Here is a 57,671-nt window from a genome sequence, read left to right as displayed (position 1 = left end):
GGCGACATTACTGCTGATTTTCCGCAAAAAAAGAGGGTTTTCCTCGAACTATGCCGAAATGTAGGTATTACGGATTATTATTTCCTCCGGGGGAGGATTAACATGATGACCATAAGAAGACATTTCTCTTATACAACAGGCATCATCCTTTTAGCGGGGCTAGGATTGGCACTGCTCAGCGAATATCATCCTCTTCACTTGATCTTTGGCATTTCGCTCGTATTTACGAATTTAATACTGCTCCTTCTCGCCCGTTTATATGGTACAGGCTGGGGGCTATTCACTGCAACGCTCGTCTATGCCGTGTCCATTTTTGTATGGGGCAATCCGCTTTTTCAAGGGGTTCTTTGGTTAGAGATCGTCTTTTTATGCTTATCAACGCATTGGAGGAAACGTATCCGGTCCACGATCGGGGCAGACTTCATTTTCTGGGTAGCGGCTGGCATCCCGCTTTTCTTCCTTCTGTACTATTTATCCTACCGCGGTATTTCGATAGAGACATGGCTTATGGCGGCCATCTGCATCTCAAATGGATTGTTCAACGTACTGCTGGCAGATGCCATTTGGGAATACCTCCCGAGTAAATATTTTTACATGCACCGGTCAGACCGGGGCAAGCCCATCTATTTAAGCAGGCTGCTGTACCATATCTTATTTCTTGCTATTGCCCTGCCGTTCGTGTTCTACCTGCTCATTAACAGCAGAAATACATACGATTCCGTACGTTATAATGCGCTGCAGGTCGCTCTGCATACTTCGAACAACATTTCCAGCGAACTTGACCGCTGGGGCCCGGATGATATCCGCAGGCTCGAGCATCCCGGACAAGGCCGCCTCCAGGAGCTGCAGCAGGTTATCGATTTCTTCTCAGCGGACCGGAGCTATCATATTATGGTGCTCGATCCTCGGCATGAACAAATCGTTGCAGATACCGGAGATGATTTCACTCAGCACTCCATAGCCAAATTTCTGCCTCTGACGACCAACTCGATTATCCAAGGTGATTTTTACCTGCATATGCCCGAGAAGCGACTGCGGCTGCTGCCGAATCAAGATTGGCAGGAGGCTAGCTATATTTACGGAACGACCCTGAAGCGCGTGCCCTTCATTCTATACGTGATGGTTCCCTTGCAGCCGTATCAGGAGCAAATCTATGGCCAGTATTTAACACAGTTCATTTATTTGCTGCTGTTCATGACCGCGGCCGCGGTCGCCAGCAGATGGGTTACCCATCGCCTGGTTCGGGGACTGTCCGAGCTCGCCGACATTACAACTGGCCTGCCAAGCAAGGTATATCATCTGCGCAGCCTCGAGTGGCCGGAGAGCCGGATTTATGAAATCCGTTCGCTGACCGTGAACTTCCGGCAGATGACCAACAAATTGCTAAGCATGTTCCAGGAATCGCTTACGAGCAACCAGCTCCTTCAGGAACAGACCTTCCAATTGCAGCAGTCCGAGAAGAAACTGCAGGAGCTGGCCTATTACGACGGCCTGACCGGACTGCCCAACCGTCTGCACTTTACGGAGTATATCGGTTCCCTCGGCACCCATTACGGACCGGATCATTCCTTTGCCGTCATGTTTGCCGATTTAAACCGTTTTAAGCAGATCAACGATACTTTAGGCCATGAGACAGGCGATATTCTTCTGCAAAAAGTAGCCTCCCGCTTCACGCTGCTGGTTACCGACCAGCTCCGTGTATTCAGACTCAGCGGAGATGAATTCGTCTTTGTCTATCATTTTAACGATACCGCTTCCGTACAGCAGGCGGCTCAAGCGATCTGCGATGCGCTCAATGAGCCGATTGTGATCAACGGCGTCGTCCTGTACGTCTCCGTAAGCATCGGGATTAGCATATATCCTTACGACGGCGATAATCTTGACTTGATTATGCGCAATGCGGATATCGCCATGTATGTAGCCAAAGAACAAGGGGACAGCATCTATCATTTCTTTGATCAAATGATCGAGAATCAGCGCTCCGAGAACATGAAGCTGGAGAACAGCTTGCGCAGCGCCCTTTTAACGGGACAGTTCTTCCTGAATTATCAGCCGAAAATCGACGCGCATACAGGACGCATCAGCGGTGCCGAGGCATTAATTCGCTGGCTTCACCCGGAATATGGGTACGTCCCTCCTGATAAATTCATACCGCTGGCCGAGACGTCGGGAATTATTATGGATATCGATGAATGGGTAGTCACCGAGGCATGCCGTCAGAATAAAGTCTGGCAGGAGCAAGGGATGCCGCGTTTTCCGATCGCAGTCAACCTTTCGGCTCGGCATTTCTATCAAGGCAATTTGATCGGAATGATTTCCCGTGTACTGAAGAAGACCCGGCTTGACCCAAAGGATCTCATTCTCGAAATCACCGAGGGCTCGCTAATCAAAAGTGCGGAATATGTCATTAAAGTGATGTCGGATTTGCGTGCGATGGGCATTACCATTTCACTGGACGACTTTGGAACTGGCTATTCGTCCCTGAGTCAGCTCCAGCGCCTGCCGATCCATGAGATGAAGCTGGATAGGTCATTCATCCAGGGGCTGGCCCATGATCCGAAGAAGTCGGCCATCGTACGCGCCGTCATCGAGCTCGGCCATCATATGGATCTGAATATCGTGGCCGAAGGAATCGAGTCGAAGGAAGAACTGCACTACCTGCGGAACCTGAAATGCGATCAATTCCAAGGCTATCTGTTTAGCGGCCCATTGCGGGAAAAGGAGTTTACCCGGTTCGTAAAACATTGGGAAGGACATAAGTTCCTCGGATGACCGCAAAATAAACAAACCTCGCCATTTGGCGAGGTTTAATTTATATGTCCGCGTTTATGCTTCATGTGAAGCCACGCCTTCCTGCTGTGATAAATACTGGCGCACTCTGCTCTTCTTGGCGCCGTACATCGCCTCATCCGCCTGCCGGATCATTTCCTCCAGGTCCCCGGTGCCGCTTGGCGCTACGCTGAAACCGATACTCGCTCCGGCGGTCAGCCGATAACCCTGATACAAATATCCTTCGGACAAGCTCTCTTTAATGCGGTCGGCCACCTTAACCACGCGGGTTTCGTCTATATCTACCAGCAGCACGAGAAACTCGTCGCCGCCGAGGCGGCACACCATGTCACGCTCGCGCACAATGCCGGTTAATCTGCTCGCAATGTCTTTTAACAGCAAATCTCCCGCATCATGGCCAAAGGTGTCATTCACTTCCTTGAAGTCGTTCAGATCAATAAAGAGAATCGCCAGCGAAAGTTTGCCCTTGCTTGCATATTCCTCGAACCGCTTGGTGAATAGCGTGCGATTCGGCAGCCCCGTCAGCTCGTCATGGTAAGCAAGATGCTCTATCTTCTCCTCCATCTGCTTCCGATCAGTAATATCGATCATGACCCCTTCCAGACGTACCATATGGTTCAAATGGTTAAAATACGGCGTACCGCGGTTTTGCACCCATTTTACCGTCCCGTTGCGGCAGATAATGCGATATTCGCTTACCGCGCTGCGCCGGCCGATAATCATCTCCTGTTGAAATTTATGAAACAGCTCCTCATCCTCGGGGTATATCAATTCATCGGACTGATTCGAATTGCTCCTGAACGATTTTGCGGAGAAGCCTGTCAATTGCTCGAAGCCATCCGACACATCCATTTGCATCGTGCTTAAATCTAGTGTCCATATGCCGATGGAGACGCTGTCCAGAATCGTTCTCAGCCGTTCTTCGCTTTGTCCCGCCCGGCGCCAAAGACTGCGCGTCAGCTTCGTATGGATGACCGAGAATGCCGTAATAAACACGCCGTAAGAAATTAAATAAGATACTTCCCGGCCCTGCAGTCCAGGAAAGAGCACCTCATGGTAGGCAAAGAAAAAATACACCGAAAAAACGATAAACAAAATCCCGGATAGGAGCACCGCCCGGAAGTCGTGATAGAATAAACTCAGAAGAGGGACAAGGGCCATGAATATAAAATTCGGCAGATAGGGATCACCGGTTATCAAAAAGTAGAAAAACACAAAGAGGAAACACACGGTCAACAGCATCGTGAAAGTGGGCCAGCGTCTCTGCATGACCACTCCTGTCAGAAGCGTCAGCAAAATCAGTCCGACCAGAGGATATACCGGAGCCAGCTTCCCTTCGACAAGCAAGCTAATGAGATTGGCGGCGGCAAAGAATCCCCATAATATTTTCAGCATCAGCATGTTTTTTTGATGAATGAGTTCAGCTTCTTTATGCATTCATTTCACTCTTTTCCTTGAATAGGCATAATGAACTACGTGTTAAATTATAGTATACCTGATCAGCATTTTTTTGCTAGACGCTTCTTAAGAAATGGACATCATTAACAAAGGGCAGCGCCCCATCCAGCTTCGGCCTGGATAGGGCGCTTATCTTCCTATCTATACTATTATCTTTTTGCTATAGGATGCTTTGCTTATGGTATATACTGCTGCACCATTTCCACGATGATGCCGTCCTTCACTGTAATATGGAAAGGAAAATCGCGGACATCAATCCATTCCGTATCCTTGAGGATGCTCTTGAACTGCTCCAAAGCAACCTGCTCGTTCCAATGGATATCCATATCCTCCACATCCCCAGTACGGTCATAAATCTGCATGAGGATTTTGACATCGTCCGCCACCTTATAGCTCGTCAGGTCATGATCCTCATTCACGATATAGTATCCGTCCGGCGGCCCATCGATTCCTGCATCTGGCTCATGCTCCAGAAAGGCCTGCTCAGCAGCCTCCCCTTCATACCACTCGATCTCATCCGCGGTCAGCTCATGATCACCGTCCGCTAGGGCTTTTAATTGCTCGATATATACGACCTTAGTGTCAGGTGTCTGCTCGACCGGCGCATATCGCGGCTCCGCAGCCCCGGAACTGGACGTACTAAACGAAGACATCACTACGATAAGGACTAGAGGGATCATTACGGCCAACCATTTTCTCATCATTGCGTGCTCCCGCCTTTCAAGTCTTCGAGACATAAAAAGTCTATACCCTTCTATAACCATTCTCAGCTCGTTCAAACTTAAATGAAATGATTTCAACCTAATTATATGTTTTTGCGGCAGTAAAAGGGTCTCAATTGTGTTAAAAGGGATGACAATTTTTTATTTATTTGGCCTTTGTCCGCAAGCTTGTTCTCAAATTCACAAGTAATATAGTATAATCTCATAGATGAGATTTACTAGGTCGTTCGAACTACATAAGAGGACGTGCCGCATCAGTACTGAATAGAACATACGAAGTTAAGTTAAAAGGAGCCCTGATTATGATGACAAGTAACGGTAAACAGCAGAAATTTGCCCTCATTACGGGTGGCAGCCGCGGCATCGGCAAAGCGATTACGCTGGAGTTCGCCAAATCCGGCATCCATGTCATGATCAATTATTACGGCGATGACAAGGAAGCCGCCGATGTACAGCGCCAGGCCGAAGCCTTTGGTGTACGCGCAGAGGTGTTCCATGCGGATGTCAGCGATCCATCCCAGGTCAAGGAGATGTTCGCGGCGATTGACGAGCAGTTCGGAAGGCTGGATATCCTGGTGAACAACGCAGGTATTGCCCAAGCAGTAAAAGTCACCGAAATGACCGATGAACAATGGGATCGCATGCTTAAAATTCATCTTTACGGCGCCTTTTACACTTCCCGTGAAGCAGCATCCCGCATGCTGGCGCAAAAGGCCGGAAAAATCATCAACGTTACTTCCGATCTGGCCAGCCAAGGCGGTGCCGAGCTTGCGCATTACTCGGCAGCAAAGGGCGGCGTCACTGCTCTGACGAAATCGCTGGCTAGAGAGCTTGCCCCTTTTGTGCTCGTTAATGCGGTCGCTCCGGGCGGCACCTTCTCCGATGTCCGTTCGTCGCTCGAGGAAGGCTCGCAGAACAGTGATTCCCGGCATTTGCTCGGCCGGCTGGCATTCCCTCAGGAAATCGCCAGATCAGTGATGTTTCTTGCTTCGGACGACGCTAACATTTACACGGGCCAGGTGCTGGGAGCCAACGGCGGCAGCGTGATGAACGGTTAATGAGCATTAAGCCTGGGCTTATTGCGGAGTCCGGGTCATAGATCAAAAAAAGTCGGGTATATCACGAAAGAGGGATGTACCCGACTTCTTTTGTCGAGACAATTCATTTTTGCAGGAAAAAGAGGGAGAGAAAAAGACATGATCAGAGTTTGTTCGACTGGGGTGGACATTTGTAAGCAGAACTCATTATTCATCATTTATATAACCGTTAGTTCAGCCCAAGTAGAAACACTGTTCCATAACCGAGCACCGACAAACCGACCGACCCGAGGAGCCCTGCCCAGAAAGGCTTAATCCCCAGCCGCCGAAAAACGGCCAAATCAACCCCAAGCCCAAGCCCGGCCATGGCGATTGCAATCAGCAAGTAAGCGGCCGCGACGATCATGCTGACTACATTGCTAGGAATAACCCCCAATGTATTCACTCCGCTCATCAGCAGAAATCCAAGGATAAACCAGGGGTTTTGAATCCTCTGTTTGCTTTCCTGGGCCTCTGGCTGGGCATTATAGCTTGCCGTTTGCCGAGCTTGCCGTTCCTTGTGCCGCATCCACATACCCAGCCCAAGCGATACCGGAACAAGCATGGCTACCCGCGCCAGCTTAACGACAACGGCGATATCCTCAGCCTCGCTCCCTGCAGGCGCCGCCGCCGCGATGACATGGGCTATTTCATGCAGCGTAGCTCCTGCGAATACCCCATAGCCGTGAGCCGACAACCCCATCACAGGATACAGAAGGCTGTATGCTAAGGTGAATATGGTACCGAGAATAGCAACGACAGCCGCACCTATAGCCGTCTCTTCGTCCTTGGCCTGTACCTGTGGCGCTATGGCTACAACCGCGGCAGCTCCGCATATCGCGGTTCCGCAGGCGGTCAGAAGGCCGAGCTTGCCGGAAATCTTCATCCATTTGGCCAGGCTGGCTACGACAGCGATCGTAAATGCAATATGGATCACGGCCATAACAAGCACCTTGGGGCCTGCTTGAATAATGCTCTGTAAGTTAAGCCTCATCCCGAGCATAATAATTCCGAGACGAAGCAGTTTTTTGCTGGAGAAAGAGATGCCGCCCGCAATACGCTCGGGAACGCCGACGGCAGCCCTCCAAACTAATCCAAGCATAATGGCGATCACGAGATGTCCCATTACGCTTAACAGCGGCAAGTAGGATAAATACTTCGCCGCCACAGCCAGCAGCACAGTCAATCCGATGCCCTGCACAAAACCGATGCCTTGTCTCCGTTTGAACGGTACAACTTTCGTCTGTGACTGAACAGTTTGTGCCATAAAATCACTCCATGCCCGTATTGTCGAAACCAGCGCTGATTCATGTTTACTATAAATCCATGCGCGCCGGATGTGAAATACGGATCTGCTATCCGAACCATAAGCAAAGCTGATGATTCAAGTGTTATCATATATCCCTCGAGCAAAATGAACTGATCATGGCGCCAGCAGATTGAGAGTCATCTCGAAGAAGGCTACAATGGGATTATTGAAAGGGGAAGTGAATATGATCGTCGACACCCTGCGTGTCTTTGTAACGGTTGCGGAACAACGTCATTTCTCAAAGGCCGCAGAGCTTCTGAACATGTCCCAGCCTGGCGTAAGCCAGCATATTCGCAATATGGAGAACGAGCTCGGCACGAAACTGATGCTGCGTTCGCCCAAGCAGGTGAAACTGACAGAGGAAGGGACTATCCTATACCGGAAAGCTAAACAGATTATAAACCTGTACGAGGAAGCGAAGCAGCAAATCCATCTGCTGCATGAAGTGGTTACCGGCTCGATTCAAATCGGCGCCAGCTTCACGATCGGGGAATATATTCTGCCACGGCTTCTCGCTAAATTCGCCGCGCAGTATCCTGAGGTTGATCTGCAATTGACCATTGGCAATACAGAGGAAATCGTGGCGGGAATCCGCTCCAATGATCTGGATCTTGCGCTCGTAGAGGGCACTGTGGATGAATACCCTGATTTAATCATCACTCCTTACATGCAGGATGAAATGATTGTCGTAGCGGCGGCGAGCCACCCGCTGGCTTCTGCAGCGGCATTGGAGCCGGCCGATTTGGCCGATCAAAACTGGATTATCCGCGAGACCGGCTCGGGCACCCGCGCCTTTAGCGATCATTTCCTGCAAGCGAACGGCTTGGTCGCCAAGCGGTCCTATGTATTCAATAGCAGCCAGGGAGTTAAAGAGGCGGTATCGGCAGGCCTGGGGATTGCTGTGCTCTCCCGCCTGACCGTCCGTAAGGAGCTGGAGAACAGGGATCTCTGCGAACTGGCGGTAAGCGGCCCGGCCATGAAGCGGGAGCTGTCCGTTATTCGCAACAGACAAGGCTCCCTCACCTTGGCGGCGGAAATGTTCCAGCGGGAAGTACAAGAGCGGCGGCAGGCAGCGGAGTGGATCTGCGATATACCCGAGCTGACCGATCATCCTTAGGCTCGAGGCATTCGCCAGGTTGCCAGTGGGCGCAGCAAGCCGCCGTGAGGACTGCCCCCTACTCCGCTGACCTGTTCCCCTCGTTCTCCACGTAGTATTTAAGCATGGAAAGCTTGTTGTCCCAAAATTGCTCGAAGTAATTCAACCAATACTGAAGCTCCTGCAGCGGCTCGGGGTCAAGCCGGTATCTGGTCTCCCGGCCTACCTTCCGCTCCCGGACCAGCCCGGCTGAGGACAGGACATGCAAATGCTTGGATACAGCGGTTCGACTCATTGGAAAGTGCCCGCTGATTTCCTTGACGGGCATTTCCTGCCTGCTGAGCAAATTCAGCAATTGCCGGCGGGTCGGGTCGGCTATAGCCTGGAATACATCGTACTTCGGGGCTCCTGACATTCTCAGCCTTCCACGTAAGAGGCCAGCTTCTGCACCAGTCCGCCCCAACCTTGATCCATGCGAGGACGCACAATGGAATGAGCCTCTCCGAACTCGGTGACCTGATCCGCGCTCCAGCCGCTATGAATCAGCGTGAACTCCGTTTGCCCGCTTACATCCACCAACTCAAAGGACAACGTCCAATCTTTCCCCCATGTAAAAGAAAGCCGATGCGGCGGATTAATTTCCGTCACCTTGCAAGGCGAATTTCCAAATGGCCCTGCATTCAGCACGAATTCGAACCCTTCCTTCGGTTCAAAATTGTTCGGCATGAACCAGGCAGCGATCCCCTCCGATGTGGCAACAGCCTCCCACACTTTTCCGATGGGTGCGTTCATTACAATCGTGCGCCGAATATCCGGAAGCGATCCGCCATTAGTTTGATTATCCTTGTTCATTTCGTCATTACTCCTTATCGATCGTTGAATTTATCTCTGCGCAGAATATGAAACCTTTTGGTTTCGAATCTTATAATATGACACCTAAAGGTTTCATGTCAAGCGCCAGATTTTACACCTTATCATGCCCGTCCAACGGAGAGTCACCCCTGCTTGTAGCATTTCTTGATATATCTGTACCGGGGGGCGGAATGGGAAGGTGATGCAAAATACAGCAAGTGCCGCATCCACTATGAAAAGCAGATGCGGCACTTGGGCAATAGTGGAATATAAGAGCTACTTCACCTTGATTTCCAGCAACCTTGCTGTCTCCTCCTCCGGCAGAGCGACCTGAAGGCTACCCTCCAATTCGTTCCACTGCCAGCTGCAATCAAATCCCTGCGGATAGGCGCAGCGAATATCAAGCGTCTTGCCCTGCAACTGCGGCAGGGGCAGGCTGATTTCTGCGGACTCGCCGCGAACGCGCCAGACGGCCAGATAGACGCTGTCCTCATGGCGCAGTCCTAGACAGATCCACTCGTCCTGCTGCTTAGGCAGCCCTAGCGGCCAGAAAGGCAGCGCCTGCGGGATATGATGGCGGATCGATTTATAGTAATCAAGCGCCTCTTTGACCAGCTCGCGGCGACGCGGGCTTAGCTCAGCGAGATGGCCGCTTTGGTGTACCCGCAGCAGCAGAGCATTCACCATATTGAATACGACCTCTTCATCGTCTCCTTCGCGCAGCGGATACGACCAAATCGCCGATTGCTCCGGCGTAAGCGCCGAAGGCGATGCTGCTGCAATAGCCGCATAATTTACGTAATTCTCCTGGTCGCTCGTTGACTGTATGCTGTGGCGGCTCAGCATGGCATAATCCATCCGCATGCCGCCGCTGGAGCAATTCTCGATGACCAGATCGGGATACCGTGCAAAGATGCGGTCCAGCCAAGCCAAGTAAGCACGATTGTGCTGAAGCAGTCCGTCGCCGTAGCTGTCGGCATCCTTCTCGGTACCGATGCCCGCGTTGATGTTGTAGTCCATCTTGATATACCCTACGCCATAATCCTCCACGAGCCGGCGGATAACCTCGTCCGCATGGGCGATGACTTCGGGATTCCGGTAATCCAGCTGATAGCGGCTCCGGTCCTTCACCCGCTTCCCATGACGCTGGAAGAACCAGCCGTCATTCGTATCCTTGAGCTTCGGACTGTTGATTCCCATAACTTCAAGCTCGAGCCATAAGCCAGGAACCATTCCCTTGCCGCGAATATAATCTAGTACGTATTTAATCCCTTCCGGGAACCGTTCCTCGGATGGCAGCCACTCGCCTACGCCGTCCCACCATTCGCCGGAAGCATACCAGCCAGCATCGATACAGAAATATTCGCAGCCCACATCCGCTGCCGCATCGATCAATGGCAGCAGCTTCTCCGTTGTCGGATCGCCCCAAAGGCAATTCATGTAATCATTGAAAATAACCTGCAGCTTGCGATTGTCCTCATTTGGCCGCCGAATTAGGCGGCGGTATTGCGTCAACTGCCCAACCGCCTCGTCGATCGAGCCTTGAACAGCGCCGACTGCCGCTGGGACAGAAACGAACGCTTCACCTGGTTTCAGCGAGATCCACCATTGATTATCGTGCTCGGTCGGCCCGCTGATCAGCAGGGTCAACAAATCGGACTGCTCAATAATTTCCCAATGCCATGAGCCGTTATGCTCGATTTGCCAGAACAAGGCCGTTCCCGCCTCGCCGTTTTCCAGGATCGCCATCGGGACATGTTCCGCTGCGGACCAGGAACCGGTATTGCTGCAAGACACCCGCTTGGAGCCCCTATCGATCAAATGCGACATGCCAAGCTCAGGCAGGCTGTACGTCCGCCACTGCAGTTCGCTCTGCCAACCATGATGGGGAATCGACAGTTTCATTTTTCCATCCCGGGCCCCGTCGCCTTCCTTATCAATGCCAGTTAGCGCAAAGCTGGAGACATATTCCACGCCTACAGGCTGCGATCCCTTATTGATCAGCTCGACCCAGCAGCGGACAACGGCTGTCCCGTCATAGAACTGAAAATGCTGAACAGCCTGCAGCGAGGTTACCGGGTCGTTCAAGACGACTTCCAGCTTGCGTCCATGAATGGTCCGCTCGTCCCGATGCGTCTCGTATTGGAGGCGCAGGCCAGGATAACTGGCCCGATGCGTTCTCCCGTGATATTCATCCCGGTCTTCGCCCGTCAACTGCAGCTCAAGCAAACGAAAACCTTTTTTATGCGCATCGGTTAATCCGTTAATAATGCTCTCTGCTGCCTGCCAAGGCGTAGTGGCGAAATGAAGCAATAAAACATCCCGCTCGTCCGTTACCTCGAATACCAGCTGCAGCCCGTTTTCTTCAATCGCAATGATCTGACTCACCGTAGATACACTTCCTTTCGTTTGTTCGCCGTTAATCTCCTAGATAAAACTTAACTCAGCACCGGGGAGTGCTGAGTTAAGAAAGGGAATATTAGGGTACGCAAAGTTATTCTGCAGATCCAAGTTGTATCCAAGCTTTTTGAATTTCGTCGATGATTTTCTCTTTGGACTGACTTCCGCCAATGTACGCTTGCATCAATTCACCGAACTTTTGGTGGAACGTATCCAGCGAGTAGTTGATCGCCAAATCTCCAGACGGTTGTACTTGCAAAATTTCATCCATTTGTTTAGGCATATCCAGGTCTGGCAGCGGAGCATCCTTGATTGGAGGGATAACCTTCGCTACACCGGAGAACCAGTTCTTGCCGTAATCGGAAGTATACAGCCAGTTGAAGAATTCGATTGTTTCTTTAACGACTTTAGAGTCTTTGTTAATGCGCAGAGCTTGGTCGGCACCGGTAATAATGGTAGCTTGCTCTGCTTTATCGCTTACAGGATAACCTGCGATTCCAAGATTGAAATCCGGGTTGATTTTCTTGATAGCTTCTTCGTCCCATGCGCCTTTACCTGTCATGAACGCTGCTTTGCCGGAAGCAAAGTCGCTGACTTGGGCGTTGCTGTCGCGCTCAAGCGGCTTGTCCGTTCCATGTTTGATCGTCGTATCGATGAACTCAAAGAAGTTGTTGGCCAGTACCGGATGTTCAGCAAATGTCGTGTTACCAGCGATGAAGCTGTCGACCAAATCCTTCGCGCTCATATTGGCATCCTGAGCTGCTGCATCTACGAAGTGTTGGAAAATATGCTTCCATACCCACCACTCTTTATAAGCGTTGGCAAAAGGAGTGATGCCTTGCGCTTCCAGCTTGGTGATTGCATCTTGCAATTCCGCCGTAGTCGCAGGAACTTGCGTAATGCCGGCTTTCTCAAGCAGATCTTTGTTGTAGATCAGCGTGAACAGATTGCCTTTGACTGGCAGACCCAACACTTTACCGTCGGAGGAAGACATGTTCGAACGAACAGCATCCGTCATTGCGGCAGCTAGCGGCTCACCCGTCAAATCCGCGCTGTAATCCGCAAAAGTGTCGATGTCACCGCCGGCTGTCGTTTGGAATACGTCCGGCGTGCTGCCTGCCGCGATTCTGGATTTCAGAACCGTATTGTAGTCGGCCTGCATGATTTCCAGGTTAATCGTTACGTTAGGCTTAACTTTTTTGTACTCTTCGATATAAGCATTAAATGCATCTGTATATTCTGGAGAAGCCGTAAACATGTTAATCGTTACGGGTTTGGAAGAATCGGCATTTCCGCCTTCTCCTGCTGCGCCGTTTGTCCCATTGTTGGCTGCCTTGTTGCCGCCGCATGCTGACAGAAGTCCCATCAACAGCACCAAACTGAATGACATGGCCAAAAATTTCTTCTTCATATTTTTTTGCCCCCACTTTCATTGGTTAGTATGTCTATGAGACTATTCTAAAGAAATGGGCTCTTGATAAAAATGTAGATAAGTGGCAACTTGAGGGTAAAAAAGTGTAGTCCTCCCTTTGTTCACTTTTTCTCCTCTTCCTGCTTGGTCCGGTATTCGGAAGGCGACACTCCAAAGTAGTTGCGGAATGCCTTGCTGAAATAATTCTTGTCCTTATATCCCAGCATTTCCGAAACCTCCTGGATTTTCAAAGAAGGATCGTCCAGAAGCACGCAAGCTTTATCCATCCTTACCTTCTGCATGTACTCATGAATCCCGAACCCGAATTGCTGCTTGAACAGCTTCATTAAGTATTCCCGGCTTAGGAAATATTTTTCGGTGAACATAGAAATTTTAATATCCTCGAAGTAATGCTGGTCGATGTATTCCTTGATATCTTCGATATTGAAGGGCCGGTTAACGGCCATGGACTGCCGGATCTGTTCACTGTAATAGTCCATAATGCGGTGGAGCAATTGCTCGTATTCGTCCGTTGTGCTGAAATCCCCAGATAATCCCGCCGCATCAAGCGAGCTGCGGGAACCGGTCACAGGTAGCTTATCGGAGGGAACGCCCAAATCCAGCGCCATATCGTTGAACAGGACGATAATATCGCGAATCATCCTTTCGGCTTCTCCCAGCGTGAAGCTATCGGCCTCTTTGATTTTCTTCGTAAATTCTGCAAAGACGATTCTGGCATGATTCGTATTCCCGGATTCCAGAGTAGTCCTCAGAATAGGCATCCGGCTTGTGAGGGACAATGACTCGGGCGCGCCTGCTTTCTCCTTGGCACCAAACACGGTTGCCCCTTTGAGTTTATGCAAATCAATGGCTAGAATCGAGGAACGCGCTTCTTCATAGGAATGGGCTAACTGTGTAACCTCTTCATACACACGCCCGTTCCCTACCGCCGACACGATGCCGAATAAATCGCTTAGCGTATGCCCAACCTTCTTCATCAAATAGTCGGCCCGGAAAGCAAGATCCTCCGGGTATCCCCCCTGCATCGTGAAGATCGCGATGATTTCCCTATCCTGCTTCGGATTAGGGAAGCTGAAGCACACGATGCCTTCCATCGCTACCTCATTGATCACGTTCGCCACAGCAAAATAGAGCAGTTCCGTATCCCGGTTAAAGCGCTTGTCTCGGACTTGCTGCATATTCAATAGCTGCAATACGAGCGCGCCGAAGCGGTTATCCTCTTTATCTGCGCCGATGAGCGGAAGAAACGCCTCATTGCTCTGCTTCTTAAAGCCCCGCTCGATGATCGATAAGTAAATTTTTTCCTTTAATTTAGGCAGGGACATGTTGAAGGCGATATTCCGGGTAATCAGCTCGCTATGCGTCTGCCGCTTCGCCCGCAGCACATCGATCGCTTTGCGCAGCGCCTGATTCAGATCATGGCGGTTGACCGGCTTCAGCAAATAATCAACAACCTTGGAGTGGATTGCCTGCCTTGTAAACTCGAAATCGTTATATCCACTGATCACGATTGTCAGCAGCTCGGGATAGTCCTGCTCCACGATGCGCAAGAACTCTACCCCGTTCATTTCGGGCATTTTCATGTCCACCATAACGAGATCGGGCCTATGTTTCTGCAGCATGTCCAGCCCGCTGACGCCGTCCGTCGCCTCCCATATTTCATCGACCTGCAGGCCTTCCCAATCGCCCAATATTTTAATGGCCTCGCGCAGCGGCTCTTCGTCGTCAATGATGAGTACTTTATACATGTCCTACGCCTCCCCGCGGTATCCTCATCGTCATTTCCGTTCCCGTCCCATCGCTGTGAATCGCCAGTCCCGACTGATCGCCGTAAAGCAGCTTCAGGCGGGTATTCAAATTCTTCAACCCGATATTCTCCCCTTCTTGCTCTTCCCAATCTACCTCAAACGTATGCAATATTTGCTCCAGCCTGGCCGGAGATATGCCTGGCCCATTATCATAAACCGATATGATGGCATGGCTCTCGCTTACCGTAGCCCGGACGACGATCGTAACCGGTGTCGACACCTTCTCCACAGCATGCTTGATCGAGTTCTCCACCAGGGACTGGATGGACAGCTTGGGAATTTGCAGTTCCATCAGCGACTCGTCCCACTCGATATCTACCCGAAGACGGCTGCCGAATCTAGCGCTTTGCAGCGCCAGATATCTCTCGATATGCTTCAGTTCCTCCCTAGCGTAGACGATATCTTTGCCGCTTATGCAATACCGCAGCGTAAGCGCCAAGGCGTCAACCATGTCGGCCACGTCGTCATTTCCGTTCTTCAGAGCTTTCGTAGATATCGCCTGCAGCGCGTTATAGAGAAAGTGGGGATTAATTTCCGCCTCAAGCGCCTTGAGGATCGCATTCTTCTCCACCAGCTTCATACGATAGCGTTCATTGATCAGATCATTCGTCCGCCGCACCATCTGGTTGAAATGCATCGTCAGATAAGCTATCTCATCGCTGCCCTGCACCGGGGCTTCCGCATCGAACGTTCCTTCGCTGAACCGCCGCATATGACGCGAGAGCCGATTCAGCGGTTTCGTGATGGCATTTGAAGTCAAGGTGACGAGAATGACCGATATGACCAGGAAAATAAGGCCGATCAAATAGCTCAAGTTCCGCGCTTTCGTCGCCGCTTCATATATGCTGCTGTATGGAATCGGTTTGATCAGCTTCCAGCCTTCCTGCTGCCCCACGTCGTAAACGACAAGGTACCGCTTGTCCTCATCCGACCAAGTGATAGGGCTGTCCGAATCATCGCCGATGTTTTGGAACCAGTCCGCCGAGCTGATCGCCTCATAGACCTCCAGATCATCCATATGAAAAGGAACATTATCCGGATCGAGGTACATGAGATGCTCCCCCTCTTCGAACGGAATGTCACTCATAATGCTGTCCTTCACCGTCGGCTTGAGGTAAAACGATAAGACGGCCTTTGGCTCCCGCGAAGCAATCGAACGCAGCACGCGGTGGTAACCCATGAACTCCGGCTCGGTGATCATCGTGTATCCGCTTGCCGCATCCGGCAGGACGAAAGATTGAAATGAACGGTTCTGCGGGCTGTTCATCGCCTCTTTATACCATAACTGCTCGTCGATGCCGCCCTGATAGCCGACTCTGACCGTTATATTGTAGGCCTCTCGACTAATCGAATAATATTTTTGCTGATCGATCAAATACAAATAAATGCTCTCCAGATCCTTACGGCTGTAGAACATATCCCTTAAATAATCTTCAAGATACATTCTGGCCGCATAATCATTGCCCTCTTGCATGACAGCCCGAATAATATCGTCGTATTTGTTATGCGGCAGCGAAAATTGCTCGATCCCGTCCAAATAGTCCTCCAGCTTCTGGTTCACGAGCATTAAGTTATTCGTCGTGCTGGCAATACTGTTGCTGATCGATTCCTTCTGGAGCATTTGATAAGAAATAACCGTAAGTGATCCTACGATAAGTATAATAATCGATGTAAAAAGCAAATTAAGCTTGTTGACCAGTCTGCCAGACATCCGCTCAATAAGCGATTTCATAGCAGCGGTTAAACTTTTGATCATCGCTGTCCCGTCCCCCTACAGAGTGCTACAGTTTACCTTTTTACCCTTAACTGTTTTCTTATGTCCATTTAGACGCATCCGCCCCTGAATTATAATTATTATAGCCGAAAACGACAGAGTGTATAGAAATGGCTGCTCTCTTGTCTGTATAAAATACGTTACGAAAAAGAGGTGCGACTATGTTCAAATTGGGGAGAAAATGGGCTGAACGATTGGAATTTGGCGTTTTCACGCTGCCTGTTCTAATCAGTGTAATAGCCGTGTTCTATTATCCGTTTATGATGACGATTCGCTATTCCTTAACCAAGTGGAATGGGATATCCAAAAACCCTAAATTCATAGGTCTGGACAATTTCAAGCAAATCTTCAGCGGCGATGCCAATTTCATGAATGCAAGCTGGTTCACGATTAAATATGCGATATTGTACATCGTGCTCGTAAACGTGCTGGCCATTCTGCTGGCACTTGTTCTGGATATGAAGATGAAATCAACAACCTGGCTCAGAGCCGCTTTCTTCATTCCTTACATTCTCAGCTTGGTTATCGTTGGTTTCATTTGGAAGTTTATCTTCATGCAAGGCTTCGAATCGCTCGGGGCAAGCACGGGCTGGGGCATATTCAAACTTAGCTGGCTCGGGGAGCCGAATCTGGCCTTCATATCCGTCCTGCTCGTCTCGATCTGGCAATCGGTCGGTTTCTATCTCGTCATTTACATCGCCGGTCTGCAATCGGTGCCGGACGATATGAAAGAAGCAGCTACAGTAGATGGCGCTGGTCCCGTTCGCCGATTCTTCAGTATTACGCTGCCTTTGCTCGCGCCTTCCATCACGATCTCCGTGTTTATGGCGCTGACGAACTCCATTAAAGTATTCGACGTCATCCTGTCCCTCACGGGCGGCGGCCCTGGCGGTACGACCTACAGTGTTGCTTACGATATTTACCGGGATACGTTCCAAAATAACCTGTATGGATATGGTACGGCCAAAGCGCTTATTCTGTTCGTTGCCGTACTGGTTATCACCGTGATTCAATTGACGATCTTCAAACGCAGGGAGGTTGAGGCATAATGAAGAGCAAGAAGGCAGGCCGCATCATTTTTGAAATATTCATGGTCATTTTCTCGCTGCTGTTCTTGTATCCGTTGTTCTTGACCATCATCAACTCTTTGAAGAGCTTCTCCGAAGTCATGACAGACGTGATCGCTCTTCCAAAAAGTTTGGCCTTCGAGAACTACAGCTATGTGTGGAAATACATTAACTATCCAAGATTGTTCCTGAACAATACCGTCATCACGGTGCTTGGTCTGGCCGGGATCGTCCTGATCTCTTCCATCGCCGCCTATAAGCTGGCCAGAACGAAATCCAAGATGAGCAACCTGATTTATTTTCTCGTGATCATGCCGATGCTGATTCCGTTCCAATCGATCATGCTCTCCGTGCTGCAAATGGCGAAGAACTTCCATCTTTCGGACAGCACCTGGGGCCTCGGCATCCTGTATTGGGGGTTTGGCGCTCCGCTGGCCATGTTCATTTACCACGGCTTTGTGAAGGGGATTCCTAATGAGATTGACGAGAGTGCGACGATCGACGGCGCTTCTGGTTTCCGCCTGTTCTTCCGGGTGATCTTCCCGCTGCTGAAGTCGGTAACGACCACGATCATCATCATCGACGTCATGTGGATCTGGAACGACTTCCTGCTTCCACTCCTGATGGTCAATGGCTCTCCAAGCACGAAGACATTGACGCTGGCTGCCTATACCTTCGTAGGGCAGTACACCTCGGACTGGCAATATGCCATGACGGCGATGGTTATGGCCGTACTGCCATCCATTATCGTGTTCATGTTCCTGCAGAAGCACATTGTTAAGGGTGTTGTTGCTGGAGCGGTGAAAGGTTAAGCATTCATAAAAAAGCGCCGGGCCTGCGGTTTTGATCCGCATGCCTGGCGCTCTTTTTTTCCTGCTTCCAGTCTATCTCTTCCTGCCGTTAATGATCCCCGCCTGGAAGTTAAGCAGACTGATCATCTCCTCCGCATTCTGATGAACTCCATCACTTTGCATGCCATTTGCAGGACGTTCCGTATAGTTAACGGCAGGAGCAGCATCCTGCTGAAGCTCACTAATTAATATTGCTGTACCGTCCGCTTTCACTAAATATTGCCTGATATAGCCGCCTTCCCGGCTAGTTACCAGTTTTCCGGAATGCTCTTCCTTCTTCAGCTCTTCAATTGCTTCCGGCTCCTCTAAGGCGAATTTATATTCTAAGGTGGACTGGCTCCGGCTTGTATTCTGCGTCTGTGGAGAAACAGCGATAGAATTGCTCCCTAATGAGATACGCATATTCAACCTCACCTCTATAAAGTTTTGAAAAAAAGATCCTAGCCAGTATATCGGCGGGATTTTTGAGATATTTTATAGCGTATGGCTCTTTTGTTAGTTCGTTAGTTCTCATCCTCATACTAGGCCGCTTTCACGCAGGCATTCGGTTTGATACAATTCAAGGAAAGATCATCACAATGAAGAGAGGCTGATTCCCGTGAGAGACGAAATCATCAACCGCTTTACTTCCTATGTCCGAATCGACACGCAATCCAATGAAGACAATGAGATTTGCCCGTCTACTCCAGGTCAACTTACTTTGGCCAGACAGCTGGTTCAAGAGCTGCAAGAAATCGGCATGGAGGATGTCACCATGGACGACAACGGCTATGTTATGGCCACCCTGCCGGGCAACACAGTCAAGGACGTGCCAGTCATCGGCTTCCTCGCTCATCTGGATACGGCTACCGACTTCTCTGGGAAGGGCGTGCAGCCACAGATCGTAGAGAATTACGACGGTGGAGACATTCCATTAAATGACGCCGGAAATATCGTGCTATCCCCCAGAGAGTTTCCAGAGCTGCATAAATACAAGGGCCACACGCTGATTACGACGGATGGCACCACCCTGCTTGGCGCGGACGATAAAGCGGGGATTGCCGAAATCATGACCGCGATGGCATATCTGATCGCTCACCCTGAGATCAAGCACGGCACGATCCGAGTGGCCTTTACGCCCGATGAGGAAATCGGACGAGGGCCGGAGCGTTTCGACGTAGCAGCGTTCGGTGCTGAGTTCGCCTACACGGTGGACGGTGGTCCTTTGGGCGAGTTGGAATATGAGAGCTTCAATGCCGCCACAGCCAAAATTTCGTGCAAAGGAGTCAACGTGCATCCAGGCACAGCCAAGAACAAAATGATCAACTCGGCCAAAATCGCCATGGAATTTCACGCTCAGCTTCCGGCCGGGGAAGCGCCCGAGCATACCGAGGGCTACGAAGGCTTCTACCATCTCTCTTCGATCAAGGGAGACGTGGAGGAGACACGGATGCAGTATCTCATTCGCGATTTTGACCGCCAGAAATTCGAAGCCCGCAAGGCCAGAATGGAGAGCATCGCCGATGAACTGAGGGCGAAGTATGGGCATGACAAGCTAGTCCTCGATATCCGTGACCAATACTACAATATGCGCGAGAAGATCGAGCCGAACATGGACATCGTAAATGTCGCCGCTGATGTAATGAAAGGCCTCGGGATTGAGCCGATTATGACCCCGATCCGGGGCGGCACCGACGGCTCTCAGCTATCCTACATGGGATTGCCGACGCCTAACTTGTTTACCGGGGGCGAGAATTATCACGGCAGATTCGAATATGTTTCCGTCGACAACATGGTTAAAGCCACCGAGGTCATCATCGGGATTATCCGGCGGTTTGAGGAAAGAGCGCAGTCTTAATGGGCTGCGCTTTTGCGCGCGGCGAATTTATCCTGCCGTTTGTACATCGCTGTACGCACAATGTACGATAATACTTTAAATTTTGTGCAAAAAGAGCTATTCTAAATGTTCGACAGCCTAGGCTGCCATTTATTACTTATATGGGAGGTACTCAATGAAAATCAGGGTATCCGCAGTACAATATCATCTTCATACGATCCGCTCGTTCGAGGAGTTTGCCGACCAATGCCGGCATTACGTAAGAACGGCCGCAGAATACGACGCCGAGTTCATTCTGTTTCCCGAATTTTTCACCACTCAATTAATGTCGATCGGGAACGAGCACGGCCAGGCGTTGACCATAGACAAACTTCCCGATTTTACGGAGCAATATTTGGAGCTCTTCACGGCACTGGCCAAAGAGAGCGGCACCCATATCATCGGAGGAACCCATGTCGTACGCAAAGGCGGCAAGCTGTACAATACGGCGCACTTGTTCTATCCTGACGGAAGAATCGGGGAGCAGCCTAAGCTGCATATCACCCCTACGGAAGTGAAGGAATGGAACATGAGCGCAGGCGAGGGGCTGCAGGTGTTCGAGACGGACAAAGGAACGATCGCCATGCTCACCTGCTACGACATCGAGTTCCCGGAAATCGTGCGGATGGCCAAAGCCAAGGGTGCGGACGTCATTTTCTGTCCGTCGTGCACCGACGATCGCCACGGCTTCCACCGTGTTCGCTATACGAGCCATGCCCGAACGATTGAGAACCAAATCTATGTTGTCCTTACCGGAACGGTCGGTGCGCTGCCGACGGTCGACTTCATGCGTGCCAACTTCGGACAGGCCGCGGTCATTACGCCGAACGATATTCCGTTCCCGCCGCAGGGGCTGCTGGCCGAAGGCGAGATCAACCATGACATGATCGTCACCGCCGACCTGGATCTGGAGCTGCTCTATCAAGTGCGCGAAAGCGGATCGGTCACAACCTGGCGGGATCGGCGCACCGATTTGTACACCGATTGGACATAGCCGATTGCTTTGCGTATTAAGGAGGGCTGTATATGTATCGTAAGGAGCTGTATGTATTTGACGGGAATCGCCCTGTCCCGGCCGTCATCCGGAATTATGGCCCGGAGGATTTTCCCGGCCTGATTGCGGTGCAGCAGGAAAGCTTTCCGCCTCCCTTCCCGCCGGAACTTTGGTGGAATACGGAGCAACTCAGCAATCACGTCAAGCTGTTCCCGGAAGGGGCGCTGTGCATTGAAATCGACGGTGAAATCGCCGGGTCGATGACGGGACTTCTTGTAACAAACGAAAGCGTCCAGCCGGGTCACGCCCATACGTGGGAAGAGGTAACGGACGGCGGTTATATCCGTAACCATGATCCTCATGGAGGTACACTGTACGTGGCGGATATTAGCGTTCGTCCCACGTACCGGAAGCTGGGACTGGGCAAGTGGCTGATGCTGTCCATGTACGACGTCGTTGTCCAGCTCGGGCTCGACAGGCTGCTTGGCGGCGGGCGAATGCCCGGATATCACTTGCATGCCGGGGATATGACGGCAGAGGAATATCTCGAGGCCGTAGTCAGCGGCAAGCTGAAGGATCCGATCATCACATTCATGCTTCGCTGCGGCCGCACACCGGTTGGCGTCGTCCCGAACTATTTGGAGGACGAGGAATCCTGCCATTACGGGGCTTTGATGGAATGGCGCAATCCTTTTAAAAGATAAAAAACCTAGAATAATAGAAGCCGATTAGGAGGTTCACACATGGAATATCATCGCATTACGAACATTGAAGATCCACTATTCCGCAGCATGCACGAGCTAATGCAGGAAGTGTTCCCGCCAGAGGAAGTGCTGGAATTCGACCTATGGAAGGAGCCGCTGGAAGACCCGGGCATTCGCGTCTTTGTCGCCGTGCATGAAGGCAAGGTGGTAGGCGCTACGGAATACCGTTATTATGAGGATTTTAACGTTGCCATGACGGATTTTACGATTATCGGACGCTCTGGTCTAGGGATTGGACCATTCCTGGCGAAGCAGCGGGGCAAAGATTTGGAGAAGCTGGCTGCCGAGAATGGCGTCAAACTACATGGCATGTTCGCGGAGATTTACGACCCTTACCGGGTAGGAGAGCATGAGTTCGGCGGCGTGAAGCCGATGGATCCCTTCGTGCGCCGCGAGGTACTTTCGCATCTAGGCTACAAGCGCCTCGACTTCGAATACGTGCATCCGTCCTGGAACAATGATGGTGAAGCCGTGACTGGGCTCGACCTATGCTTCCTGCCTACCAACGACGAGCAGGACCAGCTGTCGGCCGAGCTGACCGTCAGCTTCCTCAAGCGTTATTACGCTGTGCTGCCTAACCGGCCGCAGTCCTGGTATGACATGATTGAGCGTTTGGATGGTCAAACAGAGGTAGCTTTGCTGCCGCTATAGAAGCTATCTTCATACTTATCCTGAATAACGTAAGAGACCCGCTCCTAATCGTATCCGGCGATACGAGGAACGGGTCTCTTCTCTTTGTGCATTTCATCGAAGCTGCACTCCATTGGAGCCGCAGACTTAAGCTTACAGCGTTAACCCGCCATCGACCGTGATCAGTGATCCCGTCATATAGCTCGATGCAGGAGAAGCCATGAAGGCGGCCACACCGGCGATTTCCTCAGGTTCAGCTGGACGGCCCATGCGCATATTCGAAATTTCCTCAGGCACATAGCCTCCCTCCTGGAAAGACTTCTCTACGCCCTGGGTCAGTGGGGTCCTAACGCCTCCAGGACAGATCGCGTTGACGCGAATGCCCTGCTTCACATATTCCATAGCTGCCGCCTTCGTTAGTCCGACAACCGCATGCTTTGTGGCCGAATAGATGCCGGCGCTATGTTCGCTGCGGATGCCTGCCGTTGATGCAGTATTCAGAATATGGCCGCCTCCTTGCCGCTCCATTACCTTCAGCACATATTTCATGCCAAGAAACACGCCTTTGAAATTGATGGCCACCAGACGATCAAATTCCGCTTCTTCCGAGTCCGCGGTTTTCGCAAATTTCTGTACGACCCCGGCATTGTTGAAGAAGAAGTCAATTCGTCCGTAAGCCTCGATCGCTTTATTCACATAGTTCTGCACGTCATCGCTTATGGCAACATTGGCCTGGACGAACATCCCTTCCCCGCTCTGCGCCTTGACGGCCTGCAGCGTTTCTTCCCCTGTCTGCGCGTTGAAATCGACGAGGACCACCTTGTAGTTTTCCGCCAGCTTCAAGCTAGTGGCGCGGCCGATACCGCTGCCGGCTCCGGTAATAACCGCTACCTGCTCCAATTTTGACATGAGTGACACTCTCCTTGATGTTTGTTTCCGGGTTAGTATGAGCTTGTCTTGTCAACTTCATATCTTATTTGCACAAATAAATCGGAATTTTTACTTCGCAGCATATCCGCCGTCGATCGGCAGCTCGATACCCGTAATGTAGGAGGACTCGTCGGATGCAAGGAACAGCACGCCTGCGGCGATATCCTCCGCTTTGCCCAGCCGTGGCAGTGGCGTCATCGAGAGGAACCAGTTTCTCATTTTCTCATCGGCCATCAAATCGACCGTCATCGGCGTTTCGATAAAGCCCGGATGCACCGAATTGGCACGAATATTATGCTGCGCATAATCTACGGCTGTCGCCTTGGTGAGCATGCGAACCGCCCCTTTGCTGGCCGTGTAAGGACCTGTGCCGCTTCCTCCCGTAAGCCCGGCAATGGAAGAAATATTAACGATCGAACCGCCGCCATTATTGATCATGTGCGGGATGACATGCTTCTGTCCAAGAAATACGCTAGTTACGTTAATAGACATCGTCTTCTCCCACTGCTCGATCGTTAGCTCCAGAAATGGCGTCGCGTTGGAAACCCCGGCATTGTTGACCAGGATATCGATTTTGCCGAATTTCGCGATCGTGCCTTCCACTACGCGAGTCCAGTCTTCTTCAGAAGCTACATTATGCTCGAAGCCGATCGCCTCGCCGCCGTTCTGCTCAATTTCCCGTACAACCTCCTGAATCTTATCTCCTTGGATGTCGGAAATGGCTACCTTTGCCCCTTCTTTGGCGAAAAGGAGGGCATCCGCCATCCCCATCCCTCCGGCTGCACCTGTAATGATAGCAACTTTGTTGTCTAATCTACCCATGATTGTATCCTCCCGTTGTCATTTCTGGATTTTGCCGACTGGCAGCAAGCTTCCCATTTTTTCAAAAGCACTTATCAATGTATCGATCTCTTGCTCCGTAAGGCTGTCCCACATCGGCTTAGTCAGCTCTTGGTACCTTTCAAGCATGCCTGCCATCACCTCATGTCCTTGCTCCGTAAGCCGCAGATAGACGCTGCGACGGTCATTATCCGGCGTTATGCGTTCAATATAGCCTTTCGCTGCCAGCTTATTGGACAGATTCGTAATGGCCGGCAGCGTGACATCCAGCATCTCTCCCAGCTCAGAGCAGCTTTTCTGCCCGTTTTCGGCCAGAATTTGAATAATCAAATACTGTGGCGCCGTCAAATCTTGCTCAAGCAATTTGGCATACCCGGCTACAAACCGGTTCATATACTCTGATATTATGGCTGACAAGCGTTCCTGCCTATTCAGCGCTCATCACCTCTATTTCTTTTCAAAATTTAATTCATAGGTCATAATAGTTTAAAGGTCTTAACTATTATATTTTTATCATAAATCTAAGATGATCAACAGTCAAATCGCCGCACAAGAAGGAGCACTATTGAGGCTTTGACACCCCAATAGTGCTCCTGGATCACATTACATCGTATGGTCATGGCACGACTACAGTGTGATTACAGTGTGGTCGCTCCATTCCGCCGGAAGAAGCCTGGCGTAATGCGGCTGAAGATACCGGTCATCGACCAGCACCAGCAATCCGGTGTCCTGCTCGGAACGGATAAGCCTTCCCCCTGCCTGAAGAACCTTGTTCATGCCCGGAAACACATAGGCATAATCATAACCGTTCCTGTCCGTCTGGTCGAAATAATCGCGAATAATATTCCGTTCCAGGCCGATTTGCGGCAAGCCCACACCAACAACGACGACGCCTGTTAATCGATTGCCCACTAAATCAACGCCTTCAGAGAAAATGCCACCCAACACCGCAAACCCCACTAATGCCCCGCCTGATCGTCCGGCTTCAAATGCAGCCAAAAAGTCCTCCCGCTCCGCCTCCGACATTTCTGTATGCTGAACAATCGTGTCTACCTTAGGATCGCCAGCCATAAAGCGTTCATAGACCATATTCATGTAAGTATAGGAAGGGAAAAAGAATAAATAGTTGCCGGCCCGCCGCTCCGTCAATTGCTGCAAGTAAGCAGCAAGCGGCTCCACCGTCGTTTCCCGGTCACGGTAGCGCGTCGACAGGGGCAGAAGGACAACCTCCAATTGCTCCCTAGAAAAGGGGGATGGGATGGACAGCGTATAATCATCGGCTTCCGCCCCTAGCATGTCCCTGTAGAAGCCGATCGGCGACAGCGTTGCCGAGAAATAAATATGCGAGCGGTAGCCTTTGCCCATTTCGCGCAGCAGATGAGAGGGATCAAGGCAGAACATTTTTACCCTCACCTCCTGGCTGGAAATATCCACGTAAGTTATATAACGTTCATCGTATAGCTTGCCGATTTTTATAAAATGGACGGCTTCAAAATACGTCTCAAGCAGCAGCGAACCTGTTTCGGGAGCGAAGCCCCCCGTACCCCCAGCCAATTCGCGTTCCGCTTGCTGGACGAAATCCTCCAGTAGAAGAAGCAGTTCGTCCGGAGCCTCGCGATCGATCAAATGCTTCTCCTCCGCTTGTTTTCTCTGCCGGATGAAGTAGGCGTTCACTTCCTTAGCAGCTGCGGACAATCTCTTGTTCGCCGCCTTATACTCCCGCTGCAATGCGAGAAATGCCGATTTGCCCAGTGCGCTGGAGAACATCTCTCTGGAGCGGTCCACCAGATTATGCGCCTCATCCACAAGCAGGGCGGTCTGCCGCTTATGCTCGGCAAACTGCCGTTTCAAGGAAACCCGCGGATCGAAAATATAGTTGTAATCGCAAATCACCGCATCGGCAGCGTAGGCCGCATCCAGCGAAAACTCGAACGGACAGACACGGTGCTTACGGGCATAACCCTCAATGACCTCACGATTGATCAGCGTCTCGTGGCCAAGCATATCCAGAATGGCTCCGTTCACTCGATCATAGTAGCCATCCGCATAAATGCAGTCTTCCTTCCGGCAGCTGATTTGCTCCTGGAAACAAATCTTCTCCTTCGCGGTAATTGTCACCGCATGAAGCTGCAGCCCCTCAGCCTGCAGCCGGGCAAAAGCTTCCTCCGCCGCGGTCCTTGTAATCGTCTTGGCCGTAAGGTAGAAGATGCGCTGCAGCAGCCCGGTTCCGATTGCTTTGACCGTCGGGAATATCGTCGACATCGTCTTGCCGATTCCCGTCGGCGCCTGGGCAAACAGCTTGGCCTTCTCAGCAATACTGGTATATACCGCGCCCGCAAGCTTCCGCTGTCCTTGCCGATACGCGGGAAAAGGAAATGCTAATCCCTCGATGCTCGCATCCCGCTTCGTCCTGTGATGATGCAGCATTTCCGCGTAAGGAGCGTATCTCTGAACGACATCGGCCACGAACGCCTTCAATTGCTCGCGCGTCATCGTCTGCACGAAGCGTTTATGCTCATCCGTATCGACTTGAACATACGTCAGTTGAATGTTTAGCTCTGGGACATCATATGCCACGGCATGCATATAAGCGTAGCATTTCGCCTGGGCCCAATGAACAAGGAAGGTGTCCGGTTCAATCCTATCCAGCTCCATCGCCGTAGACTTGATCTCATCGATCGTGATCTTCCCGTTCTCATCGGCTAACAGGCCGTCGCAGCGCCCGTCTATAACGAAGACGAACTCCCCGTAGGGCACTTCCAAAGATAGATATACTTCCTTTTGATCCAATTCTCCGTATTGCTGCTGAATTCTCTGATGTGCTTTCGTGCCTTCCGTCAAGGTAGAGACGCTCCGGAACCCACCCTCTAGGCTTCCGCTGCGGAACACATACTCAACCAGATGGCGGACGGCGATTTCTACCCGATGATTCACGATTATCACCTGCCGATTCTATCAGGAACGTTTGTTCTCTAAATTATAACATGATCACTATGGGTTAGCGCCAATTCTTTTCCGTAACAACACAAAAAAGACAGGCTGATATCCGCCTGCCTCTATTCCAAAATTATTTCGCCTTATCCATCCGAATATTGTAATTATAAGCATCGATCAGGTTCGACACCTGGGAGAAATAGCTGCTCATAAGATTGTTGTCCCTGTTGCTGCTCGTGTCCTGTGTCTCTAAAATGGTTAAAATATCGGTTGCCGTTCCGATGACCTCTTGCAGCGTGGTGTCCAGTTCCGGAGCCGTCGTCCAGGATTCCTGCTTCTTCCTCTTGGCATCCTTCGCATATTCCGTAAACTGCTTCGCATCCTGAACCAGCAAGTCAAACAATATCCTGTATTCCTCCAGATTGCAGTCCAATATATTCTCATCATAGATCTCGGCTTCAAAGAAAGTCTTCTCAATATCCTGAGCCCGCATAACTACGCTGAGGGCATGATACCGGATCAAGTAATCCTGCTCCTTGAGCTTATCTAGATCCTTCAGCTTTTGATCCGCCGCAATCTGATCGAAGTCGTTATAAAACTGGTTGGCCAACGGCTCATATGTATGATATTGGGCAATGAATTGGCTGTGCAGCTCCTTGCCTTTGGCAAGCTGATCCTCCACGAAGGTACCATCACTATAGTAATCGGATATTTCCTCCATCGTATCCAGCAGATCGAGCATCGCGGGGCCTAATTGAATGAGCGCTTCATCTGCAGCGCCATACGACGGCTCGCCGGCCGCGCGATCTACAGCGGTGTTCACCGTCATCGCCAGTCCGGCCAATCCGGGAACAGTGGCAAAGCCGCTGCCGCTGAAGTCTTCGCTGATATACATATCTTCATCCATGCCAAATTCGCTAATATAGCTCTCGATTGCTCTATCAAACGTCCCGCCGGTCATCATATTGTTCAAATTAATGTAAGCGCCGTACTTGGCGGCTGCATGCTCTTCTTCCACGCTTGCTCCATTGACGCTTGAGCTTCCCTTCAGCTCATCGATCAAACTGCAGGAGGTCAGCAGGAAGCAAAACAATATGCTGCAGAATATAAGATATACCCGTCTCCTCATGTTTGTGAAGGCCCCCATTCTATTTACCCGTCTGTTTTATTTATCGGCTAAACTATGGGGATTTTTTACTAGAACAACCATTCTTGCGCAGACAAATTGCCCACCTTCAATATGGGAATATCCGGGTCCGATGGCCGGGTGCTGTTCCCGGCTATTCCTCCCAAAAAAGATCGTTCAGCGTCTTGGACAAGGCTTTGCAAATTGCCACGCACAAGCTGAGACTGGGATTGTATTTCCCAAGCTCGATTAAACCGATCGTTTGTCTTGATACGCCAACGATTTGAGCTAACTGCTCTTGAGACAAGTCCTTTTCGACCCTAGCCAGCTTCATCCTGATGTTCTTCATTCCGACTCATCCTTATTCACATGCGCACTGGCTTTATTCGCCACCGTATGAAGGCCGAAGGTTAACAGCAGGAACAGAGGAACATAAATCATCAATGAGACGAAAGCCACGAGTACGAAATACCAAAGGGACTGTAATCCCCCGTCAGCATAAAGAATTGCGCTGCGGAAGCCGAAGAACAAAGCCAGCCCCAAACCCAAAACGCTGCCTGCAATGATATTCTTGGTGCTCATCTTGAATTTGCTCGTTCGATCGTGAACCTCAACCGCGTCCGAATAAATACCCAGGGAAGCCGAACGAATCAGATAATACAGGCTGGAAGCCAGCAAAATGGCGATTTCTGTGATTACCGGTGTATCCGTACCTAACATGATGAATTTGCCGACAACCGACACCAGGCAGATCAACATGATCAGCATGTATATTTCTTTATAAATTTTGTTCTGTGTATTAACGATTCTCTCGTCTACTTGTTTGCCCCGACTTGAAATCCATTGAAACCATTTCATGTCTGCACACCCTCTCTGCGTAATATAGTAAAGATTCGATTCACACCATAAATCTATAACATATATGCCTTAATGTCAAATATATATTGCATTTTAATTATTATAGTTGTCATCAAAAGTTGTCATCAAATTTCCTTTTCTCCAAAAAACAAACGCCCTCAACCGCAGCAGGAAGCCGCGAATGAGGACGTTTTTCATTAGATCGGAAAAAATATCGGCAGCACCGCCACCATCACTACACCGATAAATATCTGCAGCGGCAGGCCGACTTTAATATAATGGCTGAATTTATATCGTCCAGCCGACATGACTAATGCATTGGGCGGTGTGGAGAACGGGGACGCAAAGCACATGCTTGCCCCGATCGAAACCGCGAACAAATACGGATACGGGCTTACGCCAAGCTGAACCGCTGCAGTAAGGGCGATAGGCGCGAACAGCACCGCGCAGGCCGTATTGCTGATGAACATGGTGAGCAGAGATGTCGTGAAATATACGCCGGCCAGCAGCACAATCGGGCCATAGCCGCCAAGCGTGCTCACCAGCCCCTCGGACAGCAGCGCAGCCGCTCCGGTCTTCTCGATGGCGATCGACATCGGAATCATGCCGCCGATCAAGACGATGCTTTCCCAGTTGATGCTTTTATACGCTTCCTCCATGTTGCGAACGCAGCCGAAGACGACCATCAGCACGGCGGCGATCATGACGGCCGCCACAGCAGGCACCAGCTCTGTAATAAGCAGGATCACCATTAACAGCATAATACCTGCGGCGATCGGCGCCTTGATGTCCATCGTCACCTTGCGCGATTCTTCGATGGGCTGGCCGACAACGACGACGTTAGCCTGGTCCGCCGCAAGCAGCGCGATATCCTTCCACGTGCCTTGAACGAGCAAAGCATCGCCGAATTTCATCCGTTCCTCCTTCAGATTATGCAGCAGGTAATGCTCCTTCCGCTGGATGCCGAGAATATTTACCCGGTACTTCTCCCGAAATCCCGAATGCTTGACCAGCCTGCCGATTAGGCTGGAGTTCGGCGTCAGCATCACCTCGGCAATGCCCACCTCGCTGGTCGCATACTGTGTATCCTGAGCGGGCAGCGGCCCGCTTCTTTCCGGAACTTGATGATCGAGCAAGATTAGCCCGTAGTGCCGGGCGAATTGCTCCGCCCGCTCAAACGTACTGTTGACATACAGAATGTCATCCTCATGAATGACAGTATCCGGTCCGGCAATTTCCTGGTTAATCGTCTTGAAAAATTGGTTCTTCGCCGAAATTTTGCGGCGGATCTCAATAATGTTGACCCCGAACCTGGCCGAAATATCGAGCTCCTGCAGCGTTTGTGATTGAATCGGCGAATCCTTCCCTACCTGGACACGGAACAAATTTTGCGTTAACTGATACTGCTTGGCGAGATCCTGCAGGGAACGGCTCTTCTTCTTGCCCTTACCCTCCTTCTTCTGATGGTCAGGCAGGAAGCGGCGCAAGAAGAGCAGGCCGATAATGCCCGCAGTCAAACAGACGAGGCCGATCGGCGTAAAACTGAAAAAAGATAGCCCCTTATACCCAGCCTGCTGGAGCGTCTCCTGGATCACCAGGTTAGGCGGCGTGCCGATCAGCGTAAGCATCCCGCCAAGACTGCTGGCAAAGGCGAGCGGCATGAGCAGCTTGCCTGGATGGGTTCCCGCACTCATTGCCAGACTCACGACGATCGGCATCATCACGGCGACCGTGCCGGTATTGCTGACAAAAGCACCGATAAACGAGGTTACGAGCATGACCATAATCAATAGCCGGGTCTCACTCTTTCCCGCCAGGCGAAGCAGTATCCGGCTTGCCATCTTGGCCAGCCCGGTCTGGAGTATGCCTCCGCCTACGACGAACAATCCGATCATCATGATGACGACCGAATTGGAGAAGCCGGATAGCGCCTCAGCCGGAGTAAGTATGCCCTGCAACATCAAAATAATCAGCGATCCGACCGCCACGAGATCAGACCGGATTTTTCCCGAGACAAACAGCACCGATGCCGTTATCAGAACGATAAGAGTGATGATCATTGGGCCATTCACGGTTGTTCCTCCTATGTAACTCTTGGTTTTTTATGGTGTTATGTATGAACTTCGCAACATTAGCAATATCATAACATTGGGCAAAGCCAGGGAACAGGCATTTCGACAAGAAACAAACTTCTCCGACTTATATCGAGGCTTATTATCACCCGGTGCGGCGCAAAAATCCCCTTCAGCTGCTCAGGCAGGGAAGGGGATTTGATTTGTCTCAAAAAGCTCTAATCCACGTAGCCGGCAAGACCCTTGTCCATCAAGTAGTCCATCTCCAGCTCCAAGATCGTCTCCACGGTCAGCTCGTCCAGCTTCACGCCCGGACGGCTCAGCACGTAATCAACCAGCTCATCGCCATCGATATCGACATCCCCTTTGGCGCCCTTACGGGCATTGTTGATGAATGCCTCTTCATGCTTCAGCACAGCTCGGATCTCCTCCGGCTTAGCTTTGGTTCGCTCGACGATATACTGAACGAGCTCTTGCTCATTAATTTTTTCGCTCATAATGGTCAGCTCCTCTTTCACAGTAAGTTATGCGCATCAGCTGATTCTCATACAGCTTCTAGCTTGCCCTGATGTCTGTCATTGTACCATAGGACCATGCGCAATAACCCGCCAATTTTGGTCGCAGCTTGCTCGAACGGTCCGGTGCTTCCAAAAGTATTCCGCAACCAGCTCAGCCATATCAGTCGCGATTTCCCGCACGATGGGCTTTCCTTTGAACATTTCGTAATCTCCACCGCCGCCAGCCCGGTAGCTGTTCATGACCACATCCATTTCCGTCTCATCCCCAAGCGCCCTGCCGCTAAGATCAGTCAGCTTCACAACCCGCTGTCCGAGCGGTTTGGCGGGGGCCAGCTCATACCGGATGCCCTCCCACATATCGTAATTGTAATGCTGGGCTTTAGGTTCCAAGTACGATGGATTGACCGCCAGCCTTCCATCCGGGCCGACCACGAAATAAGCAGCCGTCTGCTCTAATGCATCCCGAATATCCTTCCCCTTCAGCCGGAGCACAGTTAGCGTATTGGGGTACATGAAATTGCCCAGCACATCGCGCATAGTGACGGTCGCGCCGAAGCCGCGGGACTCCTCGCTCAGCAAGGCAGCACACGATACCGCAGCCCCTGCGGCCTCCATTTGCACCTTATTCACGAACTCGATGAAGGGATGATCCGCCATTCGGCAGATGAACGGACTTTGGATGCGCATGTCTCCCGCCACCTGCCCGATCGGCTGATCCAGCCAGCTCTGTGTCGCAGCTTCCAGCCCGGAGAACATCTCCAGAACCGTTCCGTCCGCGCTTACCGAATCATCCACCATCAATAGCTCCGCCGATTTGCGTCTGATACTCCACCGTTCCCCCTGCTTCTCTAAATTAACCACGACCTTGCCCAAGGCTTGCCCCAGGCTGCCGGGCTGGACTATGGCAACTTCTCCAAGCTGCGTCGCCAAAAAGCGATGCTGATGCCCGGTAATCAGCACGTCTATGCCATCTACTTCCCGGCAAAATGCGTAGCCCTGATTTTCCCCGGTCAGCTTCTCGCTCGCTTCCCCGCTGGCCAAATCCCGCTCGAACCCGCCGTGATAACAGACGACAAGCAGATCAGGACGCTCCCGTTCCCGGATCAGGGGCACCCATGCCTGTGCCGTCTCAAGCGCGTCACGGAACTCCAATCCTTCAAGATGAAGCGGATTCTCCCAATTGGGGATATAATGCGTCGTCAGACCAAGAATCGCTACTTTGACCGGATCATCAACCGGGCCTGCTTGTTTGATGATATAAGGTACGCCGAAGGCAGGCTCCCCCGTCTTGGAGTCGACAATGTTCGCCGACAACCAGGGGAATCCGGACGCCGCCATAACGCGGCGCAGTACATTCTGCCCATAATTGAACTCATGGTTCCCTGGGATGGCTGCGTCATAAGACAGCCTGTTCAGCACAGCCACTGCTGGATGGGGCGCATCCGTTCCCTGCTTCACATAATACGAGGCCATTGGCGACCCTTGTATCAAATCGCCGTTATCCAGCAAGAGCAAGTCGGGAGCTTGCCGCCGTTCTTCCTGGATTAACGAAGCTATTTTCGCAAGGCCCAAGCTCTTGTCCTCTGCCGTTCTGTAATCCGTAGGATAAATATGCCCGTGAATATCGCTTGTAACGAGGATCTCAATTTCGCAGGCAGCTGTTTTTGTCATCGCCATCTTCTAATCCCTTCTGTAACTAAATTCAAACGCATTTCCTAATTTAGTCTATCAGGCGAAATCATGATTTATATTAAATGGGCGGGTCTAAAAATCACATTTTTTTACATAATGCTATATTTCCGCTGACAAGCCGTTAATAAACCTCTCTTATAGTTAATTGTGCAATCCAAAAAAAAATAGACTTAGTGGAGGTCATACCGTTTGAAAAAGATAACCCGATTCATTCTGCCTTTATTCTTATCCGTCGCCTTCCTTAGCGGCTGTGGCAGCAATGCTGCGGTCAGCAACACCGGAACAGATGCCGCGGCGAACACATCCGCCGATCAGAACCAGGCTGCGAATGCGCCGAAAGCTGAAGGATATGTGCCTGAGAAGTTAACCGTGCAATTCGTTCCATCCCAGAACGCCGATACCCTTGAAGCTAAAGCGAAACCGCTGGAAAAGCTGCTGAGCGACCGCCTCGGCATTCCTGTCAAAGTCAGCGTATCGACCGACTACAATACCATTATTGAAGCGATGGCTTCCAAGAAAGTCGATGTCGGCTTCCTTCCGCCAACCGCTTATGTCCTGGCCAAAGAGAAAGGCGCTGCCGAGGTCATTCTGCAGGCCCAGCGTTATGGGGTACAGGATGATACGGGCGCTCCAACCGAGGAGCTCGTCGATTTCTATAAGTCGATGATTATCGTCAAGAAAGATTCACCTATCCAGTCCGTAAGCGATCTGAAAGGCAAACGCATCGCCTATCAAAACGTTACATCCTCCGCGGGCTTCGTATGGCCTGCCGGCAAGCTGATGGAATCAGGGCTCGATCCGCTTAAGGACGTGCAAGCCATTACGGTTAAAGGTCATGACCAAGGTGTACTCGCCGTATTGAACGGGGATGTTGATGCCGCGGCGATTTTCCAGGATGCCAGAAACGTCGTAAAGGGTGACTATCCGACAGTATTTGAGGATACACGGGTGCTGACATTCACTGAGCCGATCCCGAACGACACAGTTTCCATCCGCACGGACATGAACGCGGAGTGGAGCGAGAAAATCGCTAACGCCTTCATCGATATCGGCAAGGATGAGGCAGGACGCGCAATCATTCAAGAAATTTACTCGCATGAGGGTTATGTGACATCGGAAGACAGCACTTTTGATATCGTGCGTGAATACGGGGAGAAAGTGAAGACAGAGTAAGCTGACCATTTGAATTGGGGAGCCTCTGGAACACCGTACGCAAAATGAGCAAGCCAGTTGGAGTGCTGCCGCACTGTGACTGGCTGTGCTTGTTCTTAGAGATGCTTAGAGATGGTAAGCGGAAGTGCACGATAAAACTATTATAAGGAATGATCATTTACGTGATAGAGCTTACGAATGTATCCAAGACTTATCCCAACGGAACAAAGGGTCTGAACGAGATTAATCTGTCCATTTCCCCAGGCGAGTTCGTCGTCATCGTCGGACTGTCAGGAGCAGGGAAATCAACGCTGCTGCGCGCGATGAACCGGCTGCATGACATTACCGAAGGGGACATCCGCATCGGCGGCAAGTCGATTACGAACGCGACGGGGCAGCAGCTTCGCAGCATTCGCCGCGATATCGGGATGATTTTTCAAAGTTTCAATCTGGTCAAGCGCTCTACCGTGCTGCGCAACGTGATGGCCGGACGGGTCGGCTACCATTCCACGCTGCGTACCGTGCTGGGGCTATTCCCGAAGGAGGACACCGATCTCGCCTTTGAGGCGCTTAGCCGCGTCAACATCGCCGAGAAAGCCTATGTTCGGGCCGACCAGCTGTCCGGCGGACAGCAGCAGAGGGTCGCGATTGCCCGCGTGCTCGCCCAGGAAGCCAAAATCATCCTCGCCGATGAGCCGGTTGCCTCTCTTGATCCGTTGACGACGAAGCAGGTCATGGACGATTTAAAGAGAATCAACCAGGAGCTGGGCATTACGACGATCGTCAATCTGCATTTCATCGATTTGGCCAGAGCCTACGCAACCCGGATCATCGGGCTCAGAGCGGGAGAGGTGGTCTTTGACGGCCCCGTATCCGAAGCAACGGACGAGGTCTTCGCTTCCATTTACGGACGGCCGATTCAACAGGACGAACTGCTGGAGGAGCGGGTTGTATGAACGCCAAGCCAAGCATCCCTATCGACGCGCGCCCGAAGGCCCCTAACCGGCTGAAGCATGTGCTGACGGCGGTCATTATCCTGCTTCTCCTCTGGGGAAGCGCTGTGCAAACGGAATCGACACTCAGTGAACTTGTATCCGGCCTCCCCAATATGCTCGATCTGCTGCGGGAGATGTTTCCGCCGAAATGGAGCTATTTCAGCCATATTACCGATGCGATGCTCGAGACGATTCGTATGGCCCTCGTAGGAACGACGCTCGGAGCGATCGGCGCTATTCCCGTCGCCCTGCTGTGCGCCAGCAATTTGGCCAGATCCCGCTGGATTTATTATCCGGTACGTTTCCTGCTTAATCTCGTGCGCACGATTCCGGATTTGCTGCTGGCCGCCCTGTTCGTCGCTATATTCGGGCTTGGTCCGCTGCCGGGCATATTCGCCCTGGCAGTGTTCTCGATGGGCCTCATCGCCAAGCTGACCTATGAAGCGCTGGAGACGATCGATAACGGCCCGCTGGAGGCGATGATCTCCGTCGGCGCGAACGCGCCGCAGCGAATCGCTTACGGCGTCATCCCGCAGATTCAGGCACATTTCGCTTCTTACGTGCTCTATACCTTCGAAATCAACGTGCGTGCGGCGGCCATTCTCGGCCTCGTCGGCGCCGGAGGCATCGGGCATTATTACGAGGTGACTTTAGGTTTTCTGGAATATGACAAGACTAGTGTGATCATTATTTTTACATTAGCTATCGTGCTTGTGATCGACTATGTGAGCATGAAGCTGCGGGAGAAGCTGCTATGACAAAATCGGGAAACGAAATCAGGCGCAAGCCGAAGAAACGAGCCTATCGCTGGCTCATTTACGCCGCGCTTGCCATCATCTATATATGGGCATTCGCCGGCATCCCTTACACCGGCATCAAAGAAACGGCAGGGCAGATCACGAAGGCGATCATAGCCGGGATCTTCTCGCCGGATTGGGATTATGTGTATTTGCCCGACGGCGAGGATTTGCTGCGAGGGCTGCTGGATACGCTGGCCATTTCCATGCTTGGCACCTTCATTTCGACCGTCGTTTGCATTCCTTTAGCCTTCTGGGCAGCCACCAATATGAGCTCAACCCGATGGGTGTCCGGCTCCGGAAAAATGCTACTGAGCTTCATTCGCACCTTCCCAGAAATCATTATGGCCATCCTGTTCATCAAGGCTGTCGGCCCGGGCTCTTTCGCCGGAGTACTGGCGCTTGGACTGCATTCCGTAGGCATGCTGGGCAAGCTGTTTGCCGACGAGGTCGAAAATTTAGACAAAGGCCCCGTCGAAGCCTTAATCGCCTCGGGGGCGAGCCGCCTGCAAATCATGTGGTTCGCCGTGATCCCTCAGGTGCTGCCAGGCTTCCTGTCCTATACCTTATACCGGTTCGAAATTAACGTCCGCTCCGCCACCATTCTCGGGATCATCGGAGCGGGCGGGATCGGAACGCCGCTCATTTTTGCCCTGAGCTCCCGAAATTGGGAGAGGGTTGGCATCATTCTGCTTGGCATCGTCGTCATGATTACGATCATCGACATGATCTCCGGCTCGATCCGCAAAAAGCTGGTATAATTCGTCACCTTGTGCAACATTTCCATAATCCGTCCCGTCTTGACTTGTAGAACTACCTACATTACAAGTCGAGAGGATTGACAATGATGAACACTACTTTGAGAACTTCGCTGGCCATGCTGGCTTTGTCCACGGCGATTATAGCTTCTAGCGCTGCAGCGGCAGAGCCGGCGGCCAATCAGCCATCCGCCTCAGCAGAAATTGCGCCGATCGTTTCCTCGTCGCAGGCATCAGCTATCGCTATTGAAATCAACGGAACGCTTCTGCCCGGGACGGCCTACCAAGCGCATAGCGGAGAAGCAACGATGCTGCCGCTTCGCGCCGTTGCAGAACAACTAGGTTATACCGTGAAATGGAGTCAAGCGGATCGTTCCGCCATTATAAGCAAGGACGATATGAGCGCAGCCGTCATTACAGAAACGAAGGAATATAAGGTCAACGGGACAACAGCCTCTCTTCCTGCCGCTCCTGAGCTGACGCAGGGACAGCTGCATGTGCCGACCGCCTTCGTCGAGAATGCACTGCGTGCCTCCGTAGCAATCAGCTCCGGTTCCGTCTCAATTACAACACAGATGCAGGAGGCGCAGCAGCCAGAGCAGCCTGTTCAGCAGCAAACCGCCCAAACTACCGGCGTTATCACCGCCATTCATAATGACGATAAATATGCCTCGGTTCATATCCAGGGAGTCTGGCCTGACGGGCTTGTTCTGAAAGTCAGCGAGGATACGGTATATCAGCGCCCTGACGGAACGAAGCTTGAGTGGTCGGATCTTCGGATCGGCATGACCGTGGAAGCTGAGCATTCGCTAGCCATGACCCTCAGCCTGCCACCTCAGACAGGAGCCTACGTCCTCACCGTGCTGGACGCCGAACTGCCCGGCGAGCTGTTAGGAACCGCAGGGACGATCGAGGAAATCCGCACGGATGAGCAAGGACATGCCAGTTATCTGGTCAAGGGCCAAGGGTTAACTGACCTGTCCCAGAATGACATCGTCCTTCGACTTAGCGACGACACGGCCATCGTGGACAAGGAGGGCAAGCCTGTAGAGCCGAGCTCCATCAAGCAAGGGTCCAAGGTCATCGGGTTCTATCAGCCCGTCATGACCAGAAGCCTGCCCGCGATCAGCCAAGCAGTCAAAATCGTAGTAGAAGCCGAGTTGCCCCAGCAGCCATAATTAATAGCAGACGCCCCACAGTTGGAATCATTGTCCACTGCGGGGCGTCTTGCTGTCTATCCATTATTTCACCGCATGCATCTGCGGTCTAGGTTGCGATTGGCCCGCAAACTCCCTTAGCTCAGGCGCGATCCCAGTGGCGGTGAGCCGCGATCGCCTCAATGAAACCGGCTGCGAAATCGCCGCCGTGCATCCCCGTAACGACGCCCGGGCTGTTTTCTATTTGCGGCTCCAGCCACTTCATGCCGCCAGCGGCTGCCCCAATCGGCTTATAATGCGAGTAAGCCTCCTGGATGAACGAAGCCGCCTTCCGATCCGAATTATCGGAGGCGAGCTCTCCGCCGATCGCGTAAACCGCATCGAACAAGACGGAGTCAGCGGTCAAGAACGTATACATGACCTCACATTCCATGTCCTCCGTGCCGTGGAGCACGCCGAGCTTGTCGCTAATAGCTTCAGCCTGGACGCCTTCGGCGATCAGCGCATTCAGCACCAGCTTCGCTTCGGAACCATCGAAGCCGCTGCCCACAATGACGCCGACCTTGCGGGTCCTCGGCGACTTTACCGTATTCTCCTGGCTAAGCGCAGGAGAGGATTTGCTGGACTGCGAACCCGCCCCCTCGGGAGGATTCGCCCCGATGGCCTCGGCAACCGGGACGGCCAGCTTCAAGCTGACGTTGCCAATCATATCGACCACCTGCTGGCGTACCGACTTGCTCTTCACCTTGCCGAGCTCGAACGAGAAGGCATCGATGATATGCTGCTTCTCCGCCATGCTCATACTGTTCCAGAAAAGCGTCGCCTGGGAGAAGTGATCCTTGAAGCTCTCGCTCCGGGCACGGATTTTGCGGCCCTCGACCTTCTCCTGATAATGTACGTAGCCGCCCTCCGCCTCCGTCGCAGGCGACGGCGTATTTCCGGCTAACGAGTTCTTATGGTAACTGACCTGGCCTACATTAATGGTCTGACGGCCATAGCCGTCCCGCTGATTGTTGTGGAACGGACACACCGGCCGGTTAATCGGCAGCTCATGAAAGTTCGGTCCCCCAAGCCGGATCAGCTGCGTATCCGTATAGGAGAACAGGCGGCCCTGCAGCAGCGGGTCATTGGTGAAATCGATCCCCGGCACAACATGTCCCGGATGGAAGGCCACCTGTTCCGTCTCCGCGAATACGTTGTCGACATTGCGGTTCAGCGTCATTTTTCCGATCAACTGTACGGGAATGTCCTCTTCCGGCCATAGCTTGGTCGGGTCGAGGATATCGAAATCGAATTTGAACTCGTCTTCTTCCGGGAGAAGCTGGACGCCGAGCTCGTACTCTGGATAATTGCCCTGATCAATCGATTCCCATAGGTCCCGGCGGTGGAAGTCCGGGTCTTTCCCCGCAATCTTCTGCGCCTCGTCCCAGACGAGCGAATGCGTGCCAAGCACGGGCTTCCAATGGAATTTGACGAAATGGGCTTTTTCCTGTTCGTTGACGAACCGGAAAGTATGCACCCCGAAGCCCTCCATCATCCGGTAGCTGCGCGGGATAGCGCGATCCGACATCGCCCACATGATCATATGCGCCGATTCCTGGTTGTTCGCCACGAAATCCCAAAACGTATCATGGGCCGTGGCCGCCTGCGGCATCTCATGATGCGGTTCCGGCTTCAACGCATGAATCAAGTCCGGAAATTTGATGGCATCCTGGATGAAGAATACGGGAATATTGTTGCCGACCAGATCATAGTTGCCTTCCTCGGTATAGAACTTCACAGCAAAGCCCCGCGCGTCGCGGACCGTCTCCGCCGAACCTCGAGAGCCTGCAACCGTGGAGAAGCGAACGAACACAGGGGTTATAGTTCCGGGCTCCTGCAGAAATTTGGCCTTCGTGTACGGTTTCATCGATGTATATAGCTCGAACTCTCCGTGAGCTGCAAACCCCCGCGCATGCACGATGCGCTCCGGAATGCGTTCATGGTCGAAATGCGTCATTTTCTCTCGGAAATGAAAATCCTCCATCAGCGTTGGGCCTCTCTCACCTGCCTTGAGGGAGAATTCGTCCTCTGAGACCCGCAGCCCCTGGTTCGTCGTCATCTTCTGGCCTTCGTCCTTCACACGAAACTGCTCCAACTGCTCCTGCTTGCGATTGCTGCCTGATTTGCGTTGTTCATCCATAACACTGATACCTCCCCGATCGAGATCGTTAGTCAGCGTACAGAGTACGTACGCTAACCTTTACCCCAATGGGAGTCCCGACAAACAAAGTATTAACCTTGCATGCCGGGTTGTTCCAGATACAAGCGCTGAACCCTTAATGATGCTTAACGTTCCCCGCCGCGCTCTTATGAATCGGATACACCTTCAAGCATACCGTCACCACATCAATCACAGTCACGATGGCTACGATAGATACAAACCAGTTGCCCCCACTGTTCCAGATCGATTCAACCCATTCGAACGCCTCACTGCCCGGAGTCAAAATGCTTAACTGCACCAATTGTTCTATGAAGAAGGGGTTCCAGATGCCAGAGTCTTTAAACATAATGACCAACAATATAAGAAGAGCGGCATTAAATGCCATATGAGACAGCATTACGCCCCGCGTCCATTTGCCGAAAATCATCTTGACCGATTCCTTCATGATGCTAAGCGCCGTAAGTCCCCAGATAAGCGGCAAATACCTGGCGAAGTTCTCTACATTGAATATGGGCACGATCTCTCTGAGGCCTTCCCGAAAAACGCCCACTCCGATCAACTCTACCGAGAACGTAAACAGTACGGCGAATAATACGGAGAAAGTAATCCCCACAATAGGCTCACTGCGCTTAATGAGCAGCCTGCGGTCAGGAATCTCGGGCAGGTCAGCAAGAGACCATTCCCGCTTGTTTTTGTTCAAATCCTTCGGCTTCACGCCAGCGTATTCAATAATGGCAAAGGACACAGTCACCCAAGCGAAGCCTTGCGCACCGATTGTTATGATCGATACGATATAGGAAATAAAATGCTGAAGTATCTCCGCTGGCGTAATGAGGGCTTGAACGGCGAAGCTGACCGTAAGGCCGATGCCAATAGAGATCAGGACAATTCGCAGTACCGAGATATAAGCGTCGAAAAATCCGGGACCAATCAAATATCTTGGCCGAGCCCGGTATTGATCCGCCAGCTTCTGCGGACTTCCCAGCTTCCGGAGCACCGCCTCGATGTCGGCATCCGACACCGGTTGTCCCTGCACGCGTTCATCCAGCATGTCTTCAATCAAGCCCTGCAGCTCCTGCTCAATATCCCCTCTTTGCCCTTCGGGCAGCTTCTGTGTTACGGCATAAATATATCTTTGAACATAATCCACAGGTCACTCCTCCTCAAAATTCAACTCAAATCAAGCAAGCTTTCCACGCTGCGATTCAATTCACGCCATTCCGCGCTCAGCCTCCGGTATACCTCGGTCCCGAATTCGCTCCGCCGGTAATATTTCCGCGGCCGGCTCTCCGTCGTATCCCACTCACTGTCCAGCAGCCCCTGCTTCTCCAATCTTCTGAGCAAAGGATACAGCGTACCGGCGTCAATAGACATGCCCTTCTCTTCCAAAATGATCACGAGCGAATATCCATATTGAGGCTCTGACAGCTGGCTCAGCACGCCGATAATGATCGTACCCCGCCGGAGCTCCTGCAGCAGCCCATTCACGACCTCTTGAATGTCAGTCATCTTATCAACTCCTGCTCTCAATATACTGTATGGCACACACTATTGTAAAGTGCATAATATTATTGGATTTATATCCTCATAAAAAAAGCATGAGCAAGATCCAAGGATCTTACTCATGCAAGTACATGATTCAATTTATGGGGATTGAGCAGCAAATATAAATTTTGGATGCGGTTCGCTTCACTTCCCAATTGGAAGCATAATATGCCCTTCAATTGGCCTTCTTTCGTAAAGATGAGATTCACTTCTCCGTTTACCTCTGTCAAAACAGCTTGCCACCTGCGCAATTCCTTAAACGTTTTAGGTGAAGTCAATAAAGCCAGCACACGCCTCCGGCTTGTAATCGGAAAAATAGCGGAACGGGTGTAACCGCCCCCGTCGGTGATCATTACTGCGTCTTCAGCCAACAGTTCCAGCAGTTCCTCCATTTGGTATTGCTCGAAAGCGGCAATAAACCGCTCGATCAGTTTTCTTTTGTTCCCCTGATCAGAAGCCCCATGGTCGTCAATCCTGATCTCCTCCGAATTGAGGCTCTGCTTGGCCCTGCTGAATATTTTGCGGCAATTGCTCTCCGATTTGCCCAGCATCTCTGAAATCGCAGGATAGTCATACTGAAACACTTCCCGAAGAAGATAGACCGCCCGCTCCATCGGAGTAAGGCGCTCAAGCATGACCAGATAGGCATAAGAAATCATGTCTTGCCGCTCCAGTGTCCGCTCGGGAGAGTCGTAATCAGCAACGAGAGGCTCGGGGAGCCATTCTCCGACATATACTTCCCTCTGCTTGCGTGCCGATTTCAATACGTTCAGACTGCGATTGGTAATTCCCTTTGCCAAATAGGCTTTGATATCTCGAATTTCTGTTATATCCTTGGATTGCATCTCCGTGAACCAGTCCTGAACCACATCCTCGGCATCAGATATCACGCCCAGCATCCGATATGCGATGGAAAAGGCATATGTCCGATAATTACGATACAAAGTATCGATGTCCGTCCGGGCTCGCACGGTGCGAGCATCCACATCCTCCGATGGTTTCACCAAGCGCGCACCTCCTCCTTCCAACGCCAAAAAGAAGCCAGGACGGCTTCCTTTCGGGATTTCCTCTTCTCTTTTTATATTACCATTTTATGACTTAAAGCATCCAGGGAAAAGTCCTGATGAAATGGCCAGGCGATTCCAGCTGTTAATCGTATTTATCGCTATCAATAAGTCCACATACTCGCTCTCGTTAAAAAACTCCCTCACCTTGTCATAGACCGGCTGCGGCACTCCCTCATGCGAAATATTCGTCACGCATTCCGTCAGCTCCAGAGCGGCCTGCTCCTGATCCGTGAACAAGTGTGGGACTTCCCGCCATACGCTGAGCAGCAAAATCCGGTCGGCATGGTCCCCCATCGCCATCAAATCTTTAGCATGCATATCCAGGCAATAGGCGCATCCATTGATTTGGGACGCACGAAGCTTAATCAATTCATTCGTGACGGGAGCCACGCTGCTCTCCCTGGTGTACTTCTCCAATGTGGACATCGCTTGATACGCTGCCGGGTTAGCCTTCTGAAAATTTAATCTTAGACTCATTAGTCCATCTCTCCCTCATTATGTGATATAGAGTAGACAAATGAGCCTCCGATTTTGTGACACCATCTCCCCTTCCTTGAATTGACGCCTTTGCGTGTAATGGCTACTATTTGGAGTGGGAGGTGTTTATATCCATGACGACATTATTGCTGCTCGGAGCGGGCATGATGTTCCTGGCCGTTGCTTTAGGGGCGTTCGGAGCCCATGCATTGAAGAAGAAGCTGTCCGAGGATATGATGAAAATTTATCAAACCGGAATCCAGTACCACATCGCTCATGGGCTCGGTTTGCTGCTGTTAGGCTTGATTTCTGCGCAGACTGAATCGGCGTCACTGATTGTGCTGGCCGGCTGGTTCCTGTTCGCGGGCATCATCCTGTTCTCAGGCAGCTTGTACGCACTAAGCCTGACAGGCATCCGCAAGCTAGGGGCGATTACGCCGCTGGGCGGCGTGGCCTTCCTGATCGGCTGGGTAATTACGGCGATCGCGGTGGTTTAATCGGCGAGTCCTCCGGGTTCAGCAAGCCATACTTCGACTTAACCCGGGTAAGGATTCGCATCCATACCCCGGAGAATAGCGTAAGAAAGAAGACATTCGACAGCGCGTGGGCCAAATCAAAGTAGAAGCTGGCTATATAAGCCGATACGAAGACCGGCCAGGACAATTGATCATAGAAGCCGATCAGGAACCATAAATTCATAATCCAGCCAAACACAAACCCCCATAGGAAGCCGAAGAGGTTTCTGCCCCACATCCGTTTCATCCATAAAGTGTCCTTAAGCAGCCCTGCCGTAAACCCGATCATTCCCCAGCAGAACATCTGCCACGGCGTCCATGGCCCTTGGCCCAGAAATATATTCGACACGACGGCAGCGATGCTGCCCACCAGAAATCCCGTCTCAGCTCCAAAGGCAAGCGCCGCCATAATAATGACAAAAGACGTCGGCTGCACACTGGGGAGCGGTGCAAACGGCACTCTGCTTACGGCAGCGATAGCTCCCAGCATCGCGACAAGCAGTATTTCCTCGGCGCGCAGCTTTTTTCTCTCGAAGCGGATAAAAAAGGGGATGATCGCTAGCCCAATAATCAAGAAGCTGAGCGGTAGATAATACTCCTCAAACCATAACACGGCAGCCAGCAGAACAATCACTGTAATTATGCTGCCGACATAGACCAAGCGTTTTATTTTCCCCATGGCATCCCTATATCCTTCATCGTAATAGCTGCGGGGAAGAAATCGCCTGCCGTGCGGTGAATGATTGTCGTGTAAAAATAATTGTCCCGCAAAAAGTTCCTTGTCTCGTCTACCGCAACCAGCTTGCCGTCAAACAGCAGCCCACAGCGGGTCGCATAATTGGCCGCAAATTCGATGTCATGGCTGACCATCAATATGGTTGTGCCCTTTTCGCGGATGGCTTCAAGCTGCGCCGCCAGCTTCATTTTGGAAGTGGGATCAAGCCCTTTCGTCGGCTCGTCGAGCAGCAGCAATCGCGGCTCCGCAAGCAGGACGAGCATCAGCGCTGCCTTTTGCTGCTGTCCGCCGCTGAGGTCCAACGGATGCTTGTCCAGCGATCCCTTCAGCTCAAACAGCTCCAGTAATTCATCTAACCGCTCCTGCCTGCTAACGGCAAACGTTGGGTCCTGTCGGTTCCCCTTTCCTGAACTTTGCTCCAGCCTTTCGATTCGATCCTTGAACTGCGCCTTCAATGTATCCCGTGTAAAGTAAAGCAGCGGATTTTGGGCCACGTAGCCGATGATACGGCTTCTCTCGGCGGTACTGCTGCGCAATAAAGATTTTCCCTCCAAAAAAATGTTCCCGCGCTGCGGCTTCCTAGCGCCCGCGATTTGGTACAGGAGCGTGGACTTGCCGGAGCCGTTCCCGCCGAATAAAGTGAAAAATTCCCCCTGCTGAATATGCAGCGAACAGCCCTTCAACACGAGAGGCGCATGTTTTTCATAAGTAAAAAACAGCTCCCTGCATTCCAAAAGAGGACTTGGCGTATCGATAGATGCTGATGACGCTTCTGATGATGATTTAGCCTGGTTTGCCGGTGCCTTAGTATACTGGCTGATCCATTGCCGCCCCTCCCTGACGGTAAGCGGAATGGGTTCCTCTGTCATCCTCCGGGCATCCTCACCGCCAGCCCCCAGAAATAATCGGCTGACAGCGGGCAGATATGGGATGAAAAATTCATCCTGATCGTTCCAAATCCTGCGGATGACTTCTTGCGGAGCACCAGTGTAAGCCACCTCCCCCGCCTTAAGCATGACAACCTGGGTGGATAAGGGAAAGAGCTCCTCGACTCTATGCTCGCTAATGATGATGGTGATGGACAATTCCTCGTTAATCCGAGCCAGCAGCTGAATGAACTCCTTGGCGGCAATCGGGTCGAGCTGTGCCGTCGGCTCATCCAGCAGCAGTACTTTGGGCCGTAAAGACATAACGGAAGCCAGGCTCAGAAGCTGCTTCTGGCCTCCCGACAGCTCATGCACCCCCAGCTGCAGCCAGCCTTCCATACCAAAGAACTGAACGAGTTCGCCGATTCTGCGCTGAATCTGCTCCGTAGCATAGCCCAAGTTCTCCATCGCGAAGGTAAGCTCCTGCCATACCGTATTCATAACGATCTGATTGTCCGGATCCTGGAAGACCATCCCAATTTCTTCGATGGAATGCCTTGCTTCCAAGTCGTCCAGCAGATTTCCCCGGTACCGTATTTCTCCCTGCCGATGTCCTTCCGGCCTAATCTCCCGCTTCAGCTGGCGAAGCAGCGTCGTCTTTCCCGATCCCGATGGTCCGCATAATAATACGAAGTCTCCCTCTTCAACGGTGATATTTATATTCGCCAGCATCGCTTCCGATGCTTCCGGGTATTTGAAGCTTACATGTTCGATCTGATATAGCGCCAATGCAGCCACTCCTTCCCATTCATCGCAAGGGGAATCGCCAGGAATACAGCATAACTAAGCAAATGAATTCCCAGCTGAGACGACCACTGCAATGCCTGCAGCCGAGGATATACCTCATAATGGTTTACACCAAACAACGCACCGATCACGATATTCAGCCCCGTTATGATCATAGTCCACAGCACAAGCTTGTCCCGGCGATCCATCCGGTAGACCGTACCACTGCTTCTTCGCCCGATTCCATAGCCCCTTGCCCTCATGGAGCCGGCGGTCTGCAGCGCTTCCTCCAATGACCAGCCGACGAGCGTATGCATCGTCTCCATCCCCTCCCGCATCAGATGCTTCTTGCTTCCTCTGGGCTGCAAATAACCCATGACCCTCTGAATCGTCATAATTTGCTGCAGTCTGCGGGTCAGCAAAGGGACGAAGCGAAGCGTTACAGTAATCACAAAGGCCGTCCGCGGTGCGTATGGTGTAAGCAGATACAACAGCTTGTCCGGTGTCACGACCAAATTAAAGGCGATGAAGACAAGCAGCATGTTAAGCAGTGATAGGGCAAATATCGCGCCATACACGATGGCTTCCATCGTAACAGGGCGATCCCAGACGTAGAACAGGATCGTGGCACCCCGGCTGGAGAACAACGGATTCGAAATAAATATGACAAAGGCGATGAGTAAGTAGCCTTTAATTACTTTTTTCAACGCTCTCCCCCCATCGAGAGAGAAGAGGAGTACTACAATGCATATGAAAGACACCAGCGAATATACGGGATGCTGAAACATCATGCAGGCTCCCAGTAATACAAGGAAATATAGCATGCTTAATTGTGGATGCAGCCCTGTAAACCCATATACCATATCAGCTCTTCCCATCCCATAACCCGTCCTCTGCGCCAGCGCCCAGATCTTTGCCCAAATCTTCCGTGTACAGCCACCGAATGTCATCCCCGGGACTCAGCGGCCAAATCCCCGCGCTTCGGTTCGGGAATTTGCCATTTACGCTGTACATCCAGCCGCTGCCCGAGCCTTTATCGAATTCATATAAATTATCTATGCCCTGGACATAGGCCGTCGCTCCGCTTCCGGTATACTCCATTTGCAGCTTTTGGCTGCGGGTAGTCTTCTTCAATACATCCAGTACGGACTTGGAATCGCCGATGTCTACCTCGGTCGTTCCCATAATCGTGCCGATATCCGGCGGTCCAACGATGGTTAACGTTACGGAACCGCCAGAGCCAGCGGCTGCATCCGTGGCACTATCTTTGCCAGGCAACGCGCCGGAACCCGGGGGCGTAGAGGATATGGCCGCTCCCGAACCGCTCTGAACTGGCTGAGGCTTAACGCCCTCAGCATCATCGAACTTCTTTCCTTCACCGGCCTGTTTGCCGGCGTTAGGCTGCACCGCTCCGTCGGGAAGGGCTGTAGATGACTCTTCAGCCTTCGCAGCCAATTCACCAGCCGTGCCCTGCGCAGCGCCACTGTCGCCGGATTCAGCGAGCGGTGTCGCTTCTTTGCCCCCAGGCTGTAAAACTGAAGACGGCTCATCTCTGTCCGGTACCGTCTCTTGCGGCGATCCGGCCCCCCCGCTCTCCGTACCGGAATTCCCAGAGTCTGCTTTGGCAGAATGATCCTCATTACGGGACACTTCGATAGATGAATTACCAGATGCATCACCAACCGAACCAATCCGCTCCGAACGATCGCCTCCGTAGAACCATACCGCAGCCAGCACGATAGCGATAATGGCCAACAGCCCGAAAAATTTGTTTCTATTCTGCCATAATGTCCTGCTCCATTTCGGCATATGCCCACCCCAAGCTATGATAATCGTATAAATAGGGAAAGAAGGAGGCTTAAGTCTCCTTCTCCCAGTTAATGCTATGGATTAAGCATGGCATGCATTTTCACGATCACGACAGCAGCCATTTCTCTAGTGACTTGCTCATGCGGCCGGAAATAGTCGCCGTCTCCCGACATGAGCCCGGATTGAACAGCCGAATCCACATAAGCGGCAGCCCAATTAGATACTTGCTCACGGTCTTTGAGAATGCGGTTCGAGGTTGTGCTATCCCCTGCATTTGGCAGCAATTGCCCTTGCATGCGCACAAGAATCGTAGCCATTTCCTGTCTTGTAATTTGCTGATTCGGTCCGAATTGGCTTTCGTTCAAACCGGAAATCATGCCTTTCTCCTTAGCCGCAGCTACATATCCGGCGTACCAGGAGTCTTGGCTGACATCCTTGAAGCCCGCCGCATTCCCAGACGGCTGTTCGCCTGCCAGCTTGACGACCAGCACCGCGAATTCCGCACGGGTCAAACCACGCTTCGGCTCAAACTGCGGCGTCGCCGCTCCCGTACCTGCCATCAAGCCCAGCTCAGTTGCTTGTTCAACCGCTCCCTTGGCCCATGCAGATATGGAGGCTTGATCGCCGTAGACAACTGGAGCCGGCTCAGAGACGGCAGTTTGTATATCGGACATATCAAATAACGTGCTTTGCTTCTTCAGCATCCGTTCATACGCGCCAAGTGCCATTAGCCCCTGGTGGGTTGCCATATAATCGCTGGCTCCTCCTGCCGTATGGGCGAACCCGCCATCCTTGTTCACATATGCTTGCAGCGCTGTAAGCAGATCGCCGCCGCTCTTCACGAACCGCTGATCATCCAGCGGGATATTATGGCTGGACAGAGCAATAATCACCTGCGAAATGCTCTCGCTCGCTTCTACACCCCACGCTTTAAAGCCGCCGCTTGCCAACTGCTGCTGCGACAGCCAGGCCAGCGCGTTTTCCGCAGCCGCTTTAACCTCTTTGCGGTCCTGATATTTCGCCAAGGCTTGCAGCGCCATGGCCGTCATATCGATATCGCTTTGGCCGTTGGACTCTTTACTGATCGGGAATCCGCCATCGGAATTCTGCTGCTGCAGCACCGCAGCGACCAGCTTATCCCGCGTCCACAGCGCATCGTTTGGAATATCAGCCTTGGCTGCATCCAGAGACAGCAAGGCGAATACGAGTCCGTTCGTGCCTTGATTCGTCATGCGCGCATTGTTGTAGATTTTCTCCAGCAAATCTGTCCCGGCCACGCTGCGCGGATCCTTCCCGATTGCGGTGACGGCCAGTACCATGCGTTCATAGTCTGTCACTAAGCGGAATTCGCCGTTCTTCTCACGAACATGGCTCTCGAGTACCGAATAATATTCCGCAGGCACTTGCTTGCCGGAGCGAGCCAGCGCTAAAGCGTCCCAATCGTTAAAATTATCATGCTTAGCGAAGCTGCGATTGTTCAAAATCCAGTTCGAAGCATTAGCAATCGCCGCCTTAATGCGCTCCAGGGAAGCCGCTTGCTGCTCCGGCGTTGCCACTGCTACCTGTCCTAAAGCTCCTTCGGCCACGCCGATGCCAGCAGGACCGCCAGCTCCAGGCGCCCCGGCACCCGGTGCTCCGTTTCCGGCGTCTTCTTCTTCAAGATCTTTGCCGAGGTTCGTAGTATAACGCCAGCGAAGAACATCGCCGTTCTGCAGCGTATACAGTCCTGCGCTGTAATTTGGAAATACCCCATTTACCTGATACATCCAGCCGCTCAACGGCCCTTTGTCAAACTCGCCTAAACCGTTTATCGCTTGTACATAAAGGGTAGCATCAGAACCAATGTAATTCATAGAAATACCGCGCCCTTGCAGTACTCTCTTTAGGACTGTAAATGCGGTATCTCCATCCTGGAGCGTAACTGCCATAGACGAAACAATGTTTCCTTCGCCAATCGTATGTTTCTCTACAGACAAAGTAATTGAACGGGTAGCCGGTGGAGTTACTACGCCGCCCCCGTCACCCGGGTTACCACCAGTGCCAGGCGTGCCACCCCCATTGCCGGGAGCTCCGCCATTTCCTGGATTGGTACCTCCGTTGCCAGGATTACCGCCCTGTCCAGGAGTATCCTTAGTTTTCAAGTCGTAAGCAATAAACTCCGTAAAATGCGTCGTCTTGATGACTAAATCGCCATGATCATCCGCATAGGCATAAACTGCATCCTGTCTTACCGAAGAATCGTTGTATTTCGGAATTGGATTAAAGCTTCCATCGCTGCCGACCCAGCCGGCATGCCTGCTGCCTTGCCCAATCAGCTTCAAAGTTACATGACGGCTGAAATCAATTCTGTCACTGCCGCCTACCTTCACACGAATTGCAATCTGAGTAAGTTCCTCATTCGTTAAGGACAACTTGTCGTTTACCTTACTGATCAACGTACCATCCGTGGTGCTCAGCTTGCTAGGCAGTTGAATTTGGCGGTTCCAGCCTAATGAGCGGACCTCGGTATCCGGTGCAATATCGAAATACGTACTGTCCGTAACTGAAGTTACCTACGGCAATTGCGCTCTAGTGAACTCAAGGATGACCTTGTCTTCCGTCAACGGGTCTCCATATGACCCGTTCTCGAAATGGGTCTCGCCGTCCGGAACATAAATAATCCGTTCGTGAACCGGCCCAGCGGAAGCTGGAACAACGACACTCACCGTCTCGCTTTCGCTCTGCCCGGCTAAAGCCCCAGCCAATGCCTGTACGGTAATTATGCCTTCAGCAGCTTGACCTGCAAAAGCAATGTTAGCTTGCTGGTTGTTGCTCATGGTTACGCCAGCAACCTGCAGCCCTGTTGTGCCGGTGTCGATAAGCCAATAATTTACCTGCCCTGCAGCTGGCGTAAACGTATCCCCTACCAGCTTGATTTCAATCGCAGGGTTCGAGGCTCCATGACTAATTTCCAGCGCTGCCGCCGATATGCTGGCCCAGCGGCTGTAATAGAAATGGACCTGATCGCCGGGCTGAATGACATATTCGCCCGCTCCGACCCAAGGAGCAACCCCATTGACGGTGTACATCCAGCCGTCCCAGCCGCCCAAAGTTCCTGCGACTTGTCCGCCAATCTCCGTGACGTAAGCATTGCTCCCGCTGCCCGTAATGCTGTAACTAATCGGCGGCACAGCGGTATCAAGACCCTGCTTCATAACATCAAGCGCCGTAACTTCCCCGCCGTTCGGTGATACTGTGACTATCTGAGAAGCGTAAAGCTCGCTGTCCATTCCGGTCACTTGCAGCTGTGCCGATATGCTAGGCTGAACCGGCGCAGCTTCAGCAATACGATACCATGTCGATTGCCCATGCTGGATGTCGAGCAGCGCAATAAGCGCCTGCTCTGTAGACATGCTGTTCATTCTCGCATCGGCAGCTTTCCATTTGAAGGAGCCGTCAGCCATCTGGAACAGCGCGTATGCATCCAATACCGAATGGCCGTTCTTGATCCATTCGGAGGATAGTGCATCGTCGCTTACGGCCACTAGACCAGAGACCGTAGTAGACAGACTGTTCGAGTTGTCACCGGAGCCCCATGTTCCAGGTGAGTTAAACCCGCCATTATCGAGCTGCCGCTGCTTCAACAGCTCCTTTGCGCGCTGAATGGCGCTGTCCACTGCGCTTTGCCCCTGATAATTGCCAAGCGCCAGCAGCGCCATGCCGGTCATATCCGTATCGCCGGACGACCCGGTTGGCGTTAACCCGAACCCGCCGTCCGCGTACTGGCAAGACAGCAAATAGTCTAGAGCCTTTTTCGCCGCCGCATCATCCCATGTGCCTACGTTTGCACCGAGCTTGACTCCGGCATCCAAGGCAAGCATGGCCCAGATGTGCTTGTTAACGCCGCCGATCGCCCCCGTAGCGGGGTTCTGCTGCGCAGCAAGCTCAGCCCATAAATTTCGATCCGTCTCCCAAGCATGCGCTGGATCTTTCCCCATAGCCAGCAGCCCAAATATGTATCTGATATGCTCGGTACCCGTGTTATTTGCCGCCAAATTAGGCGCTGTCGTCTCCCAGGAAGGCAGTCTCCATTTTCCATCCTGCAGATCTGCTCCTGCACCCCATATAGCCACGAGCTCCCACCAGGACTCGATTCGTTTCGTCGAGCTAGCATCACTATACTGCTTGGCATAGTAATCCATGGTGCTCGCAATCATACTGTTCAACTGAGTGTTGTTTGCCCCTCCTGCCGCCTTGGCGAGCTGAGGATTTACTAGAGACAACAACAGCACGAAGCTCATCCATACGGGCAAGCTTCTCTTCATCCCATTCTTCCAACTGTTCAACGTCCGCTCTCCTTTACCATTGTTTTTTGTGGACAACAAAAAAACACCTTTCCCGTAGAGAAAGATGTTCCTGAAGATTTGTCCGTGTAACACTATACACACTCGGCCGCTCCAATGACTAAGCATGACGGCAGCAGCACGAATAAACATCTCCATCTCATCCTCGTGAGAAATCACAGAGCTCTTACACGGCAGGTCTCCTGGCTTCGCATCATCGCTTCAACTATCCCCTTCCCGTTGATGATCAACAGTGGTTTTACGATAGTCAGCTCCGCGTTACAGTGGCGGGACCGCGTCGAATTTTCATCGAACTTCCCTATTAAGCTGCTTCATAATAAATTATGGGCAGCACCGTATAAGTAAAATATTAAATTGGTTGATTCCGGGTTATTGTATCAGACTTCACGGGATTAGACAAAGGTTTTTCTGCCTTGCTATCGCGAAAACGGCAATTGAGCCGACGTGTCGTTGGAGTTGTTCTTGCCCAGCCGCTTCTTCAAATAACTCGTTAGCCTCAGCTCGATAAGTTGGTAGGATAGATGCGACACTACAATAGAAATGATCAGCGATAATGCAGCGTATACGGCAAATGCCAACCAAGGCTGATGAACAAGCATGCTCAGCTTGGGGATCACTCTTTTGAGCGGAAACATAACCATCGTATGCCACATATACAGACTGTAGCTGATTTTCCCCAAATATTGCATCGGGCGAAGCTGCAAAAACCGGGACATTAACCCGTGCTCCCGCAAAATGGACTGAAAGAAAAAATAGCTAATAATTAACGGAATCAATATATACACATGCCTGGCGTTATAGTGATAGCACATATATAGGAGCCCGAATAATATTATCCCGTTCAGATACAAAGCTCTCCTGTAAGGATACACCCTGCGCAGAAACGACTCTGTAAAATAAGAGGCGATACCCACGACAAAGAACAGCATGTCCGGGTGATAGTATATGAGCATCGCACTAACTAGCAGCATAATGCCTAAAAGAATAGATTTAACAAATACAGGAAGCGACTTCCTGCGATAAATGATGTAAATCAGGCCCGCCATGAGATAGAACGCCATTTCATAGCTTAATGACCAGGCTACGATTTGGGCAATAGGCAGGGGAAATACGCCTGGCAGCAGCAGCAGGTTGGAGAAAAAATGAACCGTATAGCTGGCAAAACCGATATTGTCCATCCATTTATAGCCGATCCACGGCCCTGCCGCAAATATGAGAATATGAATTAGCAAAAACACCGGATAAATCCGAAGGATTCGGTTCAAAGCGAATTTCCTTACCGTCCCGTGCCGAAGCAGCGTCTGCGTAATGAGATAGCCGCTGATGACGAAAAACAGATTAACGGAAATCGGACCAGCATAATTGATGAAATAACTCCAATGACTGCGAGGATACTCCCTTAAGTACCCCTCAAGGATCGACGAGCCGTAAATATGAAAAATGACTACCGAGATTGCAAGCCAACCCCGAAGCCCTGTCAACGTAGTATTTATCTTCTTCATACTAGTACATTACCATAGAAGGTCTTGATAATTGAATGGCTATACGGACGATTCTAAAAAAAAGTGCATGAAATCATTGAAGAGGCCACCCCCATGCACCTTAGCATGGGAGCGGCCTCAGTTTCTTGTTAATAGATTTAAATTGCAGACTAATCAAATCGCTGCGTCTTATACCACTTGCTTTCCCTATGCATGATCTTATCCATAATCATGTTATAAGAGGCACGGAGCGAAATGACCAGGAAGAGCTGTGCGTATGTGAAATACGTAATACAGGACAAGACAAAATTGCGGACGTTGCTCTGCCCGATATCGGAAGCCAGTGCCAGGTTGATCTGCAGCACATACAAATAATACATCAGCGCCCAGGCGATAATCAGGTAAATGTACACATCGCCCTCAAACTGGAAGGGAGACAACACCTCCGGCTTAAATAGAGCGATCAGCCAATAAGCAATGTTCACGACAATAATGAGGTCGGAGATAACGATCGTAATCAGAAACCAGAAATAACTGGCCGTAAAGAAAAGCACATGCAGCTTGATGCGCCAGCTCGAAGGCTTGAACAAGTGGTGGAAATTATCCAGTACCACCTGATAATTCCCTTTGGCCCATCGTTCGCGCTGCTTCATATATACGGAAAGCTGCTCAGGCTCCTGCTGATAAGCCTCGGCTTGCGGGGCAAGCGCAATGAGCTGGCCTCTTGAGAGGATTTCAAACGAAATGGCCGTATCTTCGGTAAGCGCCTGCTCGTCCCAACCGCCGATTTCTTTGATTAGTGATGTTTTGACAATAAAATTCGTGCCCGGAATCGTCCCCAGCTTGAACAGCTCCCACATGCCGGTATGCAGCACTCTCTGCATCGTCACCAGCTCCAGGTTAATGCATCTAGATAAGAAGTTTTGGCCCCGGTTCCGGGCTTTGTTACGGCCAAATACAGCCCCGTACAACTCCGGCTCCTCCATCGCTTTCTGCACGAGAAAGAGCAGCGAATTTTTCTCCGGCGCAGCGTCCGCGTCAAAAATGCAAATCCACTCTCCGGTGGCATGCTCCAGCGCATCATTCAAGGCGCCCGACTTGCCGCCCGTTCCTTTGCGCTCCATAATGAAGAAGTCCCGATGCTGGTACTGGGGCTGTGCCTTAAGTGCCTTTAGCCGCCCTGCCGTATTATCCGTGCAGTTATCCGCCACGACGATAAACTGTATTTTATGCTCGGGATAGTTCAGATGGAGAACATGCCTCGCTGTTGCCGCGATGACGAGCTCTTCGTTATGAGCCGGAACCATCACGGTTACCGTAGGGAAGCCTTCCAAATCGGTAGGCATTACCAAAGGCGTTGTGCTCTGCCGCCATACAAAGCGAATGGCCCCGATCATGATGATGATCGATTGGAACACGGCGATCCAGATGCTAACCATACACAGAATCAACAATAAATCAGCCACTGAATTTCCCCCGATCATACTTTTTATTCACTCTGGCCCGGAACACCAGGGTAGCAGCCGTCAGAATCACAACAGTCACCGCGAATATGAAGCTAACTCCAGTACATAATGGAATGAACCAGTCGATGTACGACGCCATAAGCAAATCCTGCCACCTCCCTCCCGCATCCGGGGTAATCCGTCTAGCAAATCATATGTACTCCCCAATCAAATCCGTCTCGGTATGTCTCTCTAGTGCAGCGATGACCGCATCGATATCCTTATACTTGCTGAACTGATCCTTCTGGAACGCGATCGCTCCCGCACGAATGACGAGCTTAAGGGGATGCCCCTTTTTATCCAGGAAATGAACGTCCATCAGGGCCAGCTTGATCCGATCCGTCATCGCTTGCAGAAATTCATGGTTGGTCATCGGGCACAAAATGATAAACCTGCCCTGTTCCAGGGAAAATTTATAATCCTCATAACGGATCTGAGTCTGAATAATATTCGATAGCTCCAGCAGAAGCAGAGCATAACGCTGCGAACCAAGCGATTCCTGCACCAGGGATAGAAAATCGATTTTGAACATCGCCATACAGAAGCTGTAGTGATCCGAATACCTGTTGGCCAAATTGGACTGCTTGACGACAATTTCGGCCAGCGCCTCTTTGTTGCCCAGCGCCGTATCCAGATCAACCTGCGGTGTAAGCTGCTCCAGCTCCTCCAAGCGCTGGATGACGACTTTGCTGCGAATCAGCGCCGACTTGATCACAGCAGCAATGCCGATATTAGCCGGAATAAGCAAAATCCACGAGAATGCCAAAACATCCAGGCGCGCATAAGTCGCTAACCATACAAAATAACTGACGAGGAACACGAACACCCCAACGACGGATACCCCAAGCGGAAGAATCAGCCCGATTAGCAGCGCCGCCAAGGCCACCATGCTAAATGCGAATTCCGCCCCGGAGTAGCTCTGTTCAAGATAAACATTGAGAAAGACGAGAAACTGCTGTACGATCGCCACCAAAATAAGCAGGATATAGCCCCAGGCAATGCGATGTGTCGGTATCTTGGCCCTCATAATTAACCATCCTTCTATGTTGTGATCGGCCCATGGGAAGTTCTCGCAGACAGTCCATGGATGTAAAAAAATAGGCAATTCCCATATGAGCTCATACGAGAAGTGCCCGTGGCACAGCAGTATATAAAATATGGAACTAACGGATATTTCGATCTTTTCATACTATATTCTACAAACTGAATCTGTACACTTTCTGAACAATTACCCTAAATTAAGGATTTTGTAAAGCTGTCTCGGCAAGCAATGGAAGAATATTATCGAAAAAGTGGGTGTTCTTACTAAACACATACCCGCCAGAATATGATTCGTCCCTATTTTTAAAAGAAATCATTTGTTTGTTCAACTGCTTAGCCCATTCCTTATCTCCGCATTCCAAGGCCAGCAGTATGGCAAGGCCGTACACCGAAGGGGATTCATAAGAGACCTCTGCCGTCCGGGTTGCCCGGTTATAGCGTCCTTTGATGGTTTTTTGCTGGCGGAGCTCATTTTTCAAGAAAGAGATAAGGGCGGTCGGCTTCTTGCCCATCTCTGCACGGTGAATGCCTATAATTAATTGATCGATAAGATTAACATGGCCATCGAATGCATACTTCCGCTGTTGAAC

General features: G+C 51.5%; 51 protein-coding genes and 1 riboswitch (1 of these 52 running past the window's edge). Of the genes, 15 read left to right on the top strand and 36 right to left on the bottom strand.

Annotation, left to right across the window (positions count from 1 at the left end):
* The first annotated feature begins 105 nt into the window (after positions 1-105).
* Complete coding sequence (locus ACYUJT_RS16195) at positions 106-2,772, top strand: putative bifunctional diguanylate cyclase/phosphodiesterase (RefSeq protein WP_460324007.1); 2,667 nt, start codon at positions 106-108, stop codon at positions 2,770-2,772.
* Between the two features lie 54 nt (positions 2,773-2,826).
* Here the strand turns inward: ACYUJT_RS16195 and ACYUJT_RS16190 are convergent, their stop codons facing one another.
* Together ACYUJT_RS16190 and ACYUJT_RS16185 are read right to left on the bottom strand one after the other, a co-directional pair.
* On the bottom strand, positions 2,827-4,191 hold the full coding sequence (locus tag ACYUJT_RS16190) for a diguanylate cyclase (protein WP_460324005.1): 1,365 nt from the start codon (positions 4,189-4,191) through the stop codon (positions 2,827-2,829).
* 233 nt (positions 4,192-4,424) lie between these two features.
* Positions 4,425-4,949 carry a hypothetical protein gene (locus tag ACYUJT_RS16185; RefSeq protein ID WP_460324003.1) on the bottom strand — a complete coding sequence of 175 codons (525 nt, stop codon included), beginning with the start codon at positions 4,947-4,949 and terminating at the stop codon, positions 4,425-4,427.
* A 323-nt stretch (positions 4,950-5,272) separates the two neighbouring features.
* On the opposite strand from ACYUJT_RS16185, the gene ACYUJT_RS16180 reads away from it, so the two are divergent.
* Positions 5,273-6,028, top strand: a complete 756-nt coding sequence (locus ACYUJT_RS16180) for an SDR family NAD(P)-dependent oxidoreductase (protein WP_460324001.1) — start codon at positions 5,273-5,275, stop codon at positions 6,026-6,028.
* A 208-nt stretch (positions 6,029-6,236) separates the two neighbouring features.
* On the opposite strand, the gene ACYUJT_RS16175 is transcribed toward ACYUJT_RS16180, so the two are convergent.
* On the bottom strand, positions 6,237-7,313 hold the full coding sequence (locus ACYUJT_RS16175; protein ID WP_460323999.1) for a YeiH family protein: 1,077 nt from the start codon (positions 7,311-7,313) through the stop codon (positions 6,237-6,239).
* A gap of 226 nt (positions 7,314-7,539) precedes the next feature.
* Here ACYUJT_RS16175 and ACYUJT_RS16170 point away from each other — a divergent pair, with 226 nt between their 5' ends.
* Positions 7,540-8,472, top strand: coding sequence for a LysR family transcriptional regulator (locus ACYUJT_RS16170; RefSeq protein ID WP_460324201.1), 933 nt, complete (start codon positions 7,540-7,542; stop codon positions 8,470-8,472).
* Between the two features lie 58 nt (positions 8,473-8,530).
* Here ACYUJT_RS16170 and ACYUJT_RS16165 read toward each other — a convergent pair whose 3' ends face one another.
* The 6 genes from ACYUJT_RS16165 to ACYUJT_RS16140 form a co-directional block, all read right to left on the bottom strand.
* The gene (locus tag ACYUJT_RS16165; protein ID WP_460323997.1) at positions 8,531-8,866 is read right to left on the bottom strand and encodes an ArsR/SmtB family transcription factor; all 336 of its coding nucleotides are present in this window, start codon (positions 8,864-8,866) and stop codon (positions 8,531-8,533) included.
* Between the two features lie 2 nt (positions 8,867-8,868).
* Complete coding sequence (locus ACYUJT_RS16160) at positions 8,869-9,303, bottom strand: SRPBCC family protein (protein ID WP_460323995.1); 435 nt, start codon at positions 9,301-9,303, stop codon at positions 8,869-8,871.
* A 276-nt stretch (positions 9,304-9,579) separates the two neighbouring features.
* A complete protein-coding gene (locus tag ACYUJT_RS16155) occupies positions 9,580-11,691 on the bottom strand; it encodes a glycoside hydrolase family 36 protein (RefSeq protein WP_460323993.1) in 2,112 nt (703 codons plus the stop codon).
* Positions 11,692-11,797: 106 nt separating this feature from the next.
* Positions 11,798-13,114 (bottom strand): ABC transporter substrate-binding protein, encoded by a 1,317-nt coding sequence (locus ACYUJT_RS16150; RefSeq protein ID WP_460323992.1) that lies wholly within the window; start codon positions 13,112-13,114, stop codon positions 11,798-11,800.
* 122 nt (positions 13,115-13,236) lie between these two features.
* Complete coding sequence (locus tag ACYUJT_RS16145) at positions 13,237-14,883, bottom strand: response regulator transcription factor (RefSeq protein WP_460323990.1); 1,647 nt, start codon at positions 14,881-14,883, stop codon at positions 13,237-13,239.
* Complete coding sequence (locus ACYUJT_RS16140) at positions 14,876-16,699, bottom strand: cache domain-containing sensor histidine kinase (protein WP_460323988.1); 1,824 nt, start codon at positions 16,697-16,699, stop codon at positions 14,876-14,878. Before ACYUJT_RS16140 ends, ACYUJT_RS16145 begins: the two co-directional genes overlap by 8 nt.
* Before the next feature lie 179 nt (positions 16,700-16,878).
* Here ACYUJT_RS16140 and ACYUJT_RS16135 point away from each other — a divergent pair, with 179 nt between their 5' ends.
* Positions 16,879-17,766 (top strand): carbohydrate ABC transporter permease, encoded by an 888-nt coding sequence (locus tag ACYUJT_RS16135; protein ID WP_460323986.1) that lies wholly within the window; start codon positions 16,879-16,881, stop codon positions 17,764-17,766.
* The gene (locus ACYUJT_RS16130; RefSeq protein WP_460323984.1) at positions 17,766-18,596 is read left to right on the top strand and encodes a carbohydrate ABC transporter permease; all 831 of its coding nucleotides are present in this window, start codon (positions 17,766-17,768) and stop codon (positions 18,594-18,596) included. The genes ACYUJT_RS16135 and ACYUJT_RS16130 overlap by 1 nt, the downstream gene beginning before the upstream one ends.
* A gap of 72 nt (positions 18,597-18,668) precedes the next feature.
* Here ACYUJT_RS16130 and ACYUJT_RS16125 read toward each other — a convergent pair whose 3' ends face one another.
* Entirely contained in the window at positions 18,669-19,037 is a 369-nt protein-coding gene (locus tag ACYUJT_RS16125; RefSeq protein WP_460323982.1) for a hypothetical protein, read from the bottom strand.
* Positions 19,038-19,233: 196 nt separating this feature from the next.
* Here ACYUJT_RS16125 and pepT point away from each other — a divergent pair, with 196 nt between their 5' ends.
* The 4 genes from pepT (at position 19,234) to ACYUJT_RS16105 (ending at position 22,899) form a co-directional block, all read left to right on the top strand.
* Positions 19,234-20,472, top strand: coding sequence for a peptidase T (gene pepT, locus ACYUJT_RS16120; RefSeq protein WP_460323980.1), 1,239 nt, complete (start codon positions 19,234-19,236; stop codon positions 20,470-20,472).
* 154 nt (positions 20,473-20,626) lie between these two features.
* Entirely contained in the window at positions 20,627-21,484 is an 858-nt protein-coding gene (locus tag ACYUJT_RS16115; RefSeq protein WP_283926195.1) for a carbon-nitrogen hydrolase family protein, read from the top strand.
* Between the two features lie 32 nt (positions 21,485-21,516).
* Positions 21,517-22,188 (top strand): GNAT family N-acetyltransferase, encoded by a 672-nt coding sequence (locus ACYUJT_RS16110; protein WP_460323977.1) that lies wholly within the window; start codon positions 21,517-21,519, stop codon positions 22,186-22,188.
* A gap of 39 nt (positions 22,189-22,227) precedes the next feature.
* Positions 22,228-22,899 (top strand): GNAT family N-acetyltransferase, encoded by a 672-nt coding sequence (locus tag ACYUJT_RS16105; protein WP_460323975.1) that lies wholly within the window; start codon positions 22,228-22,230, stop codon positions 22,897-22,899.
* Positions 22,900-23,031: 132 nt separating this feature from the next.
* On the opposite strand, the gene ACYUJT_RS16100 is transcribed toward ACYUJT_RS16105, so the two are convergent.
* The 10 genes from ACYUJT_RS16100 to ACYUJT_RS16055 all read right to left on the bottom strand — a co-directional run bounded on the left by ACYUJT_RS16100 (position 23,032) and on the right by ACYUJT_RS16055 (position 33,827).
* The gene (locus ACYUJT_RS16100) at positions 23,032-23,787 is read right to left on the bottom strand and encodes an SDR family NAD(P)-dependent oxidoreductase (RefSeq protein WP_460323973.1); all 756 of its coding nucleotides are present in this window, start codon (positions 23,785-23,787) and stop codon (positions 23,032-23,034) included.
* Positions 23,788-23,877: 90 nt separating this feature from the next.
* Positions 23,878-24,630, bottom strand: coding sequence for an SDR family NAD(P)-dependent oxidoreductase (locus ACYUJT_RS16095; protein WP_460323971.1), 753 nt, complete (start codon positions 24,628-24,630; stop codon positions 23,878-23,880).
* 18 nt (positions 24,631-24,648) lie between these two features.
* A complete protein-coding gene (locus tag ACYUJT_RS16090) occupies positions 24,649-25,041 on the bottom strand; it encodes a MarR family transcriptional regulator (RefSeq protein WP_460323969.1) in 393 nt (130 codons plus the stop codon).
* Between the two features lie 234 nt (positions 25,042-25,275).
* Positions 25,276-27,582, bottom strand: a complete 2,307-nt coding sequence (locus ACYUJT_RS16085) for an ATP-dependent DNA helicase (RefSeq protein ID WP_460323967.1) — start codon at positions 27,580-27,582, stop codon at positions 25,276-25,278.
* Between the two features lie 133 nt (positions 27,583-27,715).
* A complete protein-coding gene (locus ACYUJT_RS16080; protein ID WP_460323965.1) occupies positions 27,716-28,711 on the bottom strand; it encodes a DUF3829 domain-containing protein in 996 nt (331 codons plus the stop codon).
* A 151-nt stretch (positions 28,712-28,862) separates the two neighbouring features.
* Entirely contained in the window at positions 28,863-29,057 is a 195-nt protein-coding gene (locus ACYUJT_RS16075) for a helix-turn-helix transcriptional regulator (RefSeq protein ID WP_460323963.1), read from the bottom strand.
* Complete coding sequence (locus tag ACYUJT_RS16070) at positions 29,054-29,566, bottom strand: DUF6773 family protein (RefSeq protein ID WP_460323961.1); 513 nt, start codon at positions 29,564-29,566, stop codon at positions 29,054-29,056. Before ACYUJT_RS16070 ends, ACYUJT_RS16075 begins: the two co-directional genes overlap by 4 nt.
* Before the next feature lie 197 nt (positions 29,567-29,763).
* The gene (locus ACYUJT_RS16065) at positions 29,764-31,638 is read right to left on the bottom strand and encodes an SLC13 family permease (RefSeq protein WP_460323959.1); all 1,875 of its coding nucleotides are present in this window, start codon (positions 31,636-31,638) and stop codon (positions 29,764-29,766) included.
* 218 nt (positions 31,639-31,856) lie between these two features.
* A complete protein-coding gene (locus tag ACYUJT_RS16060) occupies positions 31,857-32,135 on the bottom strand; it encodes a hypothetical protein (RefSeq protein ID WP_460323957.1) in 279 nt (92 codons plus the stop codon).
* 78 nt (positions 32,136-32,213) lie between these two features.
* Positions 32,214-33,827 (bottom strand): bifunctional metallophosphatase/5'-nucleotidase, encoded by a 1,614-nt coding sequence (locus ACYUJT_RS16055; RefSeq protein WP_460324199.1) that lies wholly within the window; start codon positions 33,825-33,827, stop codon positions 32,214-32,216.
* 210 nt (positions 33,828-34,037) lie between these two features.
* Here ACYUJT_RS16055 and ACYUJT_RS16050 point away from each other — a divergent pair, with 210 nt between their 5' ends.
* From ACYUJT_RS16050 to ACYUJT_RS16030, 5 genes are all read left to right on the top strand, one after another.
* The gene (locus tag ACYUJT_RS16050; RefSeq protein ID WP_460323955.1) at positions 34,038-35,021 is read left to right on the top strand and encodes a phosphate/phosphite/phosphonate ABC transporter substrate-binding protein; all 984 of its coding nucleotides are present in this window, start codon (positions 34,038-34,040) and stop codon (positions 35,019-35,021) included.
* 161 nt (positions 35,022-35,182) lie between these two features.
* A complete protein-coding gene (gene phnC, locus ACYUJT_RS16045) occupies positions 35,183-35,956 on the top strand; it encodes a phosphonate ABC transporter ATP-binding protein (RefSeq protein ID WP_460324198.1) in 774 nt (257 codons plus the stop codon).
* Positions 35,953-36,753 carry a phosphonate ABC transporter, permease protein PhnE gene (gene phnE / locus ACYUJT_RS16040; RefSeq protein WP_460323953.1) on the top strand — a complete coding sequence of 267 codons (801 nt, stop codon included), beginning with the start codon at positions 35,953-35,955 and terminating at the stop codon, positions 36,751-36,753. Before phnC ends, phnE (ACYUJT_RS16040) begins: the two co-directional genes overlap by 4 nt.
* Complete coding sequence (gene phnE / locus ACYUJT_RS16035; protein WP_460323951.1) at positions 36,750-37,553, top strand: phosphonate ABC transporter, permease protein PhnE; 804 nt, start codon at positions 36,750-36,752, stop codon at positions 37,551-37,553. Before phnE (ACYUJT_RS16040) ends, phnE (ACYUJT_RS16035) begins: the two co-directional genes overlap by 4 nt.
* Positions 37,554-37,636: 83 nt before the next feature.
* Positions 37,637-38,728, top strand: coding sequence for a copper amine oxidase N-terminal domain-containing protein (locus ACYUJT_RS16030; protein ID WP_460323949.1), 1,092 nt, complete (start codon positions 37,637-37,639; stop codon positions 38,726-38,728).
* 121 nt (positions 38,729-38,849) lie between these two features.
* Here the strand turns inward: ACYUJT_RS16030 and ACYUJT_RS16025 are convergent, their stop codons facing one another.
* The 5 genes from ACYUJT_RS16025 to ACYUJT_RS16005 form a co-directional block, all read right to left on the bottom strand.
* A complete protein-coding gene (locus tag ACYUJT_RS16025; RefSeq protein ID WP_460323947.1) occupies positions 38,850-40,889 on the bottom strand; it encodes a catalase in 2,040 nt (679 codons plus the stop codon).
* Between the two features lie 136 nt (positions 40,890-41,025).
* Entirely contained in the window at positions 41,026-42,060 is a 1,035-nt protein-coding gene (locus ACYUJT_RS16020) for an HAAS signaling domain-containing protein (RefSeq protein ID WP_460323945.1), read from the bottom strand.
* Positions 42,061-42,080: 20 nt separating this feature from the next.
* Positions 42,081-42,419 carry a PadR family transcriptional regulator gene (locus ACYUJT_RS16015; RefSeq protein WP_460323943.1) on the bottom strand — a complete coding sequence of 113 codons (339 nt, stop codon included), beginning with the start codon at positions 42,417-42,419 and terminating at the stop codon, positions 42,081-42,083.
* A gap of 113 nt (positions 42,420-42,532) precedes the next feature.
* Complete coding sequence (locus ACYUJT_RS16010; protein ID WP_460324197.1) at positions 42,533-43,459, bottom strand: sigma-70 family RNA polymerase sigma factor; 927 nt, start codon at positions 43,457-43,459, stop codon at positions 42,533-42,535.
* Positions 43,460-43,546: 87 nt separating this feature from the next.
* Complete coding sequence (locus tag ACYUJT_RS16005; RefSeq protein WP_460323941.1) at positions 43,547-43,999, bottom strand: carboxymuconolactone decarboxylase family protein; 453 nt, start codon at positions 43,997-43,999, stop codon at positions 43,547-43,549.
* A 134-nt stretch (positions 44,000-44,133) separates the two neighbouring features.
* On the opposite strand from ACYUJT_RS16005, the gene ACYUJT_RS16000 reads away from it, so the two are divergent.
* Complete coding sequence (locus ACYUJT_RS16000) at positions 44,134-44,496, top strand: DUF423 domain-containing protein (protein ID WP_460323939.1); 363 nt, start codon at positions 44,134-44,136, stop codon at positions 44,494-44,496.
* On the opposite strand, the gene ACYUJT_RS15995 is transcribed toward ACYUJT_RS16000, so the two are convergent.
* The 11 genes from ACYUJT_RS15995 to ACYUJT_RS15945 all read right to left on the bottom strand — a co-directional run.
* Entirely contained in the window at positions 44,474-45,193 is a 720-nt protein-coding gene (locus ACYUJT_RS15995) for an ECF transporter S component (protein ID WP_460323937.1), read from the bottom strand. The genes ACYUJT_RS16000 and ACYUJT_RS15995 overlap by 23 nt on opposite strands.
* Entirely contained in the window at positions 45,181-46,905 is a 1,725-nt protein-coding gene (locus tag ACYUJT_RS15990) for an ABC transporter ATP-binding protein (protein ID WP_460323935.1), read from the bottom strand. Before ACYUJT_RS15990 ends, ACYUJT_RS15995 begins: the two co-directional genes overlap by 13 nt.
* The gene (locus ACYUJT_RS15985; protein ID WP_460324196.1) at positions 46,878-47,765 is read right to left on the bottom strand and encodes an energy-coupling factor transporter transmembrane component T; all 888 of its coding nucleotides are present in this window, start codon (positions 47,763-47,765) and stop codon (positions 46,878-46,880) included. Before ACYUJT_RS15985 ends, ACYUJT_RS15990 begins: the two co-directional genes overlap by 28 nt.
* A gap of 1 nt (position 47,766) precedes the next feature.
* Positions 47,767-48,711: a DUF4430 domain-containing protein gene (locus ACYUJT_RS15980; protein WP_460323933.1), complete on the bottom strand. Its 945-nt coding sequence runs from the start codon at positions 48,709-48,711 to the stop codon at positions 47,767-47,769.
* Positions 48,712-48,785: 74 nt separating this feature from the next.
* Positions 48,786-51,146: an S-layer homology domain-containing protein gene (locus ACYUJT_RS15975; protein ID WP_460323931.1), complete on the bottom strand. Its 2,361-nt coding sequence runs from the start codon at positions 51,144-51,146 to the stop codon at positions 48,786-48,788.
* A 117-nt stretch (positions 51,147-51,263) separates the two neighbouring features.
* Positions 51,264-53,036, bottom strand: coding sequence for a DUF4430 domain-containing protein (locus tag ACYUJT_RS15970; RefSeq protein WP_460323929.1), 1,773 nt, complete (start codon positions 53,034-53,036; stop codon positions 51,264-51,266).
* 173 nt (positions 53,037-53,209) lie between these two features.
* Positions 53,210-53,407, bottom strand: a riboswitch (cobalamin riboswitch).
* A 63-nt stretch (positions 53,408-53,470) separates the two neighbouring features.
* Positions 53,471-54,535, bottom strand: coding sequence for an acyltransferase family protein (locus ACYUJT_RS15965; protein WP_460323927.1), 1,065 nt, complete (start codon positions 54,533-54,535; stop codon positions 53,471-53,473).
* 170 nt (positions 54,536-54,705) lie between these two features.
* Entirely contained in the window at positions 54,706-56,001 is a 1,296-nt protein-coding gene (locus tag ACYUJT_RS15960) for a glycosyltransferase family 2 protein (RefSeq protein ID WP_460323925.1), read from the bottom strand.
* Positions 55,994-56,146, bottom strand: a complete 153-nt coding sequence (locus ACYUJT_RS15955) for a hypothetical protein (protein ID WP_460324209.1) — start codon at positions 56,144-56,146, stop codon at positions 55,994-55,996. The genes ACYUJT_RS15960 and ACYUJT_RS15955 overlap by 8 nt, the downstream gene beginning before the upstream one ends.
* 45 nt (positions 56,147-56,191) lie before the next feature.
* A complete protein-coding gene (locus ACYUJT_RS15950; RefSeq protein WP_460323923.1) occupies positions 56,192-57,067 on the bottom strand; it encodes a diguanylate cyclase domain-containing protein in 876 nt (291 codons plus the stop codon).
* Positions 57,068-57,278: 211 nt separating this feature from the next.
* On the bottom strand, positions 57,279-57,671 hold the 3' portion of the coding sequence (locus ACYUJT_RS15945) for a glycosyl hydrolase family 8 (protein WP_460323921.1). 762 nt of this gene lie beyond the right edge of the window; only the last 393 of its 1,155 coding nucleotides appear in the window; its start codon lies beyond the right edge, outside the window; it ends in the stop codon at positions 57,279-57,281.

The sequence above is a fragment of the Paenibacillus sp. YSY-4.3 genome (assembly GCF_054767475.1).
The sequence above is the reverse complement of the archived record's forward strand: the minus strand, read 5'-3'. Positions and strand labels throughout refer to the sequence as shown.

Excerpts from the sequence above, each read along its gene's own strand:
- ACYUJT_RS16090 (WP_460323969.1), bottom strand. The coding sequence starts at position 25,041 with ATGAACCGGTTTGTAGCCGGGTATGCCAAATTGCTTGAGCAAGATTTG.
- ACYUJT_RS16025 (WP_460323947.1), bottom strand. The coding sequence starts at position 40,889 with ATGGATGAACAACGCAAATCAGGCAGCAATCGCAAGCAGGAGCAGTTG.
- ACYUJT_RS16190 (WP_460324005.1), bottom strand. The coding sequence starts at position 4,191 with ATGCTGATGCTGAAAATATTATGGGGATTCTTTGCCGCCGCCAATCTC.
- phnE (WP_460323951.1), top strand. The coding sequence starts at position 36,750 with ATGACAAAATCGGGAAACGAAATCAGGCGCAAGCCGAAGAAACGAGCC.
- ACYUJT_RS16185 (WP_460324003.1), bottom strand. The coding sequence starts at position 4,949 with ATGAGAAAATGGTTGGCCGTAATGATCCCTCTAGTCCTTATCGTAGTG.
- ACYUJT_RS16165 (WP_460323997.1), bottom strand. The coding sequence starts at position 8,866 with ATGTCAGGAGCCCCGAAGTACGATGTATTCCAGGCTATAGCCGACCCG.
- ACYUJT_RS16060 (WP_460323957.1), bottom strand. The coding sequence starts at position 32,135 with ATGAGCGAAAAAATTAATGAGCAAGAGCTCGTTCAGTATATCGTCGAG.
- ACYUJT_RS16195 (WP_460324007.1), top strand. The coding sequence starts at position 106 with ATGACCATAAGAAGACATTTCTCTTATACAACAGGCATCATCCTTTTA.
- ACYUJT_RS16095 (WP_460323971.1), bottom strand. The coding sequence starts at position 24,630 with ATGGGTAGATTAGACAACAAAGTTGCTATCATTACAGGTGCAGCCGGA.
- ACYUJT_RS15980 (WP_460323933.1), bottom strand. The coding sequence starts at position 48,711 with ATGCCGAAATGGAGCAGGACATTATGGCAGAATAGAAACAAATTTTTC.
- ACYUJT_RS16075 (WP_460323963.1), bottom strand. The coding sequence starts at position 29,057 with ATGAAGAACATCAGGATGAAGCTGGCTAGGGTCGAAAAGGACTTGTCT.
- ACYUJT_RS16105 (WP_460323975.1), top strand. The coding sequence starts at position 22,228 with ATGGAATATCATCGCATTACGAACATTGAAGATCCACTATTCCGCAGC.
- ACYUJT_RS16015 (WP_460323943.1), bottom strand. The coding sequence starts at position 42,419 with ATGACTGACATTCAAGAGGTCGTGAATGGGCTGCTGCAGGAGCTCCGG.
- phnE (WP_460323953.1), top strand. The coding sequence starts at position 35,953 with ATGAACGCCAAGCCAAGCATCCCTATCGACGCGCGCCCGAAGGCCCCT.
- ACYUJT_RS16110 (WP_460323977.1), top strand. The coding sequence starts at position 21,517 with ATGTATCGTAAGGAGCTGTATGTATTTGACGGGAATCGCCCTGTCCCG.
- ACYUJT_RS15950 (WP_460323923.1), bottom strand. The coding sequence starts at position 57,067 with ATGAGGGCCAAGATACCGACACATCGCATTGCCTGGGGCTATATCCTG.
- ACYUJT_RS16130 (WP_460323984.1), top strand. The coding sequence starts at position 17,766 with ATGAAGAGCAAGAAGGCAGGCCGCATCATTTTTGAAATATTCATGGTC.
- ACYUJT_RS16140 (WP_460323988.1), bottom strand. The coding sequence starts at position 16,699 with ATGATCAAAAGTTTAACCGCTGCTATGAAATCGCTTATTGAGCGGATG.
- ACYUJT_RS16000 (WP_460323939.1), top strand. The coding sequence starts at position 44,134 with ATGACGACATTATTGCTGCTCGGAGCGGGCATGATGTTCCTGGCCGTT.
- ACYUJT_RS16115 (WP_283926195.1), top strand. The coding sequence starts at position 20,627 with ATGAAAATCAGGGTATCCGCAGTACAATATCATCTTCATACGATCCGC.
- ACYUJT_RS16070 (WP_460323961.1), bottom strand. The coding sequence starts at position 29,566 with ATGAAATGGTTTCAATGGATTTCAAGTCGGGGCAAACAAGTAGACGAG.
- ACYUJT_RS16080 (WP_460323965.1), bottom strand. The coding sequence starts at position 28,711 with ATGAGGAGACGGGTATATCTTATATTCTGCAGCATATTGTTTTGCTTC.
- ACYUJT_RS15995 (WP_460323937.1), bottom strand. The coding sequence starts at position 45,193 with ATGGGGAAAATAAAACGCTTGGTCTATGTCGGCAGCATAATTACAGTG.
- ACYUJT_RS16175 (WP_460323999.1), bottom strand. The coding sequence starts at position 7,313 with ATGGCACAAACTGTTCAGTCACAGACGAAAGTTGTACCGTTCAAACGG.
- ACYUJT_RS16100 (WP_460323973.1), bottom strand. The coding sequence starts at position 23,787 with ATGTCAAAATTGGAGCAGGTAGCGGTTATTACCGGAGCCGGCAGCGGT.
- ACYUJT_RS16030 (WP_460323949.1), top strand. The coding sequence starts at position 37,637 with ATGATGAACACTACTTTGAGAACTTCGCTGGCCATGCTGGCTTTGTCC.
- ACYUJT_RS16160 (WP_460323995.1), bottom strand. The coding sequence starts at position 9,303 with ATGAACAAGGATAATCAAACTAATGGCGGATCGCTTCCGGATATTCGG.
- ACYUJT_RS16170 (WP_460324201.1), top strand. The coding sequence starts at position 7,540 with ATGATCGTCGACACCCTGCGTGTCTTTGTAACGGTTGCGGAACAACGT.
- ACYUJT_RS16125 (WP_460323982.1), bottom strand. The coding sequence starts at position 19,037 with ATGCGTATCTCATTAGGGAGCAATTCTATCGCTGTTTCTCCACAGACG.
- ACYUJT_RS16135 (WP_460323986.1), top strand. The coding sequence starts at position 16,879 with ATGTTCAAATTGGGGAGAAAATGGGCTGAACGATTGGAATTTGGCGTT.
- ACYUJT_RS16150 (WP_460323992.1), bottom strand. The coding sequence starts at position 13,114 with ATGAAGAAGAAATTTTTGGCCATGTCATTCAGTTTGGTGCTGTTGATG.
- ACYUJT_RS16145 (WP_460323990.1), bottom strand. The coding sequence starts at position 14,883 with ATGTATAAAGTACTCATCATTGACGACGAAGAGCCGCTGCGCGAGGCC.
- ACYUJT_RS15985 (WP_460324196.1), bottom strand. The coding sequence starts at position 47,765 with ATGGTATATGGGTTTACAGGGCTGCATCCACAATTAAGCATGCTATAT.
- ACYUJT_RS16005 (WP_460323941.1), bottom strand. The coding sequence starts at position 43,999 with ATGAGTCTAAGATTAAATTTTCAGAAGGCTAACCCGGCAGCGTATCAA.
- ACYUJT_RS16055 (WP_460324199.1), bottom strand. The coding sequence starts at position 33,827 with ATGACAAAAACAGCTGCCTGCGAAATTGAGATCCTCGTTACAAGCGAT.
- ACYUJT_RS16180 (WP_460324001.1), top strand. The coding sequence starts at position 5,273 with ATGATGACAAGTAACGGTAAACAGCAGAAATTTGCCCTCATTACGGGT.